Origin of the sequence: Gemmobacter lanyuensis, assembly GCF_014652355.1 — a bacterium.
GTDB classification, from domain to species: domain Bacteria; phylum Pseudomonadota; class Alphaproteobacteria; order Rhodobacterales; family Rhodobacteraceae; genus Gemmobacter; species Gemmobacter lanyuensis.
The window spans coordinates 172,675-228,194 of sequence record NZ_BMYQ01000001.1 but is presented as its reverse complement, the minus strand read 5'-3'; the positions used below and the strand labels follow the sequence as shown (position 1 = coordinate 228,194).

General features: G+C 65.8%; 56 protein-coding genes (2 of these 56 only partly in view). 16 read left to right on the top strand and 40 right to left on the bottom strand.

The genetic code is table 11. From position 1 onward, the window contains the following. The 14 genes from IE101_RS01100 to flgB form a co-directional block, all read right to left on the bottom strand. Positions 1-42 carry the 5' end (the start) of a CheR family methyltransferase gene (locus tag IE101_RS01100; protein ID WP_189631961.1) on the bottom strand. 771 nt of this gene lie to the left of the window's left edge, so 42 of the gene's 813 nt are visible here — the first part of the coding sequence; its start codon is at positions 40-42; the stop codon falls past the left edge of the window. After that, the gene (locus IE101_RS01095; protein ID WP_189631960.1) at positions 39-1,244 is read right to left on the bottom strand and encodes a chemotaxis protein CheA; all 1,206 of its coding nucleotides are present in this window, start codon (positions 1,242-1,244) and stop codon (positions 39-41) included. Before IE101_RS01095 ends, IE101_RS01100 begins: the two co-directional genes overlap by 4 nt. Before the next feature lie 88 nt (positions 1,245-1,332). Then, entirely contained in the window at positions 1,333-1,641 is a 309-nt protein-coding gene (locus tag IE101_RS01090) for a hypothetical protein (protein WP_189631959.1), read from the bottom strand. Between the two features lie 114 nt (positions 1,642-1,755). After that, the gene (gene flgL, locus IE101_RS01085; protein WP_189631958.1) at positions 1,756-3,003 is read right to left on the bottom strand and encodes a flagellar hook-associated protein FlgL; all 1,248 of its coding nucleotides are present in this window, start codon (positions 3,001-3,003) and stop codon (positions 1,756-1,758) included. Positions 3,004-3,005: 2 nt separating this feature from the next. After that, positions 3,006-7,100: a flagellar hook-associated protein FlgK gene (gene flgK / locus IE101_RS01080; RefSeq protein WP_189631957.1), complete on the bottom strand. Its 4,095-nt coding sequence runs from the start codon at positions 7,098-7,100 to the stop codon at positions 3,006-3,008. 3 nt (positions 7,101-7,103) lie between these two features. Next, on the bottom strand, positions 7,104-7,409 hold the full coding sequence (locus IE101_RS01075; RefSeq protein WP_189631956.1) for a rod-binding protein: 306 nt from the start codon (positions 7,407-7,409) through the stop codon (positions 7,104-7,106). A gap of 8 nt (positions 7,410-7,417) precedes the next feature. Continuing rightward, entirely contained in the window at positions 7,418-8,542 is a 1,125-nt protein-coding gene (locus IE101_RS01070) for a flagellar basal body P-ring protein FlgI (protein WP_189631955.1), read from the bottom strand. Next, positions 8,539-9,198, bottom strand: a complete 660-nt coding sequence (locus IE101_RS01065; protein WP_189631954.1) for a flagellar basal body L-ring protein FlgH — start codon at positions 9,196-9,198, stop codon at positions 8,539-8,541. Before IE101_RS01065 ends, IE101_RS01070 begins: the two co-directional genes overlap by 4 nt. A 17-nt stretch (positions 9,199-9,215) precedes the next feature. Continuing rightward, positions 9,216-10,004: a flagellar basal-body rod protein FlgG gene (flgG, locus tag IE101_RS01060; RefSeq protein WP_189631953.1), complete on the bottom strand. Its 789-nt coding sequence runs from the start codon at positions 10,002-10,004 to the stop codon at positions 9,216-9,218. 67 nt (positions 10,005-10,071) lie between these two features. Next, positions 10,072-10,833 (bottom strand): flagellar basal body rod C-terminal domain-containing protein, encoded by a 762-nt coding sequence (locus tag IE101_RS01055; protein ID WP_189631952.1) that lies wholly within the window; start codon positions 10,831-10,833, stop codon positions 10,072-10,074. A gap of 15 nt (positions 10,834-10,848) precedes the next feature. Further along, entirely contained in the window at positions 10,849-12,111 is a 1,263-nt protein-coding gene (locus tag IE101_RS01050) for a flagellar hook protein FlgE (RefSeq protein WP_189631951.1), read from the bottom strand. 19 nt (positions 12,112-12,130) lie between these two features. Further along, a complete protein-coding gene (locus tag IE101_RS01045; protein WP_189631950.1) occupies positions 12,131-12,805 on the bottom strand; it encodes a flagellar hook assembly protein FlgD in 675 nt (224 codons plus the stop codon). Between the two features lie 3 nt (positions 12,806-12,808). Further along, positions 12,809-13,228 (bottom strand): flagellar basal body rod protein FlgC, encoded by a 420-nt coding sequence (gene flgC / locus IE101_RS01040; RefSeq protein ID WP_189631949.1) that lies wholly within the window; start codon positions 13,226-13,228, stop codon positions 12,809-12,811. Positions 13,229-13,231: 3 nt separating this feature from the next. After that, entirely contained in the window at positions 13,232-13,621 is a 390-nt protein-coding gene (flgB, locus tag IE101_RS01035) for a flagellar basal body rod protein FlgB (protein ID WP_189632703.1), read from the bottom strand. 108 nt (positions 13,622-13,729) lie between these two features. On the opposite strand from flgB, the gene IE101_RS01030 reads away from it, so the two are divergent. Then, positions 13,730-15,046, top strand: coding sequence for a hypothetical protein (locus tag IE101_RS01030; protein ID WP_189631948.1), 1,317 nt, complete (start codon positions 13,730-13,732; stop codon positions 15,044-15,046). 88 nt (positions 15,047-15,134) lie between these two features. Then, the gene (locus IE101_RS01025) at positions 15,135-16,403 is read left to right on the top strand and encodes a hypothetical protein (protein WP_189631947.1); all 1,269 of its coding nucleotides are present in this window, start codon (positions 15,135-15,137) and stop codon (positions 16,401-16,403) included. Positions 16,404-16,445: 42 nt separating this feature from the next. On the opposite strand, the gene IE101_RS01020 is transcribed toward IE101_RS01025, so the two are convergent. The 3 genes from IE101_RS01020 to IE101_RS01010 are packed head-to-tail and all read right to left on the bottom strand — an operon-like array spanning position 16,446 to position 20,346. Next, a complete protein-coding gene (locus tag IE101_RS01020; RefSeq protein WP_189631946.1) occupies positions 16,446-17,174 on the bottom strand; it encodes a sigma-70 family RNA polymerase sigma factor in 729 nt (242 codons plus the stop codon). Then, positions 17,171-18,178, bottom strand: a complete 1,008-nt coding sequence (locus IE101_RS01015) for a hypothetical protein (RefSeq protein ID WP_189631945.1) — start codon at positions 18,176-18,178, stop codon at positions 17,171-17,173. Before IE101_RS01015 ends, IE101_RS01020 begins: the two co-directional genes overlap by 4 nt. A gap of 5 nt (positions 18,179-18,183) precedes the next feature. Continuing rightward, on the bottom strand, positions 18,184-20,346 hold the full coding sequence (locus IE101_RS01010) for a flagellar biosynthesis protein FlhA (RefSeq protein WP_189631944.1): 2,163 nt from the start codon (positions 20,344-20,346) through the stop codon (positions 18,184-18,186). A 481-nt stretch (positions 20,347-20,827) separates the two neighbouring features. Here IE101_RS01010 and IE101_RS01005 point away from each other — a divergent pair, with 481 nt between their 5' ends. From IE101_RS01005 to IE101_RS00985, 5 genes are read left to right on the top strand one after another with little or no spacing between them, the layout of a single operon-like run. Next, positions 20,828-21,349 carry an LPP20 family lipoprotein gene (locus IE101_RS01005; RefSeq protein ID WP_189631943.1) on the top strand — a complete coding sequence of 174 codons (522 nt, stop codon included), beginning with the start codon at positions 20,828-20,830 and terminating at the stop codon, positions 21,347-21,349. Between the two features lie 5 nt (positions 21,350-21,354). Next, positions 21,355-22,437 (top strand): flagellar assembly protein T N-terminal domain-containing protein, encoded by a 1,083-nt coding sequence (locus IE101_RS01000; RefSeq protein WP_189631942.1) that lies wholly within the window; start codon positions 21,355-21,357, stop codon positions 22,435-22,437. Continuing rightward, complete coding sequence (flgA, locus tag IE101_RS00995; RefSeq protein WP_189631941.1) at positions 22,434-23,141, top strand: flagellar basal body P-ring formation chaperone FlgA; 708 nt, start codon at positions 22,434-22,436, stop codon at positions 23,139-23,141. Before IE101_RS01000 ends, flgA begins: the two co-directional genes overlap by 4 nt. Before the next feature lie 40 nt (positions 23,142-23,181). After that, positions 23,182-23,478: a flagellar biosynthesis anti-sigma factor FlgM gene (gene flgM / locus IE101_RS00990; RefSeq protein WP_189631940.1), complete on the top strand. Its 297-nt coding sequence runs from the start codon at positions 23,182-23,184 to the stop codon at positions 23,476-23,478. Between the two features lie 14 nt (positions 23,479-23,492). Further along, positions 23,493-23,867 (top strand): hypothetical protein, encoded by a 375-nt coding sequence (locus tag IE101_RS00985; RefSeq protein ID WP_189631939.1) that lies wholly within the window; start codon positions 23,493-23,495, stop codon positions 23,865-23,867. A gap of 162 nt (positions 23,868-24,029) precedes the next feature. Here IE101_RS00985 and IE101_RS00980 read toward each other — a convergent pair whose 3' ends face one another. Both IE101_RS00980 and fliD read right to left on the bottom strand, forming a co-directional pair. Next, complete coding sequence (locus tag IE101_RS00980; RefSeq protein WP_189631938.1) at positions 24,030-24,668, bottom strand: SEL1-like repeat protein; 639 nt, start codon at positions 24,666-24,668, stop codon at positions 24,030-24,032. 50 nt (positions 24,669-24,718) lie between these two features. Continuing rightward, complete coding sequence (fliD, locus tag IE101_RS00975) at positions 24,719-26,371, bottom strand: flagellar filament capping protein FliD (RefSeq protein ID WP_189631937.1); 1,653 nt, start codon at positions 26,369-26,371, stop codon at positions 24,719-24,721. 412 nt (positions 26,372-26,783) lie between these two features. Here fliD and IE101_RS00970 point away from each other — a divergent pair, with 412 nt between their 5' ends. Together IE101_RS00970 and rpoN are read left to right on the top strand one after the other, a co-directional pair. Continuing rightward, on the top strand, positions 26,784-28,277 hold the full coding sequence (locus IE101_RS00970; RefSeq protein WP_189631936.1) for a flagellin N-terminal helical domain-containing protein: 1,494 nt from the start codon (positions 26,784-26,786) through the stop codon (positions 28,275-28,277). A 182-nt stretch (positions 28,278-28,459) separates the two neighbouring features. Further along, a complete protein-coding gene (gene rpoN, locus IE101_RS00965) occupies positions 28,460-29,818 on the top strand; it encodes an RNA polymerase factor sigma-54 (protein WP_189631935.1) in 1,359 nt (452 codons plus the stop codon). Between the two features lie 96 nt (positions 29,819-29,914). On the opposite strand, the gene IE101_RS00960 is transcribed toward rpoN, so the two are convergent. The 18 genes from IE101_RS00960 to IE101_RS00875 form a co-directional block, all read right to left on the bottom strand. Further along, entirely contained in the window at positions 29,915-30,619 is a 705-nt protein-coding gene (locus IE101_RS00960) for a PDZ domain-containing protein (protein ID WP_189631934.1), read from the bottom strand. Positions 30,620-30,633: 14 nt separating this feature from the next. Continuing rightward, entirely contained in the window at positions 30,634-31,383 is a 750-nt protein-coding gene (locus tag IE101_RS00955) for a hypothetical protein (protein ID WP_189631933.1), read from the bottom strand. Between the two features lie 144 nt (positions 31,384-31,527). Further along, positions 31,528-32,685: an EscU/YscU/HrcU family type III secretion system export apparatus switch protein gene (locus IE101_RS00950; RefSeq protein WP_189631932.1), complete on the bottom strand. Its 1,158-nt coding sequence runs from the start codon at positions 32,683-32,685 to the stop codon at positions 31,528-31,530. After that, a complete protein-coding gene (fliR, locus tag IE101_RS00945; protein WP_189631931.1) occupies positions 32,675-33,475 on the bottom strand; it encodes a flagellar biosynthetic protein FliR in 801 nt (266 codons plus the stop codon). Before fliR ends, IE101_RS00950 begins: the two co-directional genes overlap by 11 nt. Before the next feature lie 5 nt (positions 33,476-33,480). Then, the gene (gene fliQ, locus IE101_RS00940) at positions 33,481-33,747 is read right to left on the bottom strand and encodes a flagellar biosynthesis protein FliQ (RefSeq protein ID WP_189631930.1); all 267 of its coding nucleotides are present in this window, start codon (positions 33,745-33,747) and stop codon (positions 33,481-33,483) included. A gap of 1 nt (position 33,748) precedes the next feature. Further along, complete coding sequence (fliP, locus tag IE101_RS00935) at positions 33,749-34,501, bottom strand: flagellar type III secretion system pore protein FliP (RefSeq protein ID WP_189631929.1); 753 nt, start codon at positions 34,499-34,501, stop codon at positions 33,749-33,751. Beyond that, positions 34,498-34,818 (bottom strand): flagellar assembly protein FliO, encoded by a 321-nt coding sequence (locus IE101_RS00930; protein ID WP_189631928.1) that lies wholly within the window; start codon positions 34,816-34,818, stop codon positions 34,498-34,500. Before IE101_RS00930 ends, fliP begins: the two co-directional genes overlap by 4 nt. 52 nt (positions 34,819-34,870) lie before the next feature. Continuing rightward, a complete protein-coding gene (fliN, locus tag IE101_RS00925) occupies positions 34,871-35,155 on the bottom strand; it encodes a flagellar motor switch protein FliN (protein WP_189631927.1) in 285 nt (94 codons plus the stop codon). A 21-nt stretch (positions 35,156-35,176) separates the two neighbouring features. Further along, positions 35,177-36,223, bottom strand: a complete 1,047-nt coding sequence (gene fliM / locus IE101_RS00920; RefSeq protein WP_189631926.1) for a flagellar motor switch protein FliM — start codon at positions 36,221-36,223, stop codon at positions 35,177-35,179. A gap of 9 nt (positions 36,224-36,232) precedes the next feature. After that, positions 36,233-36,823 carry a flagellar basal body-associated FliL family protein gene (locus IE101_RS00915; protein WP_189631925.1) on the bottom strand — a complete coding sequence of 197 codons (591 nt, stop codon included), beginning with the start codon at positions 36,821-36,823 and terminating at the stop codon, positions 36,233-36,235. A gap of 11 nt (positions 36,824-36,834) precedes the next feature. Beyond that, a complete protein-coding gene (locus IE101_RS00910) occupies positions 36,835-38,682 on the bottom strand; it encodes a flagellar hook-length control protein FliK (protein WP_189631924.1) in 1,848 nt (615 codons plus the stop codon). 88 nt (positions 38,683-38,770) lie between these two features. Then, positions 38,771-39,193 carry a hypothetical protein gene (locus IE101_RS00905; RefSeq protein WP_189631923.1) on the bottom strand — a complete coding sequence of 141 codons (423 nt, stop codon included), beginning with the start codon at positions 39,191-39,193 and terminating at the stop codon, positions 38,771-38,773. Next, positions 39,190-40,524, bottom strand: a complete 1,335-nt coding sequence (locus tag IE101_RS00900) for a FliI/YscN family ATPase (protein ID WP_189631922.1) — start codon at positions 40,522-40,524, stop codon at positions 39,190-39,192. The genes IE101_RS00905 and IE101_RS00900 overlap by 4 nt, the downstream gene beginning before the upstream one ends. After that, positions 40,521-41,402 carry a FliH/SctL family protein gene (locus IE101_RS00895; protein WP_189631921.1) on the bottom strand — a complete coding sequence of 294 codons (882 nt, stop codon included), beginning with the start codon at positions 41,400-41,402 and terminating at the stop codon, positions 40,521-40,523. Before IE101_RS00895 ends, IE101_RS00900 begins: the two co-directional genes overlap by 4 nt. 2 nt (positions 41,403-41,404) lie before the next feature. Then, entirely contained in the window at positions 41,405-42,409 is a 1,005-nt protein-coding gene (fliG, locus tag IE101_RS00890) for a flagellar motor switch protein FliG (protein WP_189631920.1), read from the bottom strand. Position 42,410: 1 nt separating this feature from the next. Continuing rightward, positions 42,411-44,117, bottom strand: a complete 1,707-nt coding sequence (gene fliF, locus IE101_RS00885) for a flagellar basal-body MS-ring/collar protein FliF (RefSeq protein WP_229803986.1) — start codon at positions 44,115-44,117, stop codon at positions 42,411-42,413. A 73-nt stretch (positions 44,118-44,190) separates the two neighbouring features. Then, complete coding sequence (fliE, locus tag IE101_RS00880; RefSeq protein WP_189631918.1) at positions 44,191-44,517, bottom strand: flagellar hook-basal body complex protein FliE; 327 nt, start codon at positions 44,515-44,517, stop codon at positions 44,191-44,193. 13 nt (positions 44,518-44,530) lie between these two features. Next, a complete protein-coding gene (locus tag IE101_RS00875; protein WP_189631917.1) occupies positions 44,531-45,670 on the bottom strand; it encodes a sigma-54 interaction domain-containing protein in 1,140 nt (379 codons plus the stop codon). A 390-nt stretch (positions 45,671-46,060) separates the two neighbouring features. Between IE101_RS00875 and IE101_RS00870 the strand changes: the two genes are divergently transcribed. Both IE101_RS00870 and IE101_RS00865 read left to right on the top strand, forming a co-directional pair. Beyond that, positions 46,061-46,453: a flagellar export chaperone FliS gene (locus tag IE101_RS00870; RefSeq protein WP_189631916.1), complete on the top strand. Its 393-nt coding sequence runs from the start codon at positions 46,061-46,063 to the stop codon at positions 46,451-46,453. A 54-nt stretch (positions 46,454-46,507) separates the two neighbouring features. After that, positions 46,508-47,383: a transglycosylase SLT domain-containing protein gene (locus IE101_RS00865; protein ID WP_229803985.1), complete on the top strand. Its 876-nt coding sequence runs from the start codon at positions 46,508-46,510 to the stop codon at positions 47,381-47,383. A 56-nt stretch (positions 47,384-47,439) separates the two neighbouring features. Here IE101_RS00865 and IE101_RS00860 read toward each other — a convergent pair whose 3' ends face one another. Further along, the gene (locus tag IE101_RS00860; RefSeq protein ID WP_189631915.1) at positions 47,440-50,073 is read right to left on the bottom strand and encodes an ATP-binding protein; all 2,634 of its coding nucleotides are present in this window, start codon (positions 50,071-50,073) and stop codon (positions 47,440-47,442) included. A gap of 74 nt (positions 50,074-50,147) precedes the next feature. Continuing rightward, positions 50,148-50,636: a putative pterin-binding protein gene (locus tag IE101_RS00855; protein WP_189631914.1), complete on the bottom strand. Its 489-nt coding sequence runs from the start codon at positions 50,634-50,636 to the stop codon at positions 50,148-50,150. Between the two features lie 259 nt (positions 50,637-50,895). On the opposite strand from IE101_RS00855, the gene IE101_RS00850 reads away from it, so the two are divergent. The 4 genes from IE101_RS00850 to IE101_RS00835 all read left to right on the top strand — a co-directional run bounded on the left by IE101_RS00850 (position 50,896) and on the right by IE101_RS00835 (position 53,825). Next, positions 50,896-51,549 carry a response regulator transcription factor gene (locus tag IE101_RS00850; protein WP_189632701.1) on the top strand — a complete coding sequence of 218 codons (654 nt, stop codon included), beginning with the start codon at positions 50,896-50,898 and terminating at the stop codon, positions 51,547-51,549. Positions 51,550-51,726: 177 nt separating this feature from the next. Then, positions 51,727-51,864, top strand: coding sequence for a hypothetical protein (locus tag IE101_RS00845; protein ID WP_189631913.1), 138 nt, complete (start codon positions 51,727-51,729; stop codon positions 51,862-51,864). A 451-nt stretch (positions 51,865-52,315) separates the two neighbouring features. Beyond that, positions 52,316-53,428, top strand: a complete 1,113-nt coding sequence (locus tag IE101_RS00840; protein ID WP_229803983.1) for a sigma-54 interaction domain-containing protein — start codon at positions 52,316-52,318, stop codon at positions 53,426-53,428. 187 nt (positions 53,429-53,615) lie between these two features. Then, positions 53,616-53,825 carry a hypothetical protein gene (locus IE101_RS00835; RefSeq protein ID WP_189631912.1) on the top strand — a complete coding sequence of 70 codons (210 nt, stop codon included), beginning with the start codon at positions 53,616-53,618 and terminating at the stop codon, positions 53,823-53,825. A gap of 101 nt (positions 53,826-53,926) precedes the next feature. Here IE101_RS00835 and IE101_RS00830 read toward each other — a convergent pair whose 3' ends face one another. Continuing rightward, complete coding sequence (locus IE101_RS00830; RefSeq protein WP_189631911.1) at positions 53,927-54,178, bottom strand: hypothetical protein; 252 nt, start codon at positions 54,176-54,178, stop codon at positions 53,927-53,929. Positions 54,179-54,476: 298 nt separating this feature from the next. Between IE101_RS00830 and IE101_RS00825 the strand changes: the two genes are divergently transcribed. Continuing rightward, positions 54,477-55,520, top strand: the 5' portion of a protein-coding gene (locus tag IE101_RS00825) for a phosphoglycerate kinase (protein WP_189631910.1). Its footprint extends 147 nt past the window's final position; the window shows 1,044 of its 1,191 coding nt (coding positions 1-1,044); the start codon lies at positions 54,477-54,479; the stop codon falls past the right edge of the window.

Genomic DNA, 55,520 nt, shown 5'->3' with positions numbered 1-55,520 from the left:
CCCGCGCAGCGTTTCCAGCCCGGCCAGTTCCGCAGAGGTCATACCATGCCCCCCGCACCCAGACGTTCACAGTCCAGGACAAGGGCCACCTCGCCGGTGCCCAGAAGCGCGCAGCCAAAGCTGGCCCGCACCTGTGCCAGTCGCCCGGCCAGAGGTTTCATCACCACCTGCTGGCGGTCGAGGATTTCATCCACCGGCACGGCCAGCTGGCCCTGGCTGGTGGCAAAGACCACGAAGACCTGCTTGTCTGCGGCATTGGTGCCGGGCGCGGTCCCGCGGTAGTAATGTTCAAGCCGACAGACGGGGATATGGACGCCGCGCAGGCGCAGCAGCTCGACCCCGCCCTGGGCGGAAATGGTGGGCAGGTCGCCCCGGTTCGGCCGCGTGATTTCCGACACCACGTCGATCGGCACCGCGAAAAGCTGTTCACCCAGACGCAGGATCAGGCAATCGAGGAAAGCCAGCGACACGGGAATATGCAGGGACACACGGGTGCCGTGGCCTGCGTTGCTGTCCACCGCGATGCGGCCGCGCAGGGCCGTCATGGTGGCATTCAGCACATCCATCCCCACGCCGCGCCCCGACAGGTTCGACACGGTTTCGGCGGTGGAAAACCCCGGCTCGAAGATCACCTTCCACAATGCCGAGGGTTCGGGTTCCTCGGTCGGACCGAACAGCCCCTTTTCCCGCGCCTTCCTGAGGATCTTTTCGCGGCTCAGGCCACGGCCGTCATCGGCTACGATGATGCGGACTTCGCTGCCCACCTGCTGGGCCGCAAGAAGGATCGTCCCGGCTTCGGACTTGCCATTGGCGCGGCGTTCCTCGGGCGGTTCGATCCCGTGATCGGCGGCGTTGCGCAACACATGCAGCAGCGGGTCATAGAGCCGGTCGGCGACCAGCTTGTCGATGGCGGTATCCGCGCCCTCGACCGCAAGGTCGATACGTTTGCCGGTCTGGCGTTCCAGTTCCCGGATCATCCGCCGCAGACGGCGGAACACCTCATCCACGGGGACCAGACGCAGCTCGGTCGCCGCATCCTGCACCTCGCGCACGATCATGCCCAGCCGATGGGCCGCCGCGTCAAACCGCGAAAGTTCCAACCCCTGCAAATCCGGGGAATGGACGGTTTCCGCAACACTGAGCGAAAGTTCACCGACAAGATCCATCAAGCGCGAGATCTTGTCCGATGCGACCCGCATCAGGCCGCCGTCAGAGGCCCCAGCCTCGGGGGATGGCGTGCTCATGGTCGCGCCTCCCGATGGGCGTGCATCACGCCGCGCTTGTTGCCGTCCTGTGCCATCGCGCACCCCTGCCCTTCATCCTGACCGGCCGTCACGCTGCTTCGTCGGCGTTGCGGTCGTAGTTGAAGATGCAGACACCGTCGAAGCCGGTGGATTTGAACAGGAAGGTCTTTTTCATGGTCTCGAGGAAACCGCCGTGGTTTTTCTCGAAGGTCTTCAGATCGGAAATTCCGGGGAAGAAGACATTGATCGACACGTCCCCTTCCTTGCTGATCAGCACGTTCAACCCGTTCAGGTTGCAGGCCGGAATCGCATTCCCCAGGGCCTCGACGACAAAGGGGGCAGCAATCTGCGCAGCGTCGAGACTAGGGAATTTCAGGTGGTAGGTCTTGGAAAGCATCGCATCTGCCCCGATGATGGTCCTGCAGGTAGAAACGGCAGGAGAAGGTGAATATGTGATTAGCCGGAAGGATGGATTCCGGCATCCGTTCGTCTGGCCCGCTTCGGACCCGTGTCAGCCGAGGTAATCGAACAGGGTTTTGCTTGTGATCATCGAGTAGGTCTGCATCGCTGCCTGCTGCGACGTCATAAGCTGCGCCAACCGCGTCGAGGCTGCCGCAAGATCAAGGTCGTTAAGCCCCGAGACCGCCTGATCGACGGTGGCCTGCCGCTCGACAAGGCGCTTTCCCTGGGCATCGACCTGGGCCGCCACCGACCCCAGCCGACCCTGCTGATCGGACAGATGGTCAAGCGCGTCGTTCAGCGCCGCGAGGATCGAGTCATTGGACATGCGCGCCGATCGCAGCGCCTGCACCGGCCCCCCTGACCCTTCTGTCGCCTGGAATTTCGCCATCACACCTTCATCCTCCTCTGCCGAAAACCCGGACACGGCAATCGTTCCGGTTGCTGCAAGAAGGATGCCGATCCCGTCTTCCGCGAGGCGAGCCTTCACCCCCGTCTTCGAAGTTTGTGCATTGATCGCGTCAATCACCGGGCCCGGCGCGCCGGTCTGAGGCAAAACATCCACCTCTGCCTCGCCCGCAGGGCCGGACAGGGTGAAGGTCACCGGTTTGGGATGGGTCGAGGTGGTGAGATCCAGTCTGGCCCCCGACATGGCCGAAGACCGGGCGACGGTGCTGGCCAGGGTAGACATCGAGGTGTCGAGATCCTTGAAGATGTCAAAGACGCTGCGCACCCCCTGTTCGGTCGGAACCGACATCAGCAGATCCGCCCCGCTCAGCCCGGTCATCACCCGCAGACTCTCTGAAATCTGGACCTGGGTCTGGCCGGTGTCTCCACCATAGGTCACGCCTTGCGGCGTCACACGGAACGGGGTTTCGCTGGAGAGGCCCGAAAACAGCGGTTGGCCTGCGGCATCGCGCGTATTGGCCACGCCCACCAGCGCCTCGCGCAGCTGCGCCGCCTCGCTGCGCAGGGTGGCATAACCGATCTCCGAAGTCGCGGTATTGGCCATCTGCAGGGCGACGTCCTTGACCTGCCGCATCAGGGCCGACATCTCGCCCATGGCCGCGTCGGCCAGCGACAGGCGGTTGTCGGCGCTGGCGGCATTGGAGGCATAGCTCTTGATCAGCGCCTGTTGGTCCCGCGCGGCAGACAGCATGGCCGCCCGCGTCGGATCGGCCGAGGGGCGCGCGTCGTTTGTGCCCTCGGCGATCTGCCCCTGCAGCGCGTTCAGCTCGCTGTTGATGCTGTCGAACCGCGTCGTGGTGAAGCGGGTATAGAGGGCATTGCCAATGGTCATGATCAGAGAGCTTTCAGTAGGGTCTCAAACAGGTCGCGCGCCACGCCCAGGGCCTGGGCATTGCCCTGATAGGCCTGCTGGAGTTCCAGCAGATTGGCGGCCTCGGTATCCAGATCGACGGCAGAGAGCTCTGCCTTGGCCGATTGCGCCGACATGTTCTGGGTCTGCGCGGCAGAGAGCCGGCTTTTCGCGGCAGAGGTGCTGCTGCCGATATCGGACAGAAAGACCGCAAAGCGCGTGGTCATGCTTTCATCCCCCGTCCAGAAGGACAGGAAGTTTTCAAGGTTGCTGCCATCCGCCGATCCGGCGCCAGTGCGCGTCAGGGCATAGCGGTCGCCCGTCTGCGCCCCCTGCCCAAGGTTGATGGAATAACCTGCCAGCGTGGCCCGGCCGTCTGCACCAAGGAAGGTCGCAGCGATCTGGTCGCCCGTGATGCTGTCGAACAGGCCCACCTGTTTGCGCCCGGCATCCAGAACGCGCAGCTCGACATTGGCGGATGCGGGTGCTTCCGCCTCAAGACCGCCTGCAAGGCGCAGGGTGCCGCTGCCGGTCATGGCGACCAGCAGATCCTCGGGCGGCAGGCCATCCAGTTGCAGCCGGTTCCCGGACAGGGCGGTCGCCCCGGCGGACACCATCAGCGCACCGCCGTCGGCCGATGTCATGGTCAGGCTGTCGCCCGTCGCGGCCACGCTGGCCCCCAGCGTATCGAACCCCGCTTCGGGCGGCGGGCCCACGGCCACCGACCCGGCGTGGGCAGGCAGCAGCAGGCTGATCGCGCCGTCCGCCCCGACCGAAGCCGCCCCCGGAAAGCCAGCAGGCGTCTGCACCTGTACGGTGCCGCCAAAGTTCATCACCTGCAACGAATAGACATTCCCGGCGACAGACACCCGCAAGGTCGCACCGCCTGCGGGCAGGCCTGCCGCACTGACCCCGCCGCCACGGACCCGCATCATCGGCCCGTCGCTGGAGGCAAGGCCGAAGGCCCGCGCCGCGCTGTCTGCACTGGGCTTCAGGCCGATGCCGCTGCCGTCGGTGGTGCCGGTGAGTCTGAGCGTCAGACGGTTCGACGCATCAAAGGACGCCTGCACCCGGCCAGGTTCCGGCCCGGTCACCACCGGCGTGCCATTCTGCATCGACAGCTGGTAGGTCTGGCCATCGACGGTCAGATCCAGCGCCGCGCCATCAGGCGGCAAGCCGGGGACGGCAACGCCTGTCAATGTCACATCCGGCGTGCCCGCACGCAGCGCGGTGGCCAGGGCACGGGTGACATCGGCGGCATCGGCCGCCCCGATCATCCCGGCATCGACACTGACCGTCTTGCCCCCCAGCGTGACGCTGTATTGGGTGCCTGCGGCGGTCGCCGTCGTGCCATCGGCGCTGGTACCGGCCCCGTCCAGTGCCGCATCAAAGCGGAAGGACAGCGCCTGCGTGGCCCCGGCATTGCTGCTGGTCCGGGCAATCAACCCGCCTTCCAGCCCGTCCACGGCCGAGGCGGTGGTCACCCCCGCCTGCGTGACCGAAAAGTCTTCGGGCGACGTCAACTCCACCCGCCCGGTGATCCGCGCCGAGGACAGCCCCGCCCCGAGCGCGACACTGCCGCCCAGAAGGCTGCCTTCGGGCGTGGCCTCGGCAATGGACAGCGTGCCGCCCGCATCATGCCGGAAGCTGCCAAGGGTGATCGTCGCACCGGTGTCGCTGACCATGAGCAGACGGCTCCGGTCCGGCGCCACCTCGGCCCGCAGGCCGGTGACGGTGGCGACGCGGTTGATCTGTCCTGCAACCGCCGTCATGTCGCCACCCGCCACGCGGGCAGACAGGGTGATGGGGGTTGAATTGTCGCCCGACAGTTCGAAGGTCAAAGTGCCGTCCGTCGCGCTCAGCTGCACCGCGGTCGTGGCCGTTGCGGTAAGCCCCGGCAGCGCGCCGTTCATGCGCGCGGCGGCCAGCGCGGCGGTCGCGCCCTCGGGCACGGTGATGGGGGCCGTGCCTTCGCCCGTGCGCGACAGCTGCACCACCTGCGGGGGGGTGGCGGCAGCCGGGAGGCTGCCCGACCAGCTGGCAATTCCGGCCAGTGCGACCGTGGCCTCCTCGCGCCCCGGAAGGGTCACGACATCGGCCTCCATCCCGCGGTAGCCGGTGTTCAGGCGCGTCGCATCATAGGTGGCGCCGGGCAGAAAGCCGTTTGCCTCGGTCAGAAGCGACGCCGCCTGCGCGGGCGTGAGCGGGCTTCCGGCCAGATGCACACCATTGCGGGTAAAGACCTGCACATCGCCCCCGACGGGGCTGCCCGGTACCGCCGTGCCCGCCAGCGCAAGGCCCGGTCCGGTCAGATCGCCCGCCGTGATGGCGGCATTGCCTGACGCGAGCGAGAATTGCCCACCCGCCCCCGCCGCGCGCAGGCCCAGCTGTGCCAGCGTCTGCCCGCCCGCCAGCAGGGCGCCCGAATTCAGCGCCTCTGCCAGATCGCCGCCCGTCCAGCCCGAAGGCCGGGCCGATCCATCGGCCATGACCGACAGGTCAAAGCTGTAGGAGGTTCCGCCCGCAGTGACGGTCAACGCGGTGGCCGCATCCAGAGCCCCCGGCGTCAGCGCAAACTCGACCGTCGATTGCTGGCCCAGAGCGGCGAGGTTCAGGCTGCCGCCGCTGGCCGGAATGCGCGCAACCACGCCGCTTTGCAACAGCGTCACGGCATCCGAGGCCGTCTTGCCTGCCGACAGCAGATCCGGCAGGTCAACCGCGGTTGCCTCGGGAATGGTCGCCGGGATCATGGTCAGGGCGGCGCTGCCGCCATTGGCCGGAAGGGGCTGCACCAGGGCCGAGGCCGCTGCGGCCACCTCCCGGGCATTCGACAGAAGGAAGGTCATGTTGATCGCCTTGCCGTCTGTCCTGTCGATGGTGAAACGGTCCCCTTCGGCGGCGGTGCCCGACAGTTCGATTTCAAGGCCCGGCAGGCTCAACCGGTTTGCCCCGGTGCCAAGGACCGCGCCCGAGGCGTCGGTCGCCTCCCAGAGACTGCCGCTGCGGACCAGCGTCAGCGCCCCGTCCCCCGCCGTGCCGGCGCCCGGGCGGATCTGGAGCTGCGTCAGCCCCTGATTGGTCACACCGGGCGTCGCCTGCCAGCCCGACAGGCTGAACATGGCCGCGCCAGGATCGCCGTTCAGGTCATGCCCAGCCGTCTGCACCCCGTTCATGGCATCGGCCATGCGGCGGGCGAATTCATCCAGTTCGCTGATGGCATAGTCCAGCGCGCCAAGCGCCTGCGACAAGCCCTCCATCTTGCCCGATGTCATCAGGCGGGTTTCGGTTCGCCCGCTCGGACCATCAACGACAAGCGACAGCCGGTCGTCGACCTGAACGCTCAGCTTGGCCGCCGTGGCCCGTTCGACCAGCAGGATGCCGCTTTCCCCCAGACTGACCTCCGCCCGGCCCCGGTCATCGAAGCTGACCGAAATCCCGATATTCTGGCCGATGCGGTCCAGAATGGCGTCGCGCTGCGTGGCCATGGCATTGGCGGTCATGCTGCCGGTCGACTGCGCCAGCATCTGTTCCTGCAGCTTGGCCAGATCCGACAGAAGGCCCTGGGTCTGGCTGGCGGTCTGGCCTGCGGCAAAGGCCAGATCCTCGCGCAGGGTGGACAGGCCCGTGGCCACCTGCACCACGGCCGCCGCAAGCGACCCGCCCGCCTGCATCGTCACCTGCCGAAGCGGGAGGCTGGCGGGGCTGGAAGACAGATCCGACAGCGCCGAAAAGAATTCCTGCATCGAGGTGTCGATCCCGCCCTTGCCGGGGATCAGCAGATTTTCGATCGAGGCGGTGTAATCAACGCGGGTCTGGGCCGAAACCTCTGCGCCTTCGGCGCGGCGCGCACGGTTTGCCAGAAGTTCGGAAAAGGCGCGCTGAACCTCTTCAACCGTGACACCACCGCCCCCCGAAGGCTGCCACAGCGGCGAGGCCTGCGCCCCGGGCTGATTGGAAAGCTGAACGTTTTGGCGTACATAGCCTTCGGTGTTGACATTGCTGATGTTCTCGCCAGCGACCGCAAGGGCATTCTGGTAGGCCATCAGGCCGCTGCGGGCGATATCAAGCAGCGAAGACATGTCTTACCCCTTCCCGTGAAGATTGGGCGAAAACTGGCGTGCAACCGCTTCGGCGATGCCGAAACCGGCACGCTGGGCACCTTCGCGCGCAAGTTGCGCGTCCAGCATGTCGCGCGTGGCGGTCACCGCATTGCTGCCGGCGATATCTTCTCCCAACGATGCCGCGCGGCCGGATTTTAGGAGCAGGCCGAGGAAAAGTTCCTCAAAGCCCTTCGCGACCTGCGCGATGGCGGCGGCATCATTGCCGCGCGCGGGCTGCAAACCAGGCGCAGGGGCAAGGCCGAGAAGGGGGGCAGTGTCAAGTTTCATACCGGACCTCAGATCACCACAAGTTCGGCGCGCAGGGCGCCCGCTTCGCGCAGGGCCTCAAGGATACCGACCAGATCGGCGGGGGTTGCGCCCACGGCATTGATGGAATCGACCAGCGACGACAGCGAGACACCAGGGTCGAAGACGAAGGCCCGCGCCGGTTGCTGATTGGCGGTGATGGTGCTGTTGGGCGTCACGACCGGGGCGCCGGGGGCCACCACCGTCGCGCCGTTCCCGGCCACCACCGTCGCCCCCTGCGCAACGTTCTGGTCTTCGGTCACGCGTACCGTCAGCGACCCATGGGTCACGGCGGCGGGGCTGACCTTGACATTCCCCCCGATCACGATGGTCCCGGTGCGCGAATTGATCACCACCTTCGCCTGCGCGGCATCGGGCACAACCTCGACATTTTCGAGCAGCCCCATGAAGGTCACGCGCTGACCCGGATCATAGGGGGCGGCCACCTTGATCGAGGTCCCGTCGATGGGTTCAGCCACATCCGGCCCGAAAGTCTGGTTGATGGCCTTGGCCGCGGCGGCGGCGGTCGAGAAGTCGGGTTTGTTGAGGTTCAGCACCACCATGTCGCTGCTGGCAAAGGGGCTTTCGACCATACGTTCGACCGCGCCCCCCCCCGGCACACGGCCCACCGTCGGGATATTGACGGTCAGGGACGATCCGTCTGCCCCTTCTACGCCCATTCCGCCCACCACCAGATTGCCTTGGGCCACGGCATAGACCTCGCCATCGGCGCCCATCAGCGGGGTCATGAGCAGCGTGCCGCCTTGCAGCGATTTGGCCTTGCCCACGGTCGAAACCGTCACGTCGATCTGCTGGCCCAGCTTGGTGAAGGGCGGCAGTTCGGCCGTGACCATGACGGCGGCGGCGTTCTTGGCATCGATCTCGGCCGTATCGAGTTCAAGGCCCAGCCGCGAAATCATGGACTGCATGGATTGCAGCGTCAGGCCCGAATTGCCATCGCCCGTGCCGGACAGGCCCACCACGATGCCATAGCCCAGAAGCGGGTTCGACCGCACGCCCGCGACCTTGGCGATGTCTTTCAGACGGTCGGCGCCCGCAGGCAGCGCCGGAAGCGCCAGCGCCGCGGCGACCAGGATGATGCGCCCCCAGATCATAGCGGCGACGCCATGGCAAGGAAGCGGCGCACCCAACCGGGCCGCGCGGTATCGGCGGTGTCGCCCGCCCCGACATAGCGGATATCGGCATTGGCGATGCGCTCTGACAACACGACGTTGTCGGCATTGATGTCTTCGGGCCGCACGATCCCGGTCAGGCGGACATATTCATTGCCATTGTTCAGCGTCAGTTTCTTCTGCCCGATGATTTCCAGCGTGCCATTGGGGAATTCGCGCGCGACGATCACCGACAGGCGGCCCGTCAGCGAATTCGACTGCTGCGCCCCACCCGACCCGGCAAAGCTCTGATCGGTGGAATTGGACAGCTGGCCATCATCAAACCCGCCGGTAACAAGGTTGGGCAGGTCGATCTCATATTCGTTCGACCGCGACCCCCGCGCGCTTTGGGATTTCGAGGCCGCGAATTTCTCGGTGAATTGCACGGTCAGAATATCCCCGGCCCGCGCCGCCCGGCGGTCTGACGCGAACAGCCCCGGGGAACTTGCGGTATAGATGCCGCCGGTCACGGCCTGAGGTTCGACAAAGCTGGCCGGTTCGGGCATCACGGGGGCGAAGTCGTCCGATGCCTTGTCCTCGATATAGGTCGAGCAGGCCATGGGCAGCAGGCAAAGGGCAAAGGTAAGGCGTTTCAGCATCGGAAGACCCTTGGCTGTCAGAGATTGTTCGAAGCGAATTTCATCATCTCGTCGGCGGCGCTGATGGCCTTGGAGCTGACTTCGTAAGCGCGCTGGGTTTCGATCATGTCGACCAGCTCTTGCACGACGTTGACGTTTGACCCCTCAAGCGCGCCCTGCACCATCTTGCCCATCCCCGCCTCAAGCGGGGCGGTCACATTGGCGGGGCCGCTGGCGGTGGTTTCCAGCAGCAGGTTCTCGCCGCCGGGTTCCAGACCGCGGGGGTTGGCAAAGCTGGCCAGGGTGATCTGGCCCACCTCCTGCATCTGGGCCTCACCCTGGGTCTGCACGCTGACGATGCCGTCAGAGGAGATGACGATCTGGGTGGCCTCTTCGGGGATGGTGATTTCGGGTTGCAGCACATAGCCCGACGCCGTGGTCAGCGTGCCGTCGGCATTGCGCGACAGCGCCCCGTCGCGGGTATAGCCGATGCGGCCATCAGGCAGCAGCACCTGCAGGAACCCCTGCCCGTCGATGGCCACATCCAGCGCGTTGTCGGTGGTGGACAGCGCGCCCTGCGTGAACAGCTTGTCTGTGCTGACAACCCGGACCCCGGTCCCCACGGCCAGCGGCGAGGTGAGGCTCGTGGTATCCGAGGTGGGCGCCCCTGCGGGTCGGGTGACTTGGTAAAGCAGCGTTTCGAAATTGGCCCGGTCGCGTTTGAAACCGGTCGTATTCACGTTGGCCAGGTTGTTGGAAATCACCTGAAGCCGGGTCTGCTGGGCATTCAGCCCGGTCTTTGCCACGTTCATCGCGTTGGTGGACATCGCGCTCTCCTGTCACAATTCCGGCTGGGCCGGTCCTGCAGAAACAAGAGCAATTTCCGTGCCAGCCTCAGCCCTCGGGCAATTTCACAAGCGATCCGGCGGCCTCATCCAGACGCTTGGCCTCGGAGACCATCTTCATGTTCAGCTCGAACCCGCGTTGAAGGTCGATGGCATTGATCAGCTCGTCCGTGGTGTTGACATTGCTGCGTTCCAGAACGCCCTGACGCACCTCGGCCAGCTGGTTCGACGGCGGCACCTGGCCGTTTTCCAGCCGGATCTGGCCATCTTCGCCCTTGCGCAGAACTTGGGTTCCGTCAGGCACATAGGTGCCAAGTGTAGCAACCAGCACACGTTCACCCGGTGGGGCATCGGGCGGCTGGATCGACAGCTCGCCGATCTCGTTCACCACGATGTCGGTAAACGGTGGCACGACGATGGGCGCCTGCTGGGCATCCAGCACCTCTTCGCCCGCCCCGTTCAGAAGCCGCCCGCGCAGATCGACACGCAGATCGCCCCGACGGGTGAGCGCCGGGGGGCCTTCTTCGGGTTTGACGTAGAAATAGCCCTTGTCGGCAATTGCGATGTCCAGCGGTTCGCCCGTCTGGTCAAGAAAGCCGGAATCCTCGGAAAAGGAATAACTTTCCGCGGGTTGCTGGAAGGCCCGGACCCCCAGGCCATCCAGTTGCATGGCAAAGACGGTGGACCCCTCGCCGCTCATGTCGCGCCGGTAGCCCGGCACCGACTGGTTGGCGAGGTTCTGGGCCGAAATGATTTGCGTATCCCGCAGATTGGTCAGCGCATTGCCGACCGTGTGGATCAGACGGTCCATCTTGCCTCCTCAGGGTCAGCTGATCTTGATGATCGACTGCATCAGGGACGAATTCGTCTCGAGCGCCTTGGCCGAAGCCTGATAATTGCGCTGCGCCGTGATCAGGTCCACCAGCTCGCTCGTCAGATCGACGTTCGATTCCTCCAGCGCGCCCGACCGGAGCGACCCGAAACCGGCCGACCCCGGTGCGCCCACCAGCGGCTCGCCCGACGCCGAGGAAGCACGGAAGCTGGCGTTGCCCTGCGGCGCAAGGCCCTGCGGGTTGGCAAATGTCGCCACCATCACCTTGCCCATGGCGATCGGCCGCCCCGCACCATAGGATGCCCAGATGGTGCCGGTGTCATCGACCTCGAGCGAGGTCATGGTGGCCTGACGGGTACCGTCGGCGGTGGCCGATTGCACGGTGAAGGGATTGTCCGCCAGCCTGGAGCCGGACATGTCCAGACTGAAGGTGCCGCCCGACGCATCGGTGAAGGCCATCGGCTGGGCCGTGGTCAGGGTGCCATCACCATCAAAGGTCAGGTCTGATGCGGCCGAGGTGGTGGTCACGCCGTCCACGACGAGATGCACCTGCCATTGCGACGAAGGGTCTGCGGCATCGGGGGCATCGGTCTTGACGAAATAAAGCTCGCCCTCGATCACTTGGCCATTGCCACTGACCATGGGAACCGTGGTGCGATGCGCCCAGGTGGTTGCATCGCCGCTGTCGAAGGCCGCCGGGGGAACCGCCGCTTGCTGCCCCAAAAGCGCGCCCGAGGTCGGAAGGCTGACATCCACATTCAAGGCAGTCGACGCAACCGTCTGCCCCATCGAGAGCGGCACCGAAATCGGCCCCGCATCGGCGGCGATCTGGCTCAGCGCGCCCCCCTCGGCACTGACGGGCCAGCCCAGCAGGGCGTTACCGGCCGTATTGGTGATCCGCCCTTCGGCCGTCAGCGTGAAGTCCCCCGCCCGGGTATATAGCGCGGCCCCCGTGCGCTCGCCCGTGTCCGAAATCTGCTGCGTGGCAAAGAACCCCTGCCCCTGGATCGCCAGATCCAGCGCCCGCCCGGTGGTGGTGATATTCCCCTGCGCGAAGTTCTGGCTGACCTGCGTCACCCGCGTGCCCGACCCGACCTGCGTGCGCGCCACCGAATAGGGCGAGCTGTTGTAGACATCGGCAAAGGACACGTCGCTCGACCGGAACCCGGTGGTCGAGACGTTGGCGATATTGTGCGAGGTCGCCGAGATATCGGTCTGGGCGGCCTGAATGCCACTGAGGGCGGTATTCATCGACATGGAAGGGCTTCCTTTTGGATCAACGAAGGGACTGGACCTCGAGCGCGCTCAGCGCCCCGAAATCGGCAACTTGCAGGGTGGTTTCGCCGCTGGCCGGGTCGATCATGGCCCCGGTGACGCGCGAATAAAGTGAGGGCGGCAGATCGACGCTGCCCCCGGCCCGGTTGGCCTGAACGCCCACCGCGATGCGATGGCCGCTGCCGATCACATCAGCCGGAAGGTTTTCCCAGGCAAAATCGACCGTGCCAGCCGCCTGCGCCCCCAGGGACTGGGTATTCAGCAACTGGCCGGTTTCGGCGTCGGAATAGGTGATGACAAGCGAGCTTGCCGCTTCCTCAAGCCGGACACTGCCGCGCAGGGCGCCGGTCCGGTCGGGCATCACGGCCGAGGTTTCAACCAGCACGTCGCGCCCGATCAGACCCGAGGCCGCCGAAAGACCCAGACCGCTCAGCCCCGAGGCGATACCGCCCAGCGTAGTGTTCACTTCGCTGATGCCGCTGACGGTGGAAAACTGCGCCATCTGCGCCACAAATTCGGCGTTCTGCATCGGCTCCAGCGGGTTCTGGTTCTGCAGCTGCGTGGTCAGCAGCGTCAGAAACGCATCCTGCCCCAGATTGTTGCGCCCCGTCGCGCCGGTGGTATTGCCCGAGCCCGAACGTGTCGCGGCGGACATCAGGCTGTCGATCGTGCTCATGGTTTATTGCCCCATTTTCAGGGTGCGGGCCATCAGGCCGCGCAGGGTGCTGAGGGTTTCCAGCACGTCCTGATACTGACGGCTGGCTTCGACCATCTCGACCATCTCTTCGTCGGAATTGATGGGCGCGATATAGACAAAGCCGTCCTTGTCCGCCTTGGGACTGTCGGGACGGCGTTCGCGGATGGGTTCGCGGTCAAGCTGGACGATCTGTTCCACCTCGGGGGCGGCCAGCACACCATCGCCCATGGCAGCGCTGAAGGCCGTGTCAAAGACCGGGCGCAGCGGGCGGAAGGCTTCTTCGGCGGAACTGGAAACGGCGCCCGCATTGGCAATATTGCTGGCGGTGGTGTTCAGACGCTGCATCTGCGCCGTCAGCGCCCGCGCCCCGACATCAAAGACGTTGCGGATTTCATTGGCCATCCGTCACTCTCCCTTGATCGCGGTCATCAACCCCGAGATGCGGCGGTTGAGCAGATCGAGGCTGGCCTGGTAGCGCAGGGTATTTTCGGAAAACTGCACCTGTTCCACGCCCATATCGACAGTATTTCCATCCAGCGCCATCGACACCGGCACGCGAAAACCCAGATCGGGGGTATCGAGCCCGTGGGCCGCCTCGGGGGTTCCGCCCTCGAGCGGCAGGTCGCTGCTGCGCCCGGTGGCATCGCGCAGGGCAGCCGTGAAATCGAAATCGCGGGCCTTGTAGCCCGGCGTCGCGGCGTTCGAGATGTTTCCGTGCAGGACGGTGTTTCGCGTCTCGCGCAGGACGAGTGCATCGGCATGAACCCCGAGGCTGTCGCGCAGGCTCAGCGTCATCGCGTATTTCCCCTTCTCACATTTCTCGGCGATCTGCCGTTCTTCGGACATGAGCCTTGCAAGGAGGATGCCAAACGCATCGCCCTTGCGCATTTCCGGGGGTAAGCCGTGCCGAAAACCGCCCTGCGATCGACCGCAGCCGCTGCGGTCATGCCGATCGCGCACAGCACCGTTGCGGCGCTGGAGCTGCCGCTTTTGCCAAAGGCGCTCAAACGCTTTGGCAAGCTTTATGCCGAAAGTGACCGGGGGGCGGAACGTCGCATGCTGCTTGCACTGCGGATCGCCGTGCTGCGCCGCCTGCAAGAGACACCGGCCGTGGTCGCAGAACCCGAACTGCCACCCGAACCCGTGATCGAGGAACCACCGCCGCCGCCGCCCAAACCCAAGCCCAAAGGGCTGGTCACGATGCTGGCTCTGGATGATGTGGCCAAGATGCTGGGTGCGGTCGAAGACCCGCCACCCGAAGCTGCGGCGCCGGTCGCCGAGGCAGGGAAGCCCAAACTCGAGATCGATTTTTCCGCCTTCGACACCGAAGATCCGCCAGCCGACCCCACCCCGAAATTCGCGGTGGATTTCTCGGCCTTTGGCGACAGCGAGGCCGAGGCCCCGACGCCGCCCTTTACGGCCGATTTCTCGGCCCTTGGCGACGACGAACCAGCCGCAGCCGAGGCCGCCCTGGACCCCACCCCGAAATTCGCCGTGGATTTCTCGGCATTCGGAGACAGCGAGACCGAGACCCCGACGCCGCCCTTCAAGGCCGATTTCTCGGCCTTTGGCGACGACGAACCGACCGCAGCCAAGGCCGCCCCGGACCCTGCACCCAAATTTGCCGTGGATTTCTCGGCATTCGGAGACAGCGAGGCCGAGGCCCCGACGCCGCCCTTCAAGGCCGATTTCTCGGCCTTTGGCGACGACGAACCGGCCGCAACCGAGGCACCCCCGGACCCCGCCCCGAAATTCGCCGTGGATTTCTCGGCCTTCGGGGAGAGCGAGGCCGAGGGCCCGCCGCCGCCCTTCACGGCCGATTTCTCGGCCTTTAGCGATGACACGGCAGCCTCCCCGGATGCCGCCGACGGCGAGGCAGAATTTGCGACCCTATCGGGCGCATCCCTGCCGGTGGCAGAGGCATTTACCCTTTTGCCGGGCGAAGAGGACGACACGGCAATGCCCGAGGTTGAAATCCTTCCGCCCGCACCGAAAAACCCCGCTGCACCAAAGCGGCGCCGGGCCCCGAAGGCGCCGCCGGTCACCCTTGCGTCCGATGAATTCGAGACGCTCGTGACCCCGGCACCCGATGCCGCAACAGCCCAAACCGACGACGCGCCGCCCGAACCCACTCCGCCCCAAGGCAAGCCAAAACTCGATTTCTCGGCCTTTGCGGCCTTTGACGATCTGCCCGACAGCGACGATCCGCCGCAACCCTGACCCTCCCTTGCGTCAAGCATGGTTCGCGCGCTCACATGCGGCTGAGCCCTGCCGTTAGACCTGTAAACGTCTCGTCACGGAGCCACTCATGTCTCTTTCCGTTTCCCCGTCCCTTTCGGCGCAAAGATGGCTCGAACCGTCGCAGGCGCAGATCTTTGCTGAAATACTTGACCTCTGCGCGCTGGCGCGGCGCGCATCGGACGCTCAGACGCTGCGGCTGACGCATCTCGCCCCCGCGCTGCGGATGCTGCAGCACGAATTCGTCACCGCAGGCATCGACTGCCCCCCTCCGGAAGCGGGGCAGGACGATCAGCCGGTGTCGTCAAGCATCATGCGCCTGCACAACCCCAACAGCACGAATTCGGATTCCGTTTCGGTCGGCGTGCCGGTCGTCGATGCCGAAGGTCTGCTGGCCGTGGTCGAGCTGCATGACGCGCGCACCGATGTGATGTCGGGGCGGCAGACGCAGGTTCTCACGCTCTATGGTCGGCTGCTGGCGGCGCAGCTGCGGCGCCTGGTGGCGCTGGGGGTGGGGGTTCCGGCACAGATGCTGGCGCTGATCGAACAGGTGCAGGACCATGACGAAGCCGCGGCCTCGCGCGTGCTGACGGGGCTTTTGCATCTGGCGGCGGGGCAATCGCCCAGCATGGTCGAGGTGACGGCCCTGCGCATCGCCGGCCTGGCCGAACTGTCCGGCAACCAGGTGAACCTGACGATCGAGGGGCGCAATGTGCTGGCTCGGGCGGGGATCAGCCGTCTGCCCACCAATGGCCAGGCCGCAGCACAGGCCTTGGAGGCTTCGCTGTCATCACTGCCGCCGGCACGACCCTTGCCCACCTGGACCGCCTTCGCCCGTCTGGTGGTGAACGAGGCCGAATTCGACATTGCCGAGGCGGGCGAGGACGAGCCGTTGGCCTTCCGCGCGGCCGGGGCAAATTCGGACTGGGCGCCCCTGTCGCACAATCTGGCCGACGGCTGGCCCGATATCGCCGCCGAGGTTCTCGCGCTCACCACCGATGTCACGCGCCATTATGCCGTGATGCATATGATCCGCCGTCGCGACGTGGCCGTGACGGAGGTTGCGGAAATCTATGACCTTCACGGCTTGAGCTGGTCGATCCGCCCCGGCGAGGACGGGCACGAGATCTGCGTTCTGGGACAAGACTGGCAGCCGCTGCGCAACGAGGTCGATCCCTCGCGGCTGGACGGGATGGACCGCACCCGCGAACGCGCCCTTTGTGCGCTGACCCAGCTTTGGCCGGATCTGGCCGACCGCATCGGGCCGGATGTGCGGTCGTGGTCGCGGCGCATGGCGGCGGCGGCGAAGGTGTCCCCGCTGATGAATTCGGCCGCCTGAACGGCGGCCGAAGATCAGGTCAGATGGAAGAATGCGGCGGGATCATTGTCCCGCCGTTTCCTTTTCCAGCCGGTCCATCGCCTCGCGCAGGTGGGTGACGGCGGATTTCTTGATCTGCGACACACGGCCTGTGGTCACGCCCAGAACCTCGGCCACTTCGTAGACGTTCAGTTCCTCAACGTAGTAAAGCTGAATCACCAGCTGTTCCCGTTCGGGCAATTCACTGACCGCGCGGGCCAGATTGCGCTTCATCTCGCCCAGTTCCAGCCGATCCTCGGCCGAGACATTGCCATCGCGGAAGATCAGCGAATGGTCGGTATAGACATCGTCCAGCGACATCACCTGCCCGGCCCCGGTTTCAGCACGCTGGCGGGCCAGGTCTTCGGCGGTCATGTCCAGCGCCTGTGCGATTTCCGCCTCGGTCGGCGCGCGCATCAGCTTTTGCTCCAGTTTGCGCGAGGCGGCATCCACCTTGCGCTGGATCTGGATCGTCGCCCGACAGAGGTTCGAGGCACTGCGGAGATAATCCACGATGGCACCCCGAATGCGGATGGCGGCATAGGCGGCGAAGGTCACGCCAGGCTGGGGCACATAGCGGCGGCTGGCATCCAGCAGCCCCAGATGGCCCACCTGAAGCAGGTCGTCGATTTCCACCCGCTGTCCGACCCGGCCATGGAAATGCCAGGCAATCTTGCGCACCAGATCCAGATGCGCCTGTTCGATCGCTTTCGGCCCGGAGGCCATGGAATAGCCGTAGGCATGCAGGGTCATGCAGCAACCTCCTGTTCGGCTTGGGAAAGGGTAAGGCCGGCTTCGTCGCACCAGATTTGCGCCCAATCGCGCAGGTCTTCCGACCCGGGCGTATCCAGCGCATCCATCAGATCGCTGCCCCAGCCGGTCAGACGCAGCACCAGCCCGGCCTGGGCCAGCAGCATCAGTTCTTCGGGCTGCGGCGGTTCATCGGTCAGCCCGCAAAGACAGACGCCAGCTCCGCTTCCGCGCCAGGGCGCGATCAGCCGCGACAGGCGGCGCGGATGCAGCCCGGCGGGCAACACCAGCAGCACCTCGCCCTCGGCGCGGGTCAGGGCCATGATCTCCACCGGGTCGGCCTCCCACGGGACGCAGACAAGCTGCGGGGCGCCGGGGGTGGGCACCGAAAGATCCCCCTCGGCCGTGACCACATGGTCCAGCCCCAGAAGCCGCGACCAGGACCGGAGCGCCGTTTCGCGGAAGGGCACATGGGTCAGCGCCTCGATCAACTGGGGACGGCAGCCCGCATCCGCCTTGCGCCAGGCTGCGGCGATGCGTAGCGCAGCCTGCACGCGGTCTTCGGCCAGCGGGCCACAAAGCACGAGCCGGTCACTCGGCCAGACCTCACCCTCGGGGGGAAGCAGCCGCAGAAGATCGGCAAAGGCGGCCTGCGGCGTCTCGCGCTGCAGATCGGCCGACAGATCAGCCATCCAGAGCGGCGCCGTGCCGGCCCAGGTGGGGGGCGAAGTCTCGGCGGCGGGCTCTTGCATCTGTCCATGCAATTCGCGGGCGAAATCGGACCGGGATCGCCTTGCACCGGCCCCTGACCCCGCATAGCCGTTCCGGCGCTGAAAGGCCCCGCCCTGCGGGCGCGGGTCTGCGGCGGCAGCATCCGACGCCGCCTCGATCACGACCATCCCCTGTTCATGGCGCGTGGACAGGATATAGGCGTCAGGCCCCAAGCGATCGAGCACCTCGTCCATGGCGAGAGCCGAGTCCTTGGCGCGCACGGTGATCCTTGGCATGGTCCTCACCCTTCTTTCTGGCCGGGCAGGGCCGAGGGCCCGCCAATCGCGGCGATGACTTCGATGCGCCGGGCTTCGGGCAATTCATGAATGCCCAGCACCACGGCATCCGACAGGTGCGGCCGCAGGAAAGCGGCAAAGCTGCGGCGCAGGGCCTGGGCCACGATCACCACCGGGCGCTGCCCGCGGCCCGATGCGGCCTCGAGCGTTTGCGACAACGAGCGCACCATGGTGCCCGCAAGGCCACCGTCGATGACCAGCCCTTCGTCGGGCGCAGGGCGGCGGGCGCGCATCAGCATCTGTTCCAGATCGGGTTCCAAGGTGATGAGCGGCAGCGGCGCGGTGACGGGCACCAGTTGCTGCAGCAGCAGCGGCACCAGCGCGGGGCGCAGCGCCTCGGCCATTTCCTGCGGGTTCTGGGTACGCCCCGACACCAGTGCCAGACCCTCGAGGATCTTGCGCATGTCGGAAATCGGCACCCGTTCATTCAGCAGGCAGCGCAGGACCGAGGTGACCACATGCAGCGGCACCAGTTTCGGCACCACCGACTGCACCAGCGTGGGCGCGGCCTTGGCCAGCGTATCCAGCAGAGCCTGCACCTCATCGGGGCCGATCAGGTCGCCTGCGTGTTTCTGCAACACCTGCCCCAGATGGGTCGCGATAACCGCCTCGGGTTCGATGACCATATGGTCATCGGCCTCGGCCTCGACCTGTTGATGGGGCAGGATCCACACTGCATCGAGACCGAAGCTGGGGTCCTTGACGTTCACGCCCTTGAGCTTGCGCGTGGAGCCAGCACCGGGAATGGCAAGCTTGCGGTCAGGATAGACAACATCCTCGCCCATGATGGTCTGGCCGATGCGGATGCGGTACTGGTTCGGCCCCAGCGTCAGGTCATCGCGGATGCGCACCCCCGGCACCACGAACCCCATTGCGCGCGAGATTTCGCGGCGGATCGCGGTGATGCGCGGCACCAGCACCCCGCCACCATCCCCGGCCAGCGGGATCAGGCCATAGCCGATCTGGAGCGAGAGCGGCGCGTGATCGGAAACTTCTTCCGGGGTGATCGCATCCTGCGATGCAGCACCACCCGAGGACGCCTTGCCAGGTGCGGCACCGCCACCCTTTGCAGCCGGGGCTGCCCCGCCCTTGGCCCCTGCGGCAGCGGCAGCCTCCCCGTCAAGCTTGCGGCGGGAAGACCAGCCAAAGCCCCCGGCAATCGCCGCAGCCGTCAGCAGGATAAGGTTCGGCATCCCCGGCACAAGGCCCAGCGTCAGCAGAACGCCCGCAACCGGCATCCAGGCATCCGGCATGTTGACCTGTTTGCCGATCAGCGCACCCATGTTGCTGGCTGCGGCCGCGCGGGTCACGATGATGGCGGTGGCGATCGACAGAAGCAGTGCCGGGATCTGCGCGACAAGCCCGTCCCCGATGGCCAGAAGCACATAGGTCGAGGCGGCCTCGTTCAACGTCAGCCCGTGTTGCAGCGTGCCGATCAGCACCCCGCCGATCACGTTGATCGCCAGGATGAGGATACCGGCAACCGCGTCGCCCTTCACGAATTTCGACGCACCATCCATCGAGCCGTAAAAGTCGGCCTCGGCCGCAACTTCGATCCGGCGGGCCTTGGCCTCATCCGGGGTCATCAGGCCCGCGTTCAGATCGGCATCGATGGCCATCTGCTTGCCGGGCATGGCGTCCAGCGTGAAGCGGGCCGAAACTTCGGACACGCGGCCCGCCCCCTTGGTCAGCACCACAAGGTTGATGATGACCAGAATGGCAAACACCAGAAAGCCCACCACGAAATTGCCCGCGATGACGAAATCGCCGAAAGCCTGGATCACCTGGCCCGCCGCGCCATGACCGGTGTGTCCTTCGCCCAGCACGACGCGGGTCGAAGCGACGTTCAGGGCCAGACGCAGCACCGTTCCGATCAGCAAGAGGCTTGGAAAGCTTGAGAAATCCAGCGGGCGCTGGCTGTTGATCGCCACCATCAGCACCAGCAGCGACAGCAGGATATTGCCCACGAAGAAGATATCGAGCAGCGCCACCGGCAGCGGCACGATCATCATGGCCAGCATGCACAGGATACCGACCGGCAGCGCCAGTGTGCCCAGCTGGGCCTTGAAGCCCTGATCACCGGCAGAGACGCGGGCCGGGGCAGTCATGCACGGGCTCCGCAGCGCGGGGCGCAGGAAAGGGAAAGGCTGGCGTCGGACATGGATCGGCTCCGAAGGCTGGGTTCGGGCAGAGGTCTGCAAGTGCCATGCCAAGCCGAGGGTGGCCCGCTCGCCCTGCGCGGGCAGGCGGCAGCCGGGCAGAATGAGGGATCACGGGCGGGCAAGGCGGGGGCAGGCAAGGCGGAGGCCCGCGCGCGCGGGAAACGCTTGCCATCGCGAGACGTGGCTGTCCCGTCAGCGCCCGGAGGCCCGCGCGCGGGAAACACTTGCCCTAGGCCTGAGCCTGCCGGACGATCACGAACGGCGGCCCGCGCGCGCTAGACACTCGGAGGAACGGCGGGGGATCGCGGCCTCTGCCTGCAATGCCCCAACCTGCCGCTGCAGATGGCACGGGCTTTGCACTGAGCCCTTCCGAAACCTGCTGCCCGCCCGAGATGGAGTGCCCAAAGTGCCGCCGCTGACCCGATCCTTGCCCCTCATCCTGGCGCTGCCGATTGCGGTGGCGGCCTGTGGCCCGCAGACGGCCCGGCAAGCCCTGCCCCCCGACCCCGGCCCCCGCGCCAAGGCGCTGGCCGAGGTGAAGGACCAGCTTGATTCCGTCTCGGCGCCGCTGCAGGCCCCGGGCATCGCCGCCGCTGCTGCTGCAGCCCCTGCCCCAACGGTCGAACCGCTGGTCGGGCGCGGCTTTGCCCAGATCGCGACGCAGCCCGGCAAGACCCATAACGAAAAACGCCTGCTCGCCATCCGTGCCGCCCGCCTTGAGGCGATGCGCGACCTCACCGAACAGATCCACGGCATCGCGCTGCAAAGCTCGACCAACATGACCGGCAGCCGGATCGAGATCGACCAGCTCGCCGCGCGCATTTCCGGGACGCTGCGGGGCGCCAAGACCCGCCGCATCACCCCGCGCGGCACCGACGGCTATGAGGTCGAACTGGAAATCGACCGCGGCACGCTGGGCTATATCGTCCGCATGGCGCGGGGGTACTGATCCCGATGCGCGCGCTGGCCCTGTCGCTTTGCCTGCTGGCCCCGCCCGTCGCGGCCACGGCCCAGACCCTGGTGATTGATGTCACAGGTCAGGCGCTGCAGAACAGCACCGACGATCAGGACAGCGCGCGCCGCCGTGCGCTTGCCGACGCGCTGTTGCAAGCCGCCATGGCCGGGGGGGCAAAGGTCACGGGCCATAGCGTGCTGGACAAGGCGCGCATCACCTCGGACCTGGTGATCGTGCGGCCGGTGGGGCGTGTGTTGGGCCATCAGGTGCTGGCGCAATCCTGCGCGGGCGGGGTCTGTCAGGTGACCATCCGGGCCACCGTCGGCCCCGAGGGCGCGGGCGGCTGCCAGAACCGCAAGATGCAGGTCATCGCCTATGCGCCGGAAATCCGCGTCTCCTCCTCGGCGCCCGCCTGGGCCGAGCCGCTGGCGCAGCGGATCAGCCGCACCATCCTCGAACGTCTGGCCCGCACGCGGGATGTGACGGTCAAGCAGATCACCAACCGCCCCCCGCCCAGACAGGGTCAGACCAGCGATTACCTGACCTTGACCCAGGGGTCCGTCCACCTGAACCCCGGCGATCAAGGTCTGGTCCTGCGGATCGACATGAACACCGAGGCCGCGGGCCTTTCGGGCAAGGCGCTGACGCTGGATCTCGACATCACCTTTCTGGGCGGTCAGGGCGAGAGCAAGACCTACCGCCTGCATCGCGCGGTCAAGCTTCCGGGCGTCTCGCCGTTGGGGCGGGTGGCCGAACTTGCGAAACCCGGCCGCGACCGGCTGGCCGCCGATCTGGCGGGCGAGGCAGAGCCCTATTTCGCCGATCTCATGCAACAGAAGCTGTGCGAACCCGTCAGCATCGTGCTGTCAGTCAGCGGCGGCACCATCTCGGCCCCGGTGGGGCGGGCGCAGGGTCTGACCCGCGGGGCCATCGCCTTTACCGCCGACCGCAACGCCAGCACCGAAATGCTGGAGATTGTCGAGCTGGGCGCCGAACGCGTGGTGCTGCGGCCGCTTGATCCCGGTCAACCCGCCTCGGCCTTTGCGGGCCGGCCGGTCCAGTTTCTGGAAAGCGACCCATGATCGCCCCGGCCCGAGTGTTGGGCTACGGCGCCCTGATCGCGGCGATGCTCGCGCCGCAGGCCCGCGCACTTGAGGCGCTCGAGGTGCAGGCACTGGTGCGGGCGGCAATGGAGGCTGCGGGTCAGCCCGCCACCGAGATCACCGTCCCGGCGCGCCCCCTGCCCGCCTGCACGACCCCGCCCGAAGTCCTGCCGTTTCAGGGCAGCTGGCGGTCCATCGAATTGCGCTGCGCCGACCCGGTCTGGAAACGGGTGCTGCGCAGTGCCGCCAGCCCCAGCGCGCTCCCGCGCGGCGCAAAGGCGCCCGAAGCGCCACAGCGCGAGGTTCTGGTGCTGACCCGCAGCCTGCCCAAGGGCGCCGTGATTGGCCCCGAGGACATTGCACTGCAACCCGCCTCTGCCCTTGGCCGGGCCGAGGTCTTCGAAGACCCCGCCCTGGTCATCGGGCGGCGGCTGAAACAGGGCCTGGGCGGCGGTCAGCCGTTGCTCGCCCGCCAATTGGAGACTGACTATGCCGTCGAGGCAGATACACCCGCCACCCTGACCCTGACGACCCGGGGCATTTCGGTCACCGTGACCGTTCTTCCCCTTGAAAATGGGGAAACAGGCGAGGTGATCCGATTGCGCCACCCCGTCAGCGGCCGCGAAATTCGCGCCCGCGTGATCGGCCGGGATAACTTGGCAATGGCGGCTAACACTCCGTGAAAGAGTGCCGTTTAGCTCTTCAAATGAGGGGGATGCCCAAATGGTCCAGCCTATCAACACACAGCCGGGTCGCGTGCTGCTGCAAGGTGATCCCACCGCGATCGACAGCCGCGCCCGCACCGCCGCACCGGATGGTCCTGCGACCACGACCGGTTCGGAAACCGTAAGCCTGAGCACCGAGGCAACCGCCCTTCCTGCGGCGTTGCAAGCGGGGCCGCCCATTGATTTTGAACGGGTGAACGCGATCAAATCCGCAATTGCCGATGGCAGCTACAAGCCCGACCCCGAGCGGATCGCGGAAAGCCTGACGCGGGATCTGTTCGAGTTCGCGCACTAAACCGGAGTGCCCAGATGACAGCCCTTACCCTGACCCTGATTACCTTGGCAGTCACGGCGCTTGGTGTTGCCGCAACCTTGTTGTGGCAGGGCTTCCGCCATTTCCGCGAGCTGCGGAAGGAACGGGCCGAGCTGGCCCGCATCGATGAACGTCTGGCAAATCTGCAGCAAAGTGTGCTGCGTCTGGACAGCGGCCATGATGTGGCCATCGCCCGGATCGAAGACCTGATTTCGGCCACCCGCGCCGATATCGAATGGCTGGCGGATGAACGCATGATCGAACAGGCCAGCGCCTTGGTCCGCAAGGGCATGACCCCCGACCGCATCAGCGACGAGATGGGTCTTTCGCTGGATACCGCGCGCACCATCGCATTGTTCCGCAGCCACTGATCCTCCCCACCCACGGACGTTTGCAAGGCGCGTCCTTCCTGACCCCGGTATCCCGTTGGATGCCGGGGTCTTTTTTGGTGCTTGGGGGCAGAGACGGCTGTCAGCGCGGACGGCGCAGGGATCAGGCCTGCGCCTTGGCACCGGGTTCTCGGTGCCCAAAACTCACTTCACCAGCTTGCAGGCCATGGGCGGCGCAATGGCCGTGGCGCACCATTCGCCGAACTTCTTCATGGCGCGGTCTTCCAGATCGGCCCAGCTTTCGGGTGGCAGGGCCGCCAGCGTTTCGTCCCGGGCCGAGGCGGCGCCCGGCTCACCCAGGGCGGCGGCAAGGGATTGCCAAAGATAGGCCCCCTCGGGGTCCGGAGGATCGGAGAGCTGCGCCATGACCAGCGCGGCACCCAGCATGGCATGCCCGTGGCCGGCCTTGAGCGCGTCCTGAAGATCCGTCAGAAGCCGCGGGGCAATCGACGGGCCAAGGCCCGGCGCTCCCTGCTCGGTCAGCATCCGGATCAGCGGCTCGGCGGCGGGAAGCCCCTCGATCCGCGCGCGCCAGGCCCAATACAGCGCCTCACGATCATTGCGCGGCACACCTTCGCCGGAATGATAGATCAGCGCCAGATTGAACTGGGCATCAGGATCCCCCGCCCGCGCCAGATCGGCAAAAAGAACCGCCGCGCGGCTGGTATCGCCCGCAGCGTAAGCTTCAACCGCCGCGTTGAAGGCGGCGGTGTCGTCCGACGTGGCGGGAACGGGCGCAGGCAGGTCAGCGGCGCCGGGTTCGATGGCCGATCCGGCGGGCATGGCGGCCCCCAGGGACAGACACAGGCACAGCGCCAAGCCAGCGCTGCGGATCACTCGTTCTTGTTCCATTGGGCAACCAGACTGTCGAGATAGCTGCTCGTGCTGTTGAAGCGCGTCACTGCGGCCTCCATCGCGCCGAACCGCTGGGCATACATGGTCTTGAGCGACTCGGCCCGGGTATCAAGTTCGGTCAGCGTCTTTTGCGCATCCGTCGCCTCGGCCGTGACGGTGTTGCGCATCATGTCCAGGGTGCCGGAATTGGCCGTGGCGCTGCTGATCACCTCATCCAGCAGGGTCAGGAAGCTCTTGCCATAGGAAATCCGGGCCGAGGCGACCTCATCATCCACCTTCAGGATCAGACCCGAAAATTCGCCCGCGGCGGCGGTAAAGAAGGTGCGGCCATCGCCCATATCCACACCGGAAAAGGTGGTATCGCCCATCGTGGCCTCGGCCGTCGCCGGATTGCGCTGGAAGCTGAACACGCCGGGCGTCATCTTCCTGGTCGAAACCCCGACGACCGAGACGCCCTCGTCATCGGCCGTCAGACGGTTGGAAAAGACCGCGTCGAAGGCGGATGGATTGTCCGCGAAGGCCTTTTCAAAGGCCTTGGCATTCAGCGTCAGGCTGCCGTCCTGCTGGGTCCGCAGGCCTAGTTCGGTCAGATAGACGGGTTTGTCGCCATACCCCGCAATCGGGCGGCGGATCAGGCTGTCAAGCTGCCGCTTCAACCCCTGAAGACCGGCATTTCCGGCCAGATCACCCGCCTCTTCGTCTTCGGTTTCCCGGGCGGTCATCTTGGTCAGCATGGCCTGGGCCGCGTTGACCTTTTCCACCAGGGTCATGAGGTTGGTGCGTGCAATCTCCTGATCCCGCGATACGGTCAGCCGGGTCGAGGTGCCGGGCTGGCTGATCGTCAGCTCCATCCCCGGCACAACATCGGTCAAGGTGTTGGTTTCACGGAAAATCTGGATGCCATTCACGGTCACGACAGCATTCTGCGCCGCCTGGGCCTGCACGGTCGAATTCGTGGTGGTGGTGTCAAAGCGGGCCAGACCGGACCCGGGCGTGGTTTCCTCGACCGTCAGGCGGATGGCGTTTCCGGCGCCGGGCTGGGTCAGCACCCCGAGCGAGAAGGTCCCGTCCCCCTTGTCCAGCACCGCGGCGGTAAGGCCATAAAGCGCATCGATCTGGCGCGCGAAGGTTTCCAGCGTCGTGCCCTCTGACACATTCAGCGTCAGGGTCTGCGTCCCCGGCTTAACCGCAAAGCTTTCCTCCGTCGCACCTTCCGGCGTGTACCAGGCGCCAAAGTCCAGTGTGACTTTCCCGGCCGGAAGCGTGGCCGTTTTGGAGGAAAACCCTGTAAATTCGAGAACCTGTGATTTTGCCACCTGCAAGACACCGACTGTCGTCTCGCCCATGGCAAGGGCGTTGCGATCGGTGACCTTCGTCCCGACCGTGCCGGAACTGCTCCGCACGCTCAGCACGTCATTGGCGGCAATCGCGCTGAGCGATGATTGCACCGACAAGAGCTGCGACCGGACAGTGCCGATGGCGGAAATCGACACTTCCGTCTTGTCCAGCCGATCCTGCGCCGTCTGCTTCGGGACCGAGATCGAGGCTTCGACCAGCGAGGTCGCAAGCTCTTTCAGATCCACGCCGGAGCCGGTCTTGTTCAACTTGGAAAGAAGGTCGATCTGGGCCATGCGTCATTCCTCTGGCTGCACACGGCAAAACGGCGCATCGGCGCAATTTGTTTAGACGCCGACCGCCGCCCCGCCGCGAAAGGTCGGCGCCGCAGTAGGGGACATGATTTTTTTTCGCGGGGTCCCCTGAAGGCCCCTCACCCTCGCGCGTGTGCTCGCGTGTGCGCGTTCCTTGAAGGGGCTTGACGAGGTGATGCCGCGCAACCTCGCGCAGCGCGGGCGGCGCGGCGGGATCCTGGTCAACCCTTGGCTGCACCGGACCCGCCCGGCCGCCCCCGTCGGACCTGGCAGGCGCCAGCATTTTCCACAGGCTCGCTAAACATTCCTGCACTGCGCCGTTTTGCCTATCAGACGCGGCTGGCAAGGCATGACGCCCCGAAGACGCCGCGACGGCAAGCCAAGGAGGCTACACATGAGCGTTATTAACACGAACATCTCCGCCATCACCGCCCAGGCGAGCATGAACCAGATCGAGGGCGACTACCAACAGGCCATGACCCGTCTGTCGACCGGTCTGCGCGTGAACTCGGCCGCTGACGATGCCGCCGGTCTGGCGATCGGTGAAAAGATGACCGCGCAGGTCATGGGCATCGAGCAGGCGATCCGGAACGCCACCGACGGTCAGTCGCTGGTGAACACGGCCGAAGGCGCGCAGAAAGAGATCACCTCGATGCTGCAGCGTCTGCGTGAAGTCGCCGTACAATCGTCGTCGGATACCAACACCGGCCTTGACCGCGCCTCGCTGACCTCGGAATCGAAGCAGCTCGTCTCGGAGATCAACCGCATCGCCGAAACCACGACCTTCAACGGCATGAACATCCTGGACGGCTCGTTCAAAGGCAAGACCTTCCAGATCGGTGCTGACCAGGGTCAGGCGATGGAAATCAACATCGACAGCGCCAAGGCGACCGACATCGGTTCCTACACCATCAAGACCAACGCCTCGAACACCGCGGGCAACGCCAGCGGCATCGCAGCCGGCACCGATATCTCGATCACAGGTTACCTGGGTTCGGCCACCATCACCACCGACGCCAACCAGTCGGCGGCTGAACTGGCGCAGGCCGTGAACGACAACACCGCCCAGACCGGTGTGACCGCGACCGCCGAAACCAATGTGAAACTGTCGGGCATGTCGGCCGCCACCACCGTCAGCTTCGACGTGAACGGCGTGTCGATCGGCACGGTGAACATCGCCGACACCAGCGACCTGACCTCGCTGCGCGACGCCATCAACAACGTGTCGAACCAGACCGGCGTCACCGCGAAGATGGGCGACACCAACGGCGAAATCATCCTGACCGACGCCAACGGCGATGACATCAAGCTGGAAAACTACGACGTGGGTGACGATGCCGCCACCATGTCGGCCCAGGCCCTGGAAACGGACGGCACCGACGCGGTGACCGGGCCGGTCACGCTGGACGAAGCCGCTGACGACGCCGCGACCATCACCGGTTCGGTCACCATGACTTCGGCCTTTGATTTCTCGGCGGGCTCGGTTGACCCCTCGGGCGGCGGTCTGGCGACCGAAGATGACGGCACCACCTTCTTCAAGGATACCCGCGATGCGGTCTCTGCCGATCTGACCTCGGTTGCGGAAATCGACCTGTCGTCGGCCAAGAAAGCCTCGGAGGCGATCACCGTGCTGGATACCGCGATGCAGGCCATCGCCAAATCCCGCGCCGATCTGGGTGCCGTGTCGAACCGTCTGGACAGCACCATCTCGAACCTGTCCTCGATCTCGACCTCGGTCTCGGCCGCCAAGTCGCAGATCATGGACGCCGACTATGCCCAAGAATCGACGAACCTCGCCCGTTCGCAGATCATTGCGCAGGCGTCGCAGGCGATGCTGGCTCAGGCCAACTCGAACCAGAAACAGGTTCTTTCGCTCATCAAGGGCTAATCTTCTGATTTTCCTTGAAATTTTCCGCCCTCGGCGCTGCGGCGCCGGGGGTTTTTTCTTGCGCGCCACATTCAGGTTTACGTGGCGTAAGCGTCGGCTTTCCGACATTTTAGGGGTGTCAAACGTATTTTTTGCGTTTTGCAGGCCGGGCGTGAAATCTGCCTGTGAAAGGCAGGCTCATCATGCATATCGGACCCTCACACGCATTTCATCAGCGCCAGTCGCTTGTCGTGACGGCCCAGCTGCAGCAGGCAATCCGCCTGCTTCAGATGGGCAACACCGAACTTCAGGGCTTTATTGAAGCCCAGGCCGAAGAAAATCCCTTTGTCGATGCCCGCGCGCCCCAGCCCGCGCCCCCCCGCGACCGCCCTTTGCCTGCATCGGTCACGCGCCGGTCGTCGGACGATGACTGGGACCGCATCGCCGCCCTGCCCGATGATCGTGGCCCCTCGCTCTATGCCCATGTCGAGGCGCATGTGGAGGCCCTTGGCCTGACCCCGCGCGAAGCCCGCATCGCGGGCGCCTTTCTGGATGCGCTGGAACCCTCGGGCTGGATCGGGCAGAGCGTGGCCGAAGTTGCCGCCCAGGCGGGCGTGACCGAAACCGAAGCCGAAACCGTGCTGAACCTGATGCAGCGCATCGAACCCGCGGGGCTTTTTGCCCGCAATCTGGCCGAATGCCTGTATCTGCAGGCCCGCGCACAGCGCCTGCTGACCCCCGTGTTCGAGGCCGTGCTGCGCAACCTGCCGCTGGTCGCCGCCGCAGACATGGCCGGTCTGGCCCGCGTCTGCCGCTGCCAGATCGAGGATCTGCGCCCCGCCCTGCGCGAGCTGCGCGCCCTTGACCCCAAACCGGGTGCGCAATTCGACGCGACGCCCGTGCCGCAACTGCCGCCCGACCTGATCGCCCGGCGTGGGGCGGATGGCTGGGTGGTGGATCTCAACCGCTCGACCCTGCCCAGCATCGTCGTACGGGCGGGCGACAAGGACCAGCCCACCCCGCGGGAACCCGCCGCCCGGGCCGAGGCCGCGCGCTATATCGCGGAACGGCTGTCGGTGGCGCGCTGGCTGGCGCGCGCGGTGGCCCACCGCAATGAAACCAGCCTCCGCATCGGCGCCGAGATCGTGCGCCGCCAGCAGGGCTTTCTGGAACACGGCCCGGCGAGCCTGCGCCCGATGACGCTGCGCGAAGTGGCCGAGGCGGTGGGCGTGCATGAAAGCACCGTCAGCCGCGTCTGTTCCGGCCTGATGATGGCGACGCCGCAGGGGTGTTTCCCGCTCAAGCACTTCTTCACCGCGGCCCTTTCGGCCAGCAGCGGCGATGAGGCCGGGTCGGCAGGCGCGGTGCGCCACCGTATCCGTGAACTGATCCGCGCGGAATCCCCCCGCGACCCGCTGAGCGACGAGGCCATCGCCCAGATCGTTTCCTCCGAGGGGATCCAGCTGGCACGGCGCACCGTCGCCAAATACCGCGAGATGATGGATATCCCCAGCTCGGCCGCGCGCCGCCGCCGGGCGATCCTTGACGCGCAGACGCGCTGATCCGCATGCCCGATGAAAAAGGCGGCCCGCCCCGATGGCAGGCCGCCTTTTCCTTTTCTGCCCTTGCCGCAAGGGCGGCGGCACCCGGGCGCCCGGTCAGGCCAGCGCGGTGTCAGGGTCTTGCGCGGCGGGGCCTGCGGCCTTGCTTCCCCAGCGATACTGCGCGGCAGGATCAAGTCGCAGGAAGGTGGCCACGGCCTCTGCTTCCGTCGCAGCCGCCAGAAAGGCCACGGGGATCGCCCCGGCAATGCGCCGTTCCGAAAGAAGAATCCGGGGGCCACGCCGCCACAGATGCAGCGACAGCGCCGCATAAAGCGGCAGCGCCAGCCAGGGCGACACCACCCCCGCCACGGCCAGGGTGGCCGCATGGGTTGCCAGCGTCAGCCAAAGCCGCATCTGCAAAAGCCACAATGGCGCCGCGATCAGCGCCAGCAGGGGGGGCGTCTGGTCCAGCACCTCGAAAAGGCCTGCGCCATCGCGCATCACCACCCAGTTCTGCGCCGGGCCTGCCGGAGGTTCCGGCAAGGTCTGCCCCACGGGCAGGGCGACCGGATCCCACTGTCCCAGCGCAGGCGTGGCCGCAAAGACCGAAAAGACCACATCGCCGCGAAGAAAGGTCAAGACCACCGGCGGTTCGGCCAAGGTCATCGGAAAGCGCAGTGCCAGATCTTCGGCCGTGCCGGTGAAGGCCCGCCCGTCCACGGCCAGCAGCACATCCCCGGGACGAAGGCACAAGGACCAGCCCGCGCGGGCCAGCCCCCCGGGCGCAAGCGCAAGGGTGGTGGGGATCGCATCACTCATGGCAACCTCAGGGATCAGGGATAGCTGAAGGGCGAAGGTTCGGGCGCCGTCTGGGCCGCCGCCGCCGGTTTGGGCGCGGGCTTCGGGCGGCTGCTGCCGCCACTTGCGGGTTTGGAAACCGGCGCCGGTTTGGGCTTGGGTGCGGGGGCCGCCTCGGCTGACTTTGCGGGGGCCGCCCCGGCCGTGCCCTCAAGCCGCCGCAGGGTTTCCCCCAGCATCATCGTCAGCTGTGCAGCCTGTTCACCGCCCGTGGCCTTTTTCAGATCACTGACCTGCAATTCCACTGCGGCAATGGCGGTCAGCACATCGGTGCGCAGCTTTTCCAGATCGGCGCCGCCAGCGGCGGCAGGCGGGTCTTCCGGCAGGGCGTTCTGGGCAAGCGCGGTCAGAACATCGGTACGCAGGTTTTCCAGATCGGCCTTCTGCGCCATTTCGGGGACATCCAACCGACTGACCAATTCGTCGATATCGCCGAATTTCTGCACCCAGGCCCCCGTCGCCGCCGCTTGAAGCTCTGACGCTTCACGCAGATCAGCAACCGATCGGAAATAGACCAGCGCCGAAACCGCGACCGAGAGAAGTGCCCCGCCCGTGGCGGCGATGGTCAAGACGCCAAGCCGTCGCTGCGCCTTTTGCAGCGCCTCTGTGCCACGCAGCTGGCCCTCGATCGCGGCAGCCGCCTCGGCCGCGGCATCGGTCGCCGCCTCGGCCGCCGCAAGTGCGTTGCGGATGGCTTCGGCAAGCTGCTCATTCTCCTGGCTCATCACGGTCTCCTGGCGGGTGCGGCCCTTGCGGGGGCCGGATTTCTTGCGCGCAGCCGGCTTGCGCCGGGCGGGTTTGGGGCTGTCTGGCAACTTCCGTGCCATGTCAGGCGCCTGTGCGGCACAAGGGCGGGCATTTCCGCTGCATCATGGCGCGCTCCGGGGCGGCTCGGGCGTCTCGGGGCGGCCATGCACGTCAAAGCGCATCTCGGACGGAAGGTCGATGTCAGGCAGATCCACGGCCTCGCCACGGTCCACGCGGAACACATGCGCCAGCACCGCCGCCACGGCAGCAAAGAGCCGGTCGTCGATCTGCATCCCGATCTCGCCCGAATAGTAAAGCGCGCGGGCCAGAGGCGGCAGACGCAGGGTGTGGATCGCGGCTTTGCGACCGATATCCATGATCTCATGCGCGATGGGACCGCGGCCCATGGCAAGGATGACAGGGGCATCGGTTTCACCCGGCACATAGCGCAGCGCCACGGCGAAATGCGTAGGGTTGGTGATGATTGCCGTGGCCTGCGGCACATCGGCCAGCGCCTTGCGCTGACGTCCGGCGCGGCGGGCGGCCTGCATCTGTTTCTGCCGGATCTTGCCCTTCAGCTCGGGCGAGCCGTTCTGTTCCTTGGATTCGCGCTTGACCTCATCCTTGGTCATCATCAGCCCCTTCATCAGGGTGCGGTATTGCCAGGCCAGATCGACCGCCGCGATCGCGGCCAGGCCCAGGGCCAGACGGCTGAGCAGATCCACCACCATCTGCCCGATCCGGGCGGCCGCGGTGGCAGGTTCCAACGCACCCAGCCCATCAAGATCCAGCAGGATCGCCTTGAACACCGTATAGGCCAGAACCCCCAGAATTCCGACCTTGATCAGGGATTTCAGAAGGTTGATCAGCGCCTGCATCGAAACCATGCGCTTCATGCCGGAAAAGGGGTTCAGCTTTTCACCCTTGAAGCTGGGGCCGTTGAAATGCAGCCCCCCCATCAGCGCCTGCAACCCGATGACAGACATCATCACCGGCACCGCGGCCCCCAGTCCGAAGAGCAGCACATACCACCCCAGATCGCCCAGCCGGTCGATCATCAGCGCGTCCAGATCGCCTTCGATCCGCAGCATCCGGCCCCAGGCCCCGGCGATCTGCGGCAACTGCCCCACCACGAACATGCACAATCCCGTGGCCACTGCCATTGCGCCAAAAACAAAGGCCTCTTGCGAGGTCAGGATCTGTCCGTTTTCCAGCGCCTGTTCGCGTTTTCGGGGGGTTGGTTCTTCCGTCTTTTCCAGATCGCTGTCTTCATCCGCCATGGCCTGTCCCCAGCATCCCCGAAATGGCCGCAAGGCCCATGTCGATCAGACCTTCAAGTTCGGTGCCAAGCCGCGGGGCGGTGATCAGCAGCATCAGAAGCGTTGCCGTCATCGTCAGCGGGAACCCGAAAGAGAAGACGTTGAACTGCGGTGCCGATCGCGTCAGCACCCCCACCGCAAGGTTCAACAGCAAAAGCAGCGTCGCCACTGGCAGCGTGAGCTTGAGCGCCAGCACGAACAGCGCCGCGCCCGTGGCCACCCCGGTCGAGACCAGGGCAAAGGCATCAAACCCCTGCCCCGGCGGAATGGCCTGATAGCTGTCCAGCACGATCCGCAGCGCCGTCAGGTGGCTGTCGGTCGAGACGAACAGCATGACAAGCAGCATGCTGAAGAACTGGCTGACCACGGGCGTCTGCGCGCCGGCCGAGGGATCGAATTGCGCGGCAAAGCCCAAGCCCGCGGTATTGGCGATCTGGTCGCCCGCCTTGGCGGCCGCGGCGAAGAACAGCATCAGCACCGTCCCTGCGGCCAGTCCCAGCACCAGCTCGCCCAGCACCAGCGTCACCCCTGTCAGGGCCGCGATCTGTTCGACCGGCGGCAAAGGGACCAACCCCTGCAAGGGCAACGGCAGCACCACCGAAACCACGATCCGCACCTGAAGCGGCAGGTAACGCGCGCCAAAGAACGGCGCAGCCACCATGAAACTGCCCACCCGCAGCATCAGGATCAGGTGATGCACCGCAAGCTGGAACAGGGGCTGAAGGTCAAGCCCGGGAAGGAGGGGCTGCATCTCCATCAGTGCAGGGTCGCAATGGTCTGAAAGACGAAGGTGAAGTAATCGGTCATCCGGCCCAGCATGAAGCTGGCCATCAGCGCCATGGTCAGCAGCACGATCCCAAGCTTCGGCACGAAACCGATGGTGGCATCGTTGATCGAGGTCGCAGCCTGCAGGACCCCGACGACGATCCCTACCAGCAGCGCCACACCCAGCACCGGCCCGGCGGTGATCAGGATGTTCCAATAGGCGATTTTAAGATGTTCGATGCTGGCTGCGGCGTCCATCTCAGCGCATCCCGTATCCGGCGGCCAGCGATCCGACCAGCAGCGACCAGCCATCCACCATGACGAACAGCAAAAGCTTCAGCGGCAAGGACACGAGGATCGGGCTGAGCATCATCATCCCCAGCGCCATCAGGATCGAGGCCACCACCATGTCGATCACCAGAAACGGCAGGTAGATCAGAAAGCCGATCTGGAAGGCGGTCTTCAGCTCGGATGTCAGGAAAGCCGGCAGCAGCACCGTCATCGGCACGTCGTCGGGCGTGGCAAAGGGGCCCTGCCCCGACAGGTCGGAAAACATCAGCAGGTCATTCTGCCGGGTATTTTCGATCAGGAACCCGCGCATGATGGTCGTGCCCGCCTTCAACCCCTCGGGCGCCGTCATGGTGCCTTCCAGCACGGGGGTCGCCACCTCGGTATAAAGCCGGTCCAGCGTGGGCTGCATGACGAAAAAGGTCAGGAACATCGCCAGCGCGATCAGCACCTGATTGGGCGGGGTCTGCTGCGTGCCAAGCGCCTGCCGCAGGATCGACAGAACGATGATGATGCGGGTGAAGGCCGTCATCCCCAAGACGATCGAGGGCAGCACCGTCAGAACCGTCATCAACGCGACGATCTGGAAGGACAGCGAATAGGTCACGCCATCGCCACTGTCGTTCATGGTCAGTGCGGGCAATCCCTGGCCAAGGGCGGGCAGTGCCAGACCCAGAACCCCGGCCGCAACGGCAAGGCCAACCAGAAGATGCATGCGCTTCATGCTGCGTCCCCCGTCATGCTGGCCACGCTCGGCAACTGGGTGATCACGGGGGCGGCGCCGCGCAGCCGCAGGACCAGAAATTCCGTCTCGTCCACCCGCAGGATCATGGCGCGGTCGGCGGGCGACAGGGCCAGCACCTCGGCCACCTTCATGCGGCTCCCGGCGGTCGTGCGGATCGCGCCGCCCTGCCCCTTCCAGACCCGCACCCCCAGCCAGACCGCCCCAAGAACCGCCAGAAACAGCAGCGTCACAAGGATCTGGTCGGGCCGGATCACCGAAAGGGGAACCGGGGCCGCGTCGGGCAGGGTTTGGGTCATGGCACACCTCAGGCGGGTTTCACGCCAAAGCCGTGCAATTCGCGTGCCGTGGTCAGACCGACTCGGCGCGTTTTTCGGGGTCGATGATCTCGCCAAAGCGAATGCCGAAGCGTTCGCCCACCACCACCACCTCGCCCTTGGCGATCGGGGTGCCGTTCACCAGCACATCCAGCGGGTCACCCGCCAGCCGGTCCAGCTCGATGACCGAGCCTTCGGACAGGCGCAGCAGATCACGGATGGTCAGTTCCGCCCGCCCCACCTCGACCGTCAGCTTGACGGCGATGTTTTCCAGCAAGCGCATTCCGTCGGGATTGCCACGATCATTCATGTCGCTCATGTCTTTCCTGCCTTTCCGGTGTCATTCTGCGGCAGCAGCCATATGGCCCTGCGCATCGCCGGGCGACTGCCCCGGCACCTGAAGCGAGACCGACTGCCCCGCCCCCAGCGAAGATTGCGTCACGCTCAGCGCCGCATGGCCACGAATGGCGCCGGGCCGCGCGCGGAACAGCGGCACGCCCTCGACCATCACCTCGACGGTTTCCGACAGGCTGACCGGCACGACATCGCCCTCTTGCATCTGAAGCACCTGCCGGAGCGACATTTCGGGTTCGGCCAGCCGGGCCGAAACGGTCAGCGGTACCGCCATCACCGCCCGTTCCAGACGGCTGCGCCAGTTGTCGTTTTCGTCGATGAAATCCGATTGCATCCGCGACCGCAGCTGCCCCGAAATCGGCTTCAGTGCCTGCAGCGGATAGAGGATGTCGAAGCTTGCGGGTTCTAGCCCCGGCAGCTGAACCATGAAGGAACAGTTCACCACATGGTCCTCGCCATCGACGAAGGCCGCGAACTGCATGTTCTCTTCCCGGCTCGAGACATTGAAAGTCACCGTCATCAGGTCGCGCCACGCCAGTTGCAGGGCATGGTTCAGCCGGTCGGTGATCAGCTCGATCACACGCTGTTCAGTGCCGGTGAATTCCGTGCGGCTGGATTTCAGCGTGCGGATCGACCCGCCATAATAGGCATCGGTCAACATCCAGACAAAGCTGGGCGGGATCACGATCAGCTGGTTGCCGCGCAGTTCCTCAATGCGGCTTTGCGTCAGGCTGACAAAGTTTTCCTGGCCGTTGCGGTAATCGTCAAAGGTGCGGATTTCCGGCGGGAAGCAGGAAATCCGCGGCTGGAAGCGCAGCATGGGCAGAAAGGCCGCCCGTGCGATGCGGCAGAAGCGTTCATTGATCATCCGCAGGCCGTAGTAATCCCCGACCAGCGAAAGATCATTGGCGCCAAAGACATAGGGGCGAACATCGGATCCTTCCGCCCCCGCGTTGGCGCCCAGATCCATATCGATGAGGCCGCCCACAAGGGCTGCGACCTCATTGGAAGAGAGCTTTCTCGGCTTGGCCATCTTGCGACCTTACTGCATGACGAAGGAGGGGAAGAACACGTCCTTGATGCCGCCGAAGTCCTCAAGCTCTTCCAGCTTCTTGTTCAGCGCATCGCGGATCTGCAGCGCCAGCTTGTCGCGGCCTTCCCCGGTTTTCAGTTCCTCTTCGGTGAAATTGGTGACGACCTTCAGGATCTCGGATTTGAGCGCAAGCTCATGCGTCTGCACCCGTTCAAAGACCTTGGCGTCATATTCGGTGGACAGGCCGACCCCCAGCTGAAGGAAACGCCGCGAATCCTTGATGTTCGAGGTCAGAGGATCCTTGAAGGTGAAATAGCTTGTGACATAGGCCTCTTCCTCGGGGGTTTCGCGCGGCACTTTCTGGGGCTGGTTGGGGTCAACCTCTTCGGCCGCGTGTTCTTCGGCAGCGGCGGGTTCGGCCTGTTTTTCCATCAGGCGCAGCACATCCTTGGCCGGCGACATCGGGTTGGCGAAATAGATATAGCCCGCGCCGAACCCGACGCCCACGAAGACCGCCACGGCCAGCAAAAAGATCAGCCCTTTCAACAGCTTTCCGACCAGCCCGCCCTTGGGCTTGTCTTCTTTGGTCTCTTTGGTCATCGGTCTGGTCCTCAGGCAATCAGGTTGATGCTGCCCCGGATCGGGGCGGCGGCAGGTTGGGGCAGCTCGGCGCCGACGGCGCGGCCACGATCAGCAGGCAGGCCAAAGACAGCGCGTCCCTGCGCCCCCGGGTCGCCGTTCTGGCCAGGCATCTGGCCAGAGCTCTGGCTGAAATTCTGGCCCTGGCCCGTGGCGGCGAAATCGGCCCCGCTCCGGGCTTCATGGGCGGCCAGGGTCAGGCCGGATTGCGACAGGCTGTGGCCCAGCTTTCCCTGTGCCTCTTGCAGGAGGCGTGCCGCTTCGGCGGTTTCGGTGACAAAAGTCACGCGGGCGGCGCCATCGACCATTTCCACCCGCACGCGCAGCCGGCCCAGATGTTCCGGCGCGAGATCCAGCTCCAACCCGCCCTCTTCCACTTTCGCGATCACGTGACCGGCGACGGCCTGGGTCCAATCGCTGCGGGCGGTATCCACCTGCGGCAGGGCGACAGGACCGCTGCTTTGCGGGGGCTGGGCTAGGGGGGCGGGCGAAAGCATCGCCTCGGGCGGGGCATCCGGCGGGGATTGGATCAAGGAGCGGCGCGACACGGGTTCGGGTGCGGTCAGGTCCTGTGGCGCAAAAGCCGTGCCCGAAGGCGCCGTCGGGGCGACAGGCACCTGCATGTCCGGCAGCGCGAACCCGGTCGCGGGTGCATCAGGGGCCGGATCCGCCGCCCTGTCCGCCCCCCCGCCTGTGGGGAGCACCGGGACCAAGGGGCCACTGGCCACAGCCCCTTGCGCCGTCAACGGCCCGTCCGCCGCAGATGCCGTCAGCACAGGCGTCATCGGCGCAACGGGCGGCAAGATGATCGGGGCCGCGATAAATGCCGGGGCTTCGGGCGCTTCGGGCCGATCAGCCTCCTCCTCCGGCTGCGGGACGGATGTGTCATCTTGCGCCACCGGACGGGGCGCGAGGGGGATGTCCGGGCGCGGCGTCGCCTCCACTGGCTGCGGCACGCGCGGCGGGGTTGGATCGGGCGCCCGCACCGGCTGCGCCTCGGCCATGGTCAGCACGGGGGCTTCGGAACGATCGGCGGGCTGAGGCATCGGTGCCACGGCGGGCGGGGGGGCAGCTGCAAACGGTTTCGCCACAGGGGGCGCAAGCTCTGGCTCCGCTGCAGTCACAGGCGGCGCGTCCGAGGACGGCATCGAGCCTGCCGCGGGCAGAGGCCGCGCGGGGGGCGCGGCGTCAAGCGGCTCTGCCGGAAGGGCATCCGTCACCGGGGCCACAGGCCCGCGCGGCGCGGGCTGCGGGTCAACGGGCACAGGGTGCTGGCGCAGGGCCAGCGTCTCGGCCACCGGAGTATCCATCGGACGCTCGGGGGGCAATTCGGCAGCACGCGGCAAGGGCGGGGCCGGACGTGGCGGTGTGGCAGGAACAGGCGCTGCGCCGGTCGCCCCATGCGGCAATGAGGCGTCAGCCCGCGTGATCTGCGGGGGAGCGGGGGGAACCCTTGCCTCGGCGCGGGCGTCGACCGGGGCTTGCATCGGCACCTGCGGCAGAGGAGCCGCTGCCCCGGTGGCCATCGCGGCGACACTGGTCGGCGGCGCGGGACGGGCAACCGGCCATGCCCCCGGATCGGCACCCAGATCAGCGGCCGGATCGGTGGGGGCAACAGCCGGGGCGCCCTTGGGCGCGGGCGTCTTGGTCGCAAGTTCGCGGTCAAACGCCGCTCCAAATCCCGGGCGCGGGGTGTCGGTTCCCTCTGGGGTCGGGAGGCCAGAGGCTGCGCGCAGCTGGGGCGCAGGCACCGCCAGAGGACCGCGTTGCAGCTGCGGCAGGTCCGAAGACAGAATGTCGGTGCTGGCTACAATCTGCATGTCACATCCGCATCAAGGGCTTGTGGGAAGGGGGCTGGGCCCCGGCGTCAGGGCCCTTACTGCAAGAAGGATGCCATCCCGCGCCGGGTCAGCGCCCGGCCCCCGGCATCCGCGGCGGCAGGGCTGCGGCATTGCGGGCCTCGCGCGCATCGGCCTCGGCGGTGCGGGCATCGCGATAGGCTTCCTCGAGCTTCTGGCGCTTGCGGTCACGGCGGGCGATCTCGGTCTGTTTGGCGGCCAGTTCGACCTCAAGCGCGGCAGCGCGGTCCTGCTGGCGCGCGCTTTCCGCGGCAATCTGCGCGCAAAGCGCCCCGTTCAGCCGCAGATCGGCGGCAAGGCCGCCCTGACCCGGCTTGGTGCGGCGTTCCTCCAGCATGGACCCCAGCCGGTCCACCATGCCCTGCGCCTCGGTATGGGTGCGCGACAGGCGCAGCATCTCGGCCTGTTCACGCGCAATTTCGGCCGAGGTGCGCCGCGCCATCAACCCCAGAATCCGGCTGCGTCCGGTCATGCGGCACCCCCGACAAGATCAATCAGCGCCTGACGGCTGGCCATGAAATCCGAAGGCTCGTCCATGTCCTGCGCCAGAAAGGCGCGGATCTTCGGCCAAAGCCGCACGGCCGTGTCCAGATCGGCATCCTGACCCGCGACATAACCGCCCATGAGCATGAGGTCGCGGTTGTCCATCCAGATCGAGATCAGCTGTTTCAATCGGACAGCCGCGCGCCGGTGATCGGGATCGACGATATCATTCATCACCCGGCTGACCGATTGCGTCACATCGACGGCCGGATAGATGCCCATCTGCGTCTGGCGGCGCGACAGCACGAAATGGCCGTCCAGAATGGCGCGGGCGGTATCGACCACCGGGTCGTTCGTGGTGTCATCGCCATCGGCCAGAACGGTATAGATGGCCGTGATGGCCCCTTCGCCCGGCAGCCCCGGCCCCGCCCGTTCGATCAGCGACGGGATGAGCGAGACGACCGAAGGGGGATAGCCCTTGGCCGTCGGCGGTTCGCCCAGGGCAAGGCCGATCTCGCGCTGTGCATGGGCCACGCGGGTCAGACTGTCGATCATCAGCAGCACCTGCTTGCCCTGCGCGCGGAAATATTCCGCCACCGCCGTGGCCCGCCGCGCGCCACGCAGACGCAAAAGGGGCGACCGGTCGGCGGGCACGGCGATCATGCAAACCTTCTTTGCCGCCTCGCCATGCATCAGACGATGGGCGAAATGGCCCACCTCACGCGCGCGTTCGCCGATCAGACCGATCACCACCACCTCGGCGCTGGTATAGCGGGCCATCATCTCCATCAGCACCGATTTCCCGACGCCCGAGCCTGCGACGATGCCGATGCGCTGGCCCTGCCCCACGGTCAGCGCGGCATTCAGCACCCGCACCCCCACATCCAGCGGCCGTTCCACCGGCGTGCGTTTCAGCGGGTTCATCGTGATGCCGCCCAGGGGCCAGCTTGCCGCGCAATCGGGCGCGGGCAGATCATCCAGCGGCGCGCCCTTGGCATCCAGCACGCGGCCCAGAACTTCGGGGCCGACATCGGTCTCCTGCCCGCCGGGGATCACCCGCACCTCGGCCCCGGCGATCACCGCGGCCTTGGGCTGATCCAGAAAGAGCAAGGTCTTGCCATTGGCAAAGCCGATCACCTCGGCCTCGGCCGCGGGGCCGGTTTCGGTGGCGACGCGGCAGAGCGTGCCGGGGCTGGCGGGAAAGCCCGTGGCCTCCAGCACCAGGCCGTCATAGCGCAGCACCCGGCCCGTCACCACGGCGGCGGCGCGGGCGGGCACGCGGGCGGCCACCCGGCACAGACGGTCGATCATCATGTTCATGCGCTGGTCCCCGGTTGCGGTAACTGCGGCAGAAGATCTGCAAGACGGATGCCGGGCGCGCGCACCTCGACATCGCCGCGCTGCAGGCGGGGATCGGCCACGACCCGCGCCTCAGACAGCACATCCGACCCCGGCAGATGCGGCAGCACCGCAGCATGATCGGGCGGGCTGAGCCGCAGCGTGATCTCGCGCACGCCCTGCCCGACACGGTCGGCCAGTGCCTCGATCCGGGCAACGAAGGGCAAGGGACCGGCATCGATCAGCTGCCCGGCCCGTTCGGCGGCCAGCGCCCGGACGGCGGTTTCGATGGCCTGGGCCAACTGGGCGACATCTTCGGGGCGCAGGTCGGTCAGGCGGGCATGGGCGGCGGCAAGGTGGCGGGCGGCCTCGGCGACCTGGGCTTCGGCGGCACCCTGCCCCTCGGCCAGACCTGCGGCATGACCTTCGGTCAGGCCCGCGCGATGGCCATCGGCATAGCCCGCCGCATGGCCTTCGGCATAGCCCGCGGCATGGGCCTCCTCCCAGACAGAGCTGCCCGCGTCGATGATCTGCGCCTGCGGGCCGGTCGGACGGGGCGCAGGGTGCGGGGCGTCTTCCGGCGCCTCCCGTTCGTCCGGCGCGATCAGTGCATCATCGTCGGGACCAAGGGCTGCCGGGTCGGGCGCCTCGGCATCGCTGGCTATGCCCACCCCCGGCACCGGAACCGCGCGGGGCAGCTGACTGGGGTCGAAGGCCTGGAACACATCCTCGGGCGCCTCGGCCATGTCGAAACGGAAGGGCTGCGCCTGGGCCGCACGCAGCAAATGCGGCAGGCCCGCGGCATCCACCGCCGTCATGGCGGCAACACGGGCGGCAAGGGCGGCGGTCTGGTCGGCCATGGTCACACCATCTGTTCGCCGCCGCGCCCGGCCAGCACGATGGTGCCTTCATCCGACAGGCGGCGGGCCACGGCGATGATCTGTTTCTGCGCCTCTTGCACATCGGTTAGCTTGACGGGGCCCATCGCCTCCATCTCGTCGCGGATATTGGCGGCGGCGCGGGTGGACATGCAGCCCAGCAGCTTGTCCCGCAGCGCATCATCCGTGCCCTTCAGCGCCAGAACCAGCTGTTCGGTTTCCACGTTCCGCAGCAGCGTCTGCAGCGACCGGTCATCGGATTTGATGAGATTGTCGAAGACGAACATATTGTCTTGGATGGACTGCATCAGCACTTTGTCATCCTTGCGGATGTCGCGCAGGATGCGTTGTTCGACCTCGGTCCGGGTGTGGTTCATGATGCGGGCCGCAGCCTTCACCCCGCCCAGCTGCGAGGCGCGCGAACTGGTCGAGGCCTTGAACTTGCGCTGCAGCACCTGTTCCAGATCGCGCAAGGCCTCGGGCGGGACCGTGTTAAGCTCGGCCACGCGGCGGACGACATCGGTCTGCGTGTCTTCGGGCAAAAGCGCCACGACCGAGGCCGCAAGCCCGTATTCCAGACAGGCCACCACCAGCGCCATGATCTGGGGATGTTCATCCTCGATCAGCTCTGCAATCGAGCGGGCATCCATCCAGTCGAGAAGTTCGATGGGCCGTTCGGTGGACCGCGGATTGATGCGGCTGATCACCGACTGCGCCTTGTCCTGCCCCAGCGCCTGGGTCATCACCGACTGGATATAGGCCGAGGCACCCTGCCCCACGCCGGTTTCCCGCGACATGAGAGACAGGAAATTGTCCACGATCTCATCCAGGCGGGTCTGGCCCACCTCGCGCACGCCATACATGGCGGTGCCAAGATGTTGCACCTCGATCGGGCTGAGGTGGCGCATCACCATGGCGGCGGCCTCCTCACCGAAAAGCATCATCAGGATTGCGGCTTCTTCGCTGCGCGGGGCAACCATGCCAGACATCTCAGACCACCTTCTCGATTTCGTCCTTCATCATCCGCCGCAGCACGGTTGCGATGCGGACGGGATCCTCCTCGGCCAGCTGGCGCAGGATCGCGAATTTCTCGTCCCGCGATCCGGCGCTGAGCGCCTGACGCGCCAGCCCGATGCGGCGGGCCATGGCCTGCGCCTCAAGATGTTCGGGCGTGTCTTCCGGCGGGGCGGACGGCGCTTCAAGCTGCGCGGTTGCAGTGCTGCCATCGGTCAGAGCATTGGCCATGCCGGCGGGGGCGGCCTCGGTCGGCGCGGTCAACCGCATCAGCAAGGGGCGGACGATACCAAGGGCCACAATGCCCAGGATCAGGATCAGGCTGCCCTGACGGATCGCATCACCCAACCAGCCGCTATCTGCGGTGGCGGTGGGCAAGACCTCTTCGGCAGGGTCCAGGAAAGGCTGGGCCATGATGGTAATGCTGTCGCCGCGCTTGTCGTCAAAGCCGATCGCGCTTTGCACCAGACGTTCCATGTCCGCAATCTGCGCCGGGGGGATCAACGGGGCATCGGCGGGCGGCTCGCTTCCGTCGGCGGGCGCGGGCGCAGGCACGGCGCGCACCAGAATGGCGGCATTGATGCGGGTGATACGGCCAGTCGCGGGCTGGATCGTTTCAAAGCGGCGGCTGACCTCATAGTTGCGGGTGGTGCCGGATGTAGAATTGGTCGGCGCATTGGCATCATCCTTGGGGGGCGCGGTATTGCCTTCGGCCGTTGGCGGAGAACCGGCTGCGGGCGTCGCCTCGGCCGGGGGGGTATTCGACACCTGGCCCGGAATGCCGCGGGCGGGGGAATTGCGGGTTTCGCTGTTCTCCACCTGTTCGCTGCGCAGGACCGATCCCTGGGGATCCATCCGCTCTTCCCGGATTTCGGAGCGGGTGAAATCCATGTCCAGCGACACCTGGACCGACATGTTGCCCAGCCCCGTGATGGGGGTCAGCAGCTGTTCGATGCGGGTGCGATACAGATCTTCCAGCTGCACCCGCTGCTGCATCTGCCGGTCCGTCAGCGCCAGCGCCGGATCATCGCCTACCCGCGACAGAAGCTGTCCCCGCTGATCCACCACCGACACGCTTTCGCGCGGCAGCCCCGGAATGGCCGAGGCGACAAGGTTCACGATGGCATCGACCTGGCCCGAGGCCAGCGCGCGCCCCTGTTCCAGCTGCAGAAAGACCGAGGCGCGCGGGGGTTGGGTATCGCGCAGAAAGGCCGTGCGTTCGGGCAGCGCCAGATGCACCCGCGCCGAATCCACGCCGGCGATTTCAGTGATCGAGCGGGCAAGCTCCAGTTCCTGCGCTTGACGCAGCCGCGTCGCCTCGACCGGGCGCGAGGTGCCAAGCTGCAAGGCCCCAAGCGCGGTTTCAGCATCGGGCAGCGTTTCGGGCAACCCTTCGGCCGCAAGGGCCATGCGGGCCTTGTAATAGTCGGCCTGATCCACCTCGACCTCGCCGGTCGAGGCGCTGATCGCAGCGGGGATGCCCGCGCCCGTCAGGGATTCGATCATGCGGGCCTTCTCGGCCTCGGCGATGCCGGGATAAAGCGCTACGCGCGGGGCCTCGCGCAGGGAAAACCACACCGCCAGCGCCAGGACCGTGACACCGACGACAAGGATCGCGGGCAGCGACCGCCGCACCGCAGGCTGCGCAGCAAAGCGTTCGACGCCGGAAAAGGCGCCCCGCATGCGCCCGACCAAGACGGGGACTGGGGCTTGGGAGCTGACGGAGGGAGGCAGGGCCATGAGGTTGGACTCGCGTTCAGACCGACATGTTCATGATATCGCGATAGGCGGTCAGGGCCTTGTTGCGAACATTGAGCGACAGCTGGAAACCCAGCGATGCGACCTGCTGGTCGATCATCACCGAGGCCAGATCCTGGGTTTCCCCCAATTCATAGGCGGTGGCCGAGGCTTGGGCAGTATTCTGGGCCCGGGCCACGCCATTCAGGGCGTCACCCAGCCGTTCCATGAACCCCGGCTGCGGATCGGCCGGGGATTGGGACATGAGGGCCGGAACCGAAGTGTTCAGGCTGGTTGCCTGCAGGCTTGGCAAAAGGGGGGTGAACCCCGTCGCAGAGATGGTCATCGTATCACTCACTTCAAACGGCTTGCTGGAGCATCTGCCGCGGCATCAGGCAGCTGCCCGCGTCGATCAGCACGTCTTCGGGAGCAATATGCGTGCCGTCACAGAGAACGAGCGCGCGTTGAATCACATTTTCCAGCTCGCGGACGTTGCCGGGCCAGCGATGCGCCTCAAGCGCGGACAGGGCTTCGGGTGTCAGACGCGGCAGGGCGATGCCGCGCGCATGGCGGCGCAGCAGGGCGACGGCGATGGGGGCAATATCTTCGGGACGGTCGGCCAGCGCGCGGGTGGCCAGCGGAAACACATTGAGCCGGTAATAAAGGTCTTCGCGGAACCGGTTGGCGGCAACTTCCGCGGGCATGTCACGGTTCGACGTGGCGATGACGCGGATATCGACCGGCACCTCGCCCTGCCCGCCCACCGGCGTCACGGCGCGTTCCTGCAGCACCCGCAGCAGTTTCGACTGAAGCGCCAGCGGCATTTCCGAGATTTCGTCAAGCAGCAGCGTGCCACCATCGGCCGCGCGGATCAGGCCCTTGTTGGCATTGGCCGCCCCTGTGAAGGCGCCTTTCTCATGGCCGAAAAGCGTGGCCTCAAGCATGGTTTCGGGGATCGCGGCACAGTTGATGGCGATGAACGGGCCCGCAGCGCGGCGCGAGGCGGCATGGATGAACCGCGCCAGCACCTCTTTGCCGGACCCGGTGGGACCATTGATGAAGACCGTCACATCCGACCGTGCCACACGGCTGGCCAGGTCGATCAGGGTGCCGGTCGCGGCATCGCCCGCCACCATCGGCGACACGAGCCCCCCGACCACATCGGCCAGCGCCAGAAGGTCGGATTGTAGAAGCGGTGGCAGATGGGCCGGCGCCGCAGGCAAAGCCACGCGCAACAGCCGCCCCCCCATTTCGGGTTGCAGCGCAAAGGTTGCCGCATCTTCCGCCACGACGACCAGCGTCCTGGCCCCGGCGCCACGGGCAAGCTCGGCCAGACCCTTGGACCCGCCAAGCGCCGCCTCGCGCTGCGCCGAAACCACCAGAACATCGGCCTTCGCGCCGGGGGCCTGGGCCACAAGGGCGGCACGACGACGCTGCAAGAGCAGCATCAACGCCGGGGCGGCGCGGAAATCGGTCGGGATGATCTGGATCGCGGTCATGTCTGGCTCTCCCATGCTTGTGCAAGGTACAAGGCAGGAAGCATGCCAGCGCCGCAGGCCCGTTCTGGCCGAACGCATTTTTTTGCGCCCTTGCCCTAAAATCCCTGTTTTTCTTGGCGTTATGCTTTCGCACGATCCCATGGACCTTCTGCCAGACGGCCCCGATCTTCGGCATGGGCGTGCTGCGCTTCGGATCAGGCCCAAACCTTGGGCCAAGATGATGCATCCGAAGGGATGTCCGAAAATACGTCACCAATCTGACGCACCCATTGGATGTGTCGAAATATCGACAGTGCCCACTGCCGGAAACCCGGCACAGGGCGGGCTAAACATCCGCGATGGACATCCGTTTTCCAAGCAACAGGCCGACAACGTCTCAAAGGGTGAGCCATGACCTTCCTCGATGCCCGTTCCCAATACCGCCGGGCAAACAGCGGTGCGACCACGGTCCCCGAGGATCCGCACGGCATTGTTCTGTTCACGCTGCGCGAGCTGGAGCGGGCGCTGCAGGTGGTGGCCGCAGCCATGGCCGATGACCGCCCCATGCCAGACCTGCATCTGACGCGGGCGCTGACGGCGATTTATGTCCTGCAATCAAGCCTCGATTTCGAAAAAGGGGGCGAGATTTCGGACAACCTCTTCAAGGTCTATGAGCATTGCCGCCAGCAACTTCTGGCGACCTTCCGCCGTGAGGACGGTGCGGATCTTGGCCGCTGCGCGCAGCTGATCGGGGGCATTATCTCGGCCTGGGCGCAGATTGCCCCCAACCCCGCGGCCGCCTGACCGCCCGTCCCCGACGCGGCCCCTGCGTGGCACGGAACTTGCCAAAACAGGGGCATGATCCCGCGCATCCTTTTTCCGCTTCTGTTGCTGGCCCTCCATCCCGGGGGGGCGGCCGCGCTTGCGGTGGACTGTGAACAGCTGGCCGCCGCCGCAGGTGCGGCAGAAGGACTGCCCGATGGTCTTCTGCCCGCGATTTCGCGGGTCGAGGCGGGACGGGCAACCGGCGACGGCGGCACGCGCGGCTGGCCCTGGACGCTGAACCAGGGCGGCAAGGGCATGTTCTTCGAAACGCAGGAAGAGGCGCTGGCCTATCTGGATCAGGCGTTGATCCAGGGTGTCACCAATATCGATGTCGGGTGCATGCAGCTCAATCATCGCTGGCATTCGGCCGCCTTCCCCAGCACCGCCGCAATGATCGATCCGCCCACGAACACGCGGTATGCGGCGCTGTTCCTGCGCAAACTTTATGAAAGCCTCGGGTCCTGGGAAGCGGCGACGGCGGCCTATCACTCGCAAGACCCGGATCGCGGCGCGGCCTATCGGGACAAGGTTCTTGCCGCCATGGGCGAGGTCGACGCCGGCCCGCCACTGGATTATGCGGCACTGGACCCCACCCTTGCTGAGGCGGCCCCGCGTGCGCGCATCACCGGCAGCGTCACTGGCATCCTGCTTTTGCCGGGTGCGCCGCTTGTGGCCAGCGCGGCGGTGGGCCTGACCACAGGCACCGCGCCCGAAGGCGAAGCTCCGCCCCCGCCCGCGACCGATCCGATCACCGGATTGGCCGCGTCGCTGACCCGCCCGCGCGGCGAACCGCGCTGGGAAGATGAGGGCATTCCCGCCCTGCTTGATCAGACAGACCTGTCCCCGCGTATGCAGCAGCAGTGGGATGACATCGCCGCCATGCGCGATCTGCTGGCCCTGCAACCCTGAAAGAAAAGGCCGGGACGCATGCCCCGGCCTTTGTTGGTCACGGACGAAAAACCCGCTCAGTCCACAAGGGCCGCGCGCAGCCGCGCCTCGCTCTGGCCGCTGAGGTCACGGATGCGGGCACAGCGCGCGCTGAGCGTCCCATTGCCTTCGGTCGGGGCCGCACGCTCCAGCGCACGAAGCTCATCCGCCAGGGCCGCAAGCCCAAGCACCGCTGCCGCCCCGGCGCTACGATGGGCGACACGGGCAAGCTCTCCGTGGTCGGCGCCTTCCAGTGCGGCCTGCGCCTCACCCAGGGCCGAAGACATGTCGGCGCTGAAACGATCGGCCATCATACCGATGAAATCGCGTCCCATATCCTCTTCGAGTTCGGCAAGGATACGATCATCCAGCAGCGGCTTGTCGGATTTGGGGATCGGCTCGGCCGTGGCAAGATGCGCGGGCGCCGAGGCCGAAGGTGCGGCGGGTGCGGCCGCGGTTTCAGGCGCGGGTTCAGACGCCCGAGGGGGCGGTGCGGGCATGCGCAGCTCCTGCATTGGGCTGACCGGGCCGACGCGTTGCTGCATCAGACGGTTCAGCGCATCAATATTGACGGGTTTGGTGACGACCTCGGTCATCCCGGCGGCCTTGAACTGATGCACACGGTCGGGTTGGGCCTGCGCGGTCACGGCGAAAATCGGCACCGTCTTGGGCAGGCCCCGCTCGCGCAGCAGGCGGCTTGCGGTCAGGCCATCCATCCGCGGCATTGAGACGTCCATCAGCACGATGTCGAAAGGCTGCGCCAGACCGGTTTCAAGCGCCTCTTGCCCGTCGCAGACCGCCGTCACGACATGGCCATAGCGTTCCAGCTGCCGCACCAGAAGGATGCGGTTCACCTGATTGTCTTCCGCGATCAGAATATGCAGCGGTCGCTCGCCCGCCCCCCCGCGCGCGATGCGTTCGGGCACGGCGGGGCGTGTGGGGGCAGCGGCGACCTCGGCCTCCATCACCAGCGTGAAGCAGCTGCCCTCCCCCGGTCGGCTTGCGACCTCGAAATGCCCGCCCATGGCTTCGGCGGCCAGCTTGGCGATGCCGAGGCCCAGGCCGCTGCCCTCTTGCATGCGGGAATAAGAGCTGTCGAGCGTCTCGAAATTGCGGAAGATCCGTTCAAGATCGGCCTCGGCAATGCCGATACCGGTATCACGCACGGCGATGCGGAGCGCGACGCGGTTCGGGTCCGATGTCGGCGCCGTGCTGAGTTCCAGCGTGATGCGGCCATGTTCGGTAAACTTCACCGCATTGGACAGAAGGTTGACCAGCACGCGCCGCAGCAGCGGTTGTGCAAGCTTGACGATGGGCGCAGACCCTTCATCCGGCCCGATCAGATCGACCGAGCTGCCCCGGCGCAGCGCCTCGGGCTGGAATTGCTGGACAAGGGCGCGCAGTGTCGGACCCAGCGCCACATCCGTGACCGGATATTCCTGCCCGTCCGACGCGGCAAGCCGGGTCAGTTCAAGCACATTGTTCACCTGTTCCAGCGTGGATTGGCCACAGGTGCGGATGATGCTGACCAGCCATTGTTGTTCATCATCCAGATCGGTGGTGCTGGTCAGAAGCTCGGTTGCCGAAAGAAGCCCGTTCAGCGGGGTCCGCATCTCGTGGCTCATCACGGCAAGGAAGCGGGCCTTGGCCTCATCCCCCTGCATGGCGGCGTTGCGCGCCTCGGCCAGGCTGCGTTCATGTTCCAGCTGTTCCGACATGTCGCGCAGGAAGGCGATCGAAAAGCTCTGGCCAGTTGCCGTGCGGGCACGGGCCAACGTTGCTTCGACCGGGAATTTTGATCCATCAGCCCGACGGCATGTCATCCGGCGGCGGGTGCCTGCGGTCAGCTCGCCCCCCTCATCGTCCGACAGCATGTCGGCCAGGCGGACCGGCGCGCGGCGGCTGAAGGTCAAGCCCAGCATCACCTCGCCCGCACGGTTGGATCCGGTCACATTCTGATCGGCGTCGATCATCAGAACCGCATCCTGCGATGAATCGATCATAGTCCGCAGGTTGTGAACCGCCAGTTCCAGCATCTTGGCATGGCGGGATTGCGTGCGGCCCTGGAAATAGATCGCCAAGAGAAGCAGCGCCATCACCACCATGATGATGATCAGCGCCATGGTGAAGGCGCGCAGCGAGTTGCGCAGGTCGTGCCGCGCTTCATCGCCACTGTCCATCGACTTGGCCAGCGACTCGACCACGGCCTGACGCACGTCGCGCGTGACGGGCGGCATCCGCGCAATCAGCTCCGGGATGCCTGCCTGAAGCTCACTATCCGCGGAGTCGATGACCGGGACCGTTGTTTCGATCAGGCCGCCCGGCCCCGAAAGTTCCAGCCACCCTTTCGACTGGCGCAGCGGCAGGCTGTCGAGCGTGGGCGCCCGGCCGACCAGATCAACGCGGCTGTAGAGGATATCAAAGGCCAGCCGGACATCGTCCAGCCGGGGCTTGGACTGATCGGCCTGCGCGGCATAGAGCGAACGCTCATATCGCAGAAGGTCTACCTCAAGCTGCGCCAGAACCCAGGTCCGGTTATCGGATTCGGCCGTAGCGCTGCGGTCCAGCTGACGATCGATTTCAAGAAACACCGAAAGCGACACAAGCGCCACAATCGCGAGGATCAACAAGGAGCCGTAAACCCGCAGCCGCTGATGCGACTGCAGCTTCATTCCTTCCTCATGGGCATAGCGCATCGCGCACACGATCGTCCTGAAACCTCTTGCTGTCCGCTATGCCCGACCTCTTATTCCACCGAAACGCGGTTCAGCTGCCAGACGCTGCGACCGAAGATCAATTCATTCCGAAAACGTTCAGCCGAGTCATAGGGATATACGACCCAAAGGGGCCCCTTGTCACGACGCGAGAAATGTTCCCCGTTGATCCGCGTGGCGAGGATGGGCGCCCCGTCCTCAAGGCTGTCACGCGGAATTTCCACCGCGTAATCATTCAGCGCGGTCGCACGGATCAGACTGCCATCAACCCCCGCCGCATCCAGCAGCGCCTTCAACGGCACCCCCGAAAATTCCTGCGCGGCATCGGTCCAGACGGTGGTTGTGGTGAATTTGACCTGCGGCATGGCCTCGAGCGCGGCCATGTCATAGGTGACGCCCCCGTCGGGCAGCCCCGGCCCGGTCAGCGTCAGCACGGTTTCGCCGGTTTCGGCGGCAGCAGAACCGATGGTCAGGGTCGCTGCAACAGCGGCTGCGAAGACCGCGGAAAGAAAATGGCGCAAGGCGGAACCCTCCAAAAGACTGTCTAACGTGTTGACCGTAGCAAATATGAGGATAGTGGCTATCTTCTATTTGGATGGGGTATACATACCATGGTATGGTTTACATACGTTCCGTTGCAACCAATACGGGTGATCGGGCTGTAAGGTCTGGACGGATCGATAAAATTAGCGAAATGATGATCGCAACGCCCGGGTATGGCGACAAACCTGACGTTATGCAATTCGGCTCACTGAAAGTTATGCGGGGACAGTTCAAATGATGCAGGGGAGGACGGAGATCGACGAAAAGGTCACGCTGCGCGTCCTGATCGCCGACGACCATGAAATGGTCCTCGACATGTTCGCGATGTACCTGACCCGCGCGGCAGGGATGGAGGTGACCACCGCCAAATCCCTTGACGAAGCGGTGGATATCATCGTGGCAGAGGGCCCCTTCGATGTGGTGCTTCTGGATCTCAACATGCCGGGCATGAATGGCGTCATCGGCCTGAAACGCGCCATCAAGCAGAATGGCGGCAATCCGGTGGCCATCATCACCGGCACGCCGACGCCGCGGATGCTTGATGAAATCATGAATGCCGGCTCGTCCGGGATTGTCCTGAAGACCACGGCGGCCCGCAGCCTTGCGAATGCCATCCGCTTCATGCATTCGGGCGAGCAGTATATGCCGCTCGAGCTGATGCGCGGCAGCGCCCAGGCCGCATCGCGCAATGTGCGTAACGGGAACCTGTCGGACAAGGAAATGACCGTCCTGTCCTATCTCGCCGAAGGCAAGCAGAACAAAGAGATTGCGAACGAACTGCAACTGGCCGAGCCGACGGTGAAGATGCATGTAACCGCGATTTGCCGCAAACTGGGCGCCCAGAACCGCACCCAGGCGGTGATCATGGCGCGGGATCTGGGCCTCGTCTGACCGACGCCGAGCGATTTTGCCCTGCGCGGCCCGGGCCTGTCCCGGGCCGTTGCCATTTGCGGCATCCGAAAGGATATGACGCAAACTTAGGACAAATGCCGATCACCTTCTGCTCGCATGGTGGCGCGCCGGGACGTAGACCATAGTGGCCACAAGGATAGTCTTGAGGAGATTGCCATGTCCGCGATGACGCGTGTCCGTCAAACAGCCAGCCTGAAGCTGACTTTTGAATTCCCGGCGGGCTGGTGGCTGGTTCCGGCCATTTTGGGTGGTACATCCGTCTGGGTCGTTTTGGGCTATATGGTTTTCGGCTGACGCCGTTTTGGCCCGGATCGGGATGAATTGGTCCGACCCCCTCCCCTGTAACAGCGCTTACGGCCCGCCATCGTGCGGGCCTTTGTTTTTTCCACCTGCCCCGCCCGTCGTGCAATCTGGCTGCGACACTATGCCCGCTGTGTCCAATGAACGGCGCAGCGCAAGCTTGCCTCATGCAACGTCGCGGCAAGATCAGGGATTTGAATCCATTCCGCCCGATTCCCGCGTTGGTTGCTTTTTCGGCGCAGGGCTGCTCCATGCCGCCTTTCCGCAGCGCAGAAATAGCTGCGGCGCAGCAATACCCGCCGCAAACCCATCCGAATGGGTAAACAGGAACCACACAAAGGACATGGGCATCACCCAAAGACAGATCAAAAGATACTAACACAAAATTGATGTAGGGCCGGTTCCCCTAAAATATCCAGACAGACGATCTGGAAGGAGCCGGAGCATGACAACCCATTGGATGTTTCAAGAGGCCGTAACAACCGTTGTGCCGCTGCCGGGCTCTGTGGAACAGGCGCTGTGCGGTCGGCTGATTGATCGCCTGATCCCCGGCAATGCGCCAAGGATGCAACGGCTGAAGCAGCTTGTCGAATTCGTCGCGCCTTGTGATGCGCCTGCCCTTGTGATCGGCCCCTCCGGTTCGGGCAAGGAACTGGTGGCCGAAGCGCTGCATCGCCTGTCGGGGCGCCGGGGCGAATTTGTTGCCGTCAACTGCGCCGCCATTCCGGCCGAACTTCTGGAGGGGGAGCTTTTCGGGCATGAGAAAGGCGCCTTCACCGGCGCCGAGCGCAGCCGGACGGGCCTGATCGAACTGGCGGCGGGCGGCACGCTGTTTCTGGATGAGATCGGCGATATGCCGCTGGCCATGCAGGCCAAGCTGCTGCGCGTGCTGGAAAGCCGCCAGATCCGCCGCGTGGGCGGCAATGGCACCGTATCGGTGGATTTCCGCGTCGTGGCGGCCACTCACCGCGGGCTGGAGGCCATGGTGACGGCAGGCACCTTCCGCGCTGACCTGTTCTATCGCCTGTCGGCCTTTCCGCTGGATGTTCCGGCCCTGTCGGAACGTCCGGGCGACCTGCCTGTGATCCTGGAGCGGTTGGTCGAGGATCAGCGCAAGCAGACCCCCGGCTTTCCCGCCCCTGAATTCGATACCTCGGCCCTGCGGGCGCTGGCAGCGCGTGACTGGCCCGGCAACATCCGCGAGCTGCGCTCGATCGTGCAACGTGCCTTTGCCTTCTTCGGCGGGCAGACCGTCACCGCGCGCGAAGTGGAACGTAACCTGATCCAGATGCAGCCCCCGCTGGCGGAAGAGAACCGCTGCGAATGGCCCGAAGCGCCCAGCCCTGCCGGCGACGCCAGCAGCTTTGATGCGGCGCTGTCGAAGGGGGTGGACCTGGATCTGCGGATCTATCTGCGCGATATCGAAGTATCTCTGATCGAGGCCGCCCTGGGGCAGACCGCAGGCTGCGTGACCCGCGCGGCAGAAGCGCTGCGCCTGCGTCGGACCACGCTGATCGAGAAGATGAAGAAATACGGCATCGCCGCCGCAGCGATCTGACCCGCCAACCCAAACCCAGGTCGGGGCATTCAATTCCAAAGTATGTAATAACCAATACTTTGATCGGGATCAAAATCTACTAAGTTTAGGTTTTCATTGGGATAATTGACCCACCCGCGCAAAGGATGGCATAAGGGAAACAAGGGCGCCGCAAGGATGGCGACGCTGGTTCGAAAGGGACACAGCCATGATGCACACCGATTTCAGCAAGACCACCGCCGCCGAGGAAATCGTGGTCGCCATGCGTGATGGCCTGGGTCTCGGCGCCGCTGCACCCGACCATGACGCAGTCTTCGCCCGCCGCATGGAACAGATTGACCGCGCCCGCCAGCAGATCGCTGTGCCGCGCGGCCTGTTCCGCCGCGAGGCAGTAAAGCGGACCCGCCTGTTCGGCTGATCCCAAAGGTTTCCAGAAAATGACGACGGCGCGGGATCTCCGCGCCGTTTTGCATTTCGGCGCTGCGACCGCGGCGAGGCACGCCGCAGGGGCGTGCCGTCTCAGTTCAGGCGCAGCGCCGCGCCCGAGCAGACAAGCGTGACGGTGGTGCTGGCGCCTTCCATGCGGATTTCGGCCACATCCATCGGACGGCGATCCAGATCCCCGCCCAGCACCTCGATGGTGGCGCCGCCGTGGAAGGTGGCCTCCAGCACAGACAGCAGCGCCTCGCCCGCCAATTGCGCCTCGACCCCGCCGGGGATGGGGGTCATGGCCGTGGGGATCACCCGCTTGTTTCCGACGATCAGTTCCACGCTTGTTCCCCAAGTCTTGGGCGGCCCTTCGGCGCGCCGGTCTGCATGGCCCCGCAGGGGGCACCACCCCGGAATCGATCCCGGTTTTCTTGGTGGCAGCGCTGATTTTCGGGATTCCGCGGCCAGAGTCAGGGCCGGTTATCTACAGGCCCTTGGGGATTCCTGTGGATGAAATCTGTATATCGGCGGGGGATTTTCGCCCCCTGCCACACTGGCGCGCACATGCCCCCCGCATCGCCCGTTGACCTTGCGGCCGCTTCGGCGGAAACAGGGGCAACCTGATGCGAGGAGGCTGCGAATGGCTTGGAAAACTCTCGACGATATGGACCTGTCGGGCAAAACCGTCCTGACGCGCGTGGATATCAACGTGCCGATGGAAAACGGCGTGGTGACCGATGCCACGCGGATCGAAAAGATCGTGCCGACGGTAAAGGACATCCAGGCCAAGGGCGGGCGCGTGGTGCTGCTGGCCCATTTCGACCGCCCCAAGGGCAAGGTCGTCCCGGAAATGAGCCTTGGGCATGTGAAAGACGCGCTGGCGGCGGCGCTGGGTTCACCCGTGGTCTTTGCCACCGACTGCATCGGTGAGCCTGCCAAGGCCGCGATCGCCTCGGCCTCGGGCGATGCGGTGGTGCTGCTGGAAAACACCCGCTTCCATGCGGGCGAGGAAAAGAACGACGAAGCCTTGGCGCGCGAGATGGCGGCCCTTGGCGATGTCTTTGTGAATGACGCCTTTTCCGCCGCGCACCGCGCCCATGCCTCGACCGCAGGTCTGGCGCATCTGCTGCCCTCCGCCGCGGGTCGTCTGATGGCGGCCGAGCTGAAGGCGCTGGAAGCCGCCCTTGGCACGCCGGTGCGTCCGGTGGTGGCCGTCGTGGGCGGCGCCAAGGTTTCGACCAAGCTTGATCTGCTGGGGAACCTTGTGACCAAGGTCGACCACCTGGTGATCGGCGGCGGCATGGCCAATACCTTCCTCGTGGCCCAGGGGATCGAGGTTGGCAAATCGCTGGCGGAACGCGACATGGCCGATACCGCGCGCGAAATTCTGGCCAAGGCCGCGGCGGCGGGCTGCACCATTCACCTGCCGGTGGATGTGGTTGTGGCGCGCGACTTCAAGGCCCATGCCGCGCATGAAACCGTGGCGGCCAACGCCTGCCCGGCGGATGCGATGATCCTGGATGCCGGCCCGCGCTCGGTGGCCGCCATCGAGGCGGTGTTTGCCCAGGCCAAGACCCTGATCTGGAACGGCCCCCTTGGCGCCTTCGAGCTTGAGCCTTTCGATGCCGCCACCAATGCGGCGGCGCGTGCGGCGGCGGCGGCCACCAAGGCCGGGACGCTGGTT

What these genes read in the sequence shown, in the direction of transcription:
- fliN (WP_189631927.1), bottom strand. Translation starts at nt 35,155, where the DNA reads ATGAGCGACATGAATGATCGTGGCAATCCCGACGGAATGCGCTTGCTG.
- IE101_RS00915 (WP_189631925.1), bottom strand. Translation starts at nt 36,823, where the DNA reads ATGACCAAAGAGACCAAAGAAGACAAGCCCAAGGGCGGGCTGGTCGGA.
- IE101_RS01010 (WP_189631944.1), bottom strand. Translation starts at nt 20,346, where the DNA reads ATGACTGCCCCGGCCCGCGTCTCTGCCGGTGATCAGGGCTTCAAGGCC.
- flgB (WP_189632703.1), bottom strand. Translation starts at nt 13,621, where the DNA reads ATGACGCTGAGCCTGCGCGACAGCCTCGGGGTTCATGCCGATGCACTC.
- flgA (WP_189631941.1), top strand. Translation starts at nt 22,434, where the DNA reads ATGATCGCCCCGGCCCGAGTGTTGGGCTACGGCGCCCTGATCGCGGCG.
- IE101_RS00985 (WP_189631939.1), top strand. Translation starts at nt 23,493, where the DNA reads ATGACAGCCCTTACCCTGACCCTGATTACCTTGGCAGTCACGGCGCTT.
- IE101_RS01075 (WP_189631956.1), bottom strand. Translation starts at nt 7,409, where the DNA reads ATGAAACTTGACACTGCCCCCCTTCTCGGCCTTGCCCCTGCGCCTGGT.
- IE101_RS01065 (WP_189631954.1), bottom strand. Translation starts at nt 9,198, where the DNA reads ATGCTGAAACGCCTTACCTTTGCCCTTTGCCTGCTGCCCATGGCCTGC.
- IE101_RS00840 (WP_229803983.1), top strand. Translation starts at nt 52,316, where the DNA reads ATGACAACCCATTGGATGTTTCAAGAGGCCGTAACAACCGTTGTGCCG.
- IE101_RS01090 (WP_189631959.1), bottom strand. Translation starts at nt 1,641, where the DNA reads ATGCTTTCCAAGACCTACCACCTGAAATTCCCTAGTCTCGACGCTGCG.
- IE101_RS00865 (WP_229803985.1), top strand. Translation starts at nt 46,508, where the DNA reads ATGATCCCGCGCATCCTTTTTCCGCTTCTGTTGCTGGCCCTCCATCCC.
- IE101_RS01095 (WP_189631960.1), bottom strand. Translation starts at nt 1,244, where the DNA reads ATGAGCACGCCATCCCCCGAGGCTGGGGCCTCTGACGGCGGCCTGATG.
- flgG (WP_189631953.1), bottom strand. Translation starts at nt 10,004, where the DNA reads ATGTCCACCAACGCGATGAACGTGGCAAAGACCGGGCTGAATGCCCAG.
- fliF (WP_229803986.1), bottom strand. Translation starts at nt 44,117, where the DNA reads ATGCGGGGCGCCTTTTCCGGCGTCGAACGCTTTGCTGCGCAGCCTGCG.
- IE101_RS00875 (WP_189631917.1), bottom strand. Translation starts at nt 45,670, where the DNA reads ATGACCGCGATCCAGATCATCCCGACCGATTTCCGCGCCGCCCCGGCG.
- IE101_RS00900 (WP_189631922.1), bottom strand. Translation starts at nt 40,524, where the DNA reads ATGAACATGATGATCGACCGTCTGTGCCGGGTGGCCGCCCGCGTGCCC.
- IE101_RS00895 (WP_189631921.1), bottom strand. Translation starts at nt 41,402, where the DNA reads ATGGCCGACCAGACCGCCGCCCTTGCCGCCCGTGTTGCCGCCATGACG.
- IE101_RS00950 (WP_189631932.1), bottom strand. Translation starts at nt 32,685, where the DNA reads ATGGCGGATGAAGACAGCGATCTGGAAAAGACGGAAGAACCAACCCCC.
- flgM (WP_189631940.1), top strand. Translation starts at nt 23,182, where the DNA reads ATGGTCCAGCCTATCAACACACAGCCGGGTCGCGTGCTGCTGCAAGGT.
- IE101_RS00870 (WP_189631916.1), top strand. Translation starts at nt 46,061, where the DNA reads ATGACCTTCCTCGATGCCCGTTCCCAATACCGCCGGGCAAACAGCGGT.
- IE101_RS00955 (WP_189631933.1), bottom strand. Translation starts at nt 31,383, where the DNA reads ATGAGCCAGGAGAATGAGCAGCTTGCCGAAGCCATCCGCAACGCACTT.
- fliM (WP_189631926.1), bottom strand. Translation starts at nt 36,223, where the DNA reads ATGGCCAAGCCGAGAAAGCTCTCTTCCAATGAGGTCGCAGCCCTTGTG.
- IE101_RS00905 (WP_189631923.1), bottom strand. Translation starts at nt 39,193, where the DNA reads ATGACCGGACGCAGCCGGATTCTGGGGTTGATGGCGCGGCGCACCTCG.
- IE101_RS00930 (WP_189631928.1), bottom strand. Translation starts at nt 34,818, where the DNA reads ATGACCCAAACCCTGCCCGACGCGGCCCCGGTTCCCCTTTCGGTGATC.
- flgK (WP_189631957.1), bottom strand. Translation starts at nt 7,100, where the DNA reads ATGTCTTCGCTGCTTGATATCGCCCGCAGCGGCCTGATGGCCTACCAG.
- IE101_RS01020 (WP_189631946.1), bottom strand. Translation starts at nt 17,174, where the DNA reads ATGACCCTGCATGCCTACGGCTATTCCATGGCCTCCGGGCCGAAAGCG.
- IE101_RS00835 (WP_189631912.1), top strand. Translation starts at nt 53,616, where the DNA reads ATGATGCACACCGATTTCAGCAAGACCACCGCCGCCGAGGAAATCGTG.
- fliD (WP_189631937.1), bottom strand. Translation starts at nt 26,371, where the DNA reads ATGGCCCAGATCGACCTTCTTTCCAAGTTGAACAAGACCGGCTCCGGC.
- IE101_RS00960 (WP_189631934.1), bottom strand. Translation starts at nt 30,619, where the DNA reads ATGAGTGATGCGATCCCCACCACCCTTGCGCTTGCGCCCGGGGGGCTG.
- flgL (WP_189631958.1), bottom strand. Translation starts at nt 3,003, where the DNA reads ATGACCATTGGCAATGCCCTCTATACCCGCTTCACCACGACGCGGTTC.
- IE101_RS01000 (WP_189631942.1), top strand. Translation starts at nt 21,355, where the DNA reads ATGCGCGCGCTGGCCCTGTCGCTTTGCCTGCTGGCCCCGCCCGTCGCG.
- fliQ (WP_189631930.1), bottom strand. Translation starts at nt 33,747, where the DNA reads ATGGACGCCGCAGCCAGCATCGAACATCTTAAAATCGCCTATTGGAAC.
- fliP (WP_189631929.1), bottom strand. Translation starts at nt 34,501, where the DNA reads ATGAAGCGCATGCATCTTCTGGTTGGCCTTGCCGTTGCGGCCGGGGTT.
- fliR (WP_189631931.1), bottom strand. Translation starts at nt 33,475, where the DNA reads ATGCAGCCCCTCCTTCCCGGGCTTGACCTTCAGCCCCTGTTCCAGCTT.
- IE101_RS01015 (WP_189631945.1), bottom strand. Translation starts at nt 18,178, where the DNA reads ATGCCAAGGATCACCGTGCGCGCCAAGGACTCGGCTCTCGCCATGGAC.
- IE101_RS00860 (WP_189631915.1), bottom strand. Translation starts at nt 50,073, where the DNA reads ATGAAGCTGCAGTCGCATCAGCGGCTGCGGGTTTACGGCTCCTTGTTG.
- IE101_RS00910 (WP_189631924.1), bottom strand. Translation starts at nt 38,682, where the DNA reads ATGCAGATTGTAGCCAGCACCGACATTCTGTCTTCGGACCTGCCGCAG.
- IE101_RS01055 (WP_189631952.1), bottom strand. Translation starts at nt 10,833, where the DNA reads ATGGACCGTCTGATCCACACGGTCGGCAATGCGCTGACCAATCTGCGG.
- IE101_RS00850 (WP_189632701.1), top strand. Translation starts at nt 50,896, where the DNA reads ATGCAGGGGAGGACGGAGATCGACGAAAAGGTCACGCTGCGCGTCCTG.
- fliE (WP_189631918.1), bottom strand. Translation starts at nt 44,517, where the DNA reads ATGACCATCTCTGCGACGGGGTTCACCCCCCTTTTGCCAAGCCTGCAG.
- IE101_RS00845 (WP_189631913.1), top strand. Translation starts at nt 51,727, where the DNA reads ATGTCCGCGATGACGCGTGTCCGTCAAACAGCCAGCCTGAAGCTGACT.
- IE101_RS01045 (WP_189631950.1), bottom strand. Translation starts at nt 12,805, where the DNA reads ATGAGCACGATCGACAGCCTGATGTCCGCCGCGACACGTTCGGGCTCG.
- IE101_RS00980 (WP_189631938.1), bottom strand. Translation starts at nt 24,668, where the DNA reads ATGCCCGCCGGATCGGCCATCGAACCCGGCGCCGCTGACCTGCCTGCG.
- IE101_RS01025 (WP_189631947.1), top strand. Translation starts at nt 15,135, where the DNA reads ATGTCTCTTTCCGTTTCCCCGTCCCTTTCGGCGCAAAGATGGCTCGAA.
- IE101_RS01050 (WP_189631951.1), bottom strand. Translation starts at nt 12,111, where the DNA reads ATGTCGATGAATACCGCCCTCAGTGGCATTCAGGCCGCCCAGACCGAT.
- fliG (WP_189631920.1), bottom strand. Translation starts at nt 42,409, where the DNA reads ATGTCTGGCATGGTTGCCCCGCGCAGCGAAGAAGCCGCAATCCTGATG.
- flgC (WP_189631949.1), bottom strand. Translation starts at nt 13,228, where the DNA reads ATGGCCAATGAAATCCGCAACGTCTTTGATGTCGGGGCGCGGGCGCTG.
- IE101_RS00970 (WP_189631936.1), top strand. Translation starts at nt 26,784, where the DNA reads ATGAGCGTTATTAACACGAACATCTCCGCCATCACCGCCCAGGCGAGC.
- rpoN (WP_189631935.1), top strand. Translation starts at nt 28,460, where the DNA reads ATGCATATCGGACCCTCACACGCATTTCATCAGCGCCAGTCGCTTGTC.
- IE101_RS01070 (WP_189631955.1), bottom strand. Translation starts at nt 8,542, where the DNA reads ATGATCTGGGGGCGCATCATCCTGGTCGCCGCGGCGCTGGCGCTTCCG.